Source organism: Pseudonocardia halophobica, from assembly GCF_050948485.1.
Taxonomy (GTDB): domain Bacteria; phylum Actinomycetota; class Actinomycetes; order Mycobacteriales; family Pseudonocardiaceae; genus Pseudonocardia; species Pseudonocardia halophobica.
In genome coordinates this window covers 1,761,190-1,817,261 of the sequence record NZ_CP192046.1, presented here as the reverse complement: position 1 = coordinate 1,817,261, position 56,072 = coordinate 1,761,190, and the positions used below count along the sequence as shown (strand labels likewise).

Sequence of the window (56,072 nt, the reverse complement as noted above, 5' to 3'; positions counted from 1 at the left end):
TGGCCTGGGTGCGGGACCGGCCCGGGGTGGCCGCGGCCGTCGTCGGTGCCCGCGACGCCGCCCAGCTGTCCGCCTCCCTGGCCACCGAGTCGGTGTCCCTGCCGCCGGAGATCCGGGCCGCGCTCGACGACGTCAGCGCCGGGCCCTGACCGGTGTGCGAAGGTCCTGCCCAACCCTGGCACCGGCCCGCGACACCCTCGTATGGTGGACGCGTAACCCCCGGTTCACCGGGGGTCGCGAGCACGGCAGGAGGTGACCGGTGGCAGGTACCGGTGCGGTGGAGGCGGTCGACGCCGACGGGAAACCCCACGTGGAGGGGGACTGGGAGTACCGCCCCCTCCGGATCGACGGCGACGTCCCCCGGCTGACCGCCGCGGTGCGCCTCGCGATCCAGGCCGAGTACGCCGGGTGGGAGCTGTCACGGGTGCGGCTCTACCCGGGCGGGGTGCGCAAGGTGTGGCTGCGCCGCCGGCGCACCGGGCAGATGCTCCCGGAGCTCTCCTACTAGTCGCGCCCGGTCTCCCAGTCCACCGGCGGTGGCGCGCCTGCGCCCCTGGGCCCGGGCACGCCGCGGAAGCCGTAGGGCGCGGGCTCGCGCCCGGGCTGCACGAACCAGCACTCGCCCGGCTCGCCGCGCTCGAGGATCGCCTCGACCGCGGCGGCCACGTCCTCGGCCGTGAGCAGCGGGAAGTCGCCGAACTGCGCCTTGGCGCGCGCGATCAGCGGGGTGTCGGCGAAGCCGGGGCACACCGCGTTGACCACGATCCCCTCCGGCGCCAGCACCGGGGCCGCCGACCGGACGTACCCGACGACGGCGTGCTTCGAGGCCGTGTAGAGCGCGTCCCCCGGCATCGGGACCAGGCCGGCGAGCGAGGCCGTGGCCACGATCCGGCCGCCCCCGGCCCGGCGCAGCGCCGGCACCGCGGCGGCCAGCCCGAAGACCACGTGGTCGAGGTTGACGCCCATGATCGCCCGGTAGCCGGCGAGGTCGAGATCCGCGATCCCGGACTGGCCCGAGGTGATGCCGGCGTTGAGCAGCACCACGTCGAGGTGCCCCTGGACCTCCTCCGCCGCCGCGACCAGCGCGGCGACGGCCTCGGGGTCGGTGACGTCGGCGATCCGGGCCGTGCCCCCGATCTCGCCGGCGACCAGCTCGGCGGCGTCGCCGTCCCGGTCCGCGACGACCACGTGCGCACCCGCCGCGGCCAGCCGCCGGGACGCGGCCGCGCCGATGCCGGAGGCGCCGCCGGTGACCAGCGCGACCTTGCCCGTGAGATCCATCAGCAGTTCCTCAGACTCTGTCTCATGTGCCTGCTCACGCTGTTCGCAGGAAGCGGTCGAGGACCTTGGTCCCGAACTCCAGCGCGTCGATCGGCACGCGCTCGTCGATGCCGTGGAAGAGGGAGGCGAAGTCCAGGTCCGGGGGCAGCCGCAGCGGGGCGAACCCGAAGCAGCGGATGCCCAGCCGGACGAACGACTTCGCGTCCGTGCCGCCGGAGAGCATGTACGGGACGGTCCTGGCCTCGGGGTCCTCGGTGCGCAGGGCGGCGGCCATGGCCTCGACCAGCGGACCCTCGAACTCGGTCTCCAGGGCCGGGAGGTCCTGGATCCACTCGCGCTCGACGTCCGGGCCGAGCAGCTCGTCGACCTCGCGGAGGAAGGCGTCCCGACGGCCGGGCAGGACCCGGCAGTCGACCACGGCCTCGGCCGTCGACGGGATCACGTTGGCCTTGTAGCCGGCGTCGAGCATGGTCGGGTTCGCGGTGTCGCGGACCGTGGCGCCCACCATGCTGGCGACCGGGCCGAGCTTGGCGAAGGCCCCCTCGATGTCCTCGTCCGGGAACTCCATGCCGGTGAGCTCGCGGATCCGGTCGGCGAAGGCGCGCACCGTGTCCGTCATCACCAGCGGGAACCGGTGGTTGCCCAGCCGGGCGACGGCCTCGGCGAGGACGGTCACGGCGTTGTTCTCGTGCAGGAAGGAGCCGTGCCCGGGCCTGCCCGTGGCGCGCAGGCGCATCCAGGCCATGCTCTTCTCGGCCGACTCGATCAGGTAGACGCGGCGGTCCTGGCCGAGGGTGAGCGAGAACCCGCCCACCTCGCCGACCGCCTCGGTCACGCCCTCGAACAGGTCCGGCCGGTGCTCCACCAGCCACTGGCACCCGTACGTGCCGCCGGCCTCCTCGTCCGCCACGAAGGCGAACACGATGTCCCGCGGCGGGACGTAGCCCTCCCGCTTGAACTGCCGGGCGACCGCGATGGTCATCGCGACCATGTCCTTCATGTCGACGGCGCCGCGGCCCCAGACGTAGCCGTCCTGCACCGCGCCGGAGAAGGGGTGCACCGACCACTCGCTCGGCTCGGCCGGCACGACGTCCAGGTGGCCGTGTACCAGCAGCGCGCCGCGCTCCGGGTCCGCCCCCTTCAGCCGACAGAACACGTTCGAGCGGCCGGGCGCCCCGGAGTCGAGTACCTCCACCTCGTAGCCGACCTCGGTGAGCTTCCCGGCGACGTACTCCGCCGCCTCCCTCTCCCCCGTGACGGTGTCCGGGTGGCCGGTGTTGGACGTGTCGATGCGGATGAGGTCCGAGCAGAGCTCGACCACCTCGTCCACCGCGCTGAGCGGGCCGGTCATGACCATGTTCCTACCACCCCGGGCCCACACCCATGCCCCTGCGCGGCCCCCGGAAGGCCTCCGCTATGCTTCAACGGTCGCACCGGGCAGGGCCCGGGCGGTGCAGGTCCGAGTGGCGGAATGGCAGACGCGCTAGCTTGAGGTGCTAGTCCCCGAGTAGGGGGTGGGGGTTCAAGTCCCCCCTCGGACACAGAGAACATCTCCCCGATCACGACCCCGGTCCGCGTGGACCGGGGTCTCGTCGTTCTCGGGCGTTCCGTCGACCAGGCCGTGGCTGTGGCGGTGGCTGCTGCTGTCGCCGTGGCGGTGGTGAGGTGGCGAGCGGGACGGGCGCGCCGGAGGAGCCCGGCGAGGAGGACCAGGCCGCCGGGGAGGGTGCTCACCACCGTCAGGACGCCGTAGGCGACGGCGGCGGACAGGCCCTGGGCGGCACCGAGACCGACCGCGCCGAACGCGACGGCGGCGACGGCCTCGCGCGGCCCGAACCCGCCGACGTTGACCGGCAGGCCCATCACGAACAGGGCCAGCACCAGGAGCGGGAGCAGCTGCGTCGTCGGGGCGGTCGCGCCGACTGTGCGGGCGGCGACCAGGAACAGGCCCAGGTAGCCGGCGAGCGCGGCGAGGGAGAGCAGGGCCACACCGGGCCAGGCGTCGCGGGCGAGGAGGCTGCGGCGGGCGTCGGCGAGCAGGGTCCCCAGGCCGCTCCGGACCCGGCGGACGCGCAGCGCGACGACGGCGGCCGCGCCGAGCACGCCGAGCGCCGGACCCCAGACCTGGGCCGGCACGGACAGCGCGGAGAGGACGGCGGGCTCGGCGACCAGCACGACCGTCCCGACCACCACCAGCGCGATCTGGCCCGCGACCTTCTCCAGCATCACGGCCCGGGCGCCGCGGCCGACGTCGCCGACCGCGCGTCCGTGCTCGACGGCCCGGCCGACGTCCCCGAGGATCCCGGCCGGCAGCACCGAGTTGAGGAACAGGGCCCGGTAGCAGTGCGCCACGGCCGGGCCCAGGCGCAGCGGCATTCCGAGGCGCCGGGCGACCAGGACCCAGCGGGCGGCGCCGCAGAGCGTCGTCGCGGCGCCGATCAGGAGGGCCGCGACGACAGCCTCGAGGTCGAGCGCGCGCAGCCCGTCGAGCACCGGACCCGCGCCCAGCCGCCAGATCACGACGGCGAGCAGCGCCACCGCCGCGGCCGTCCGGATCCGCGACGACCCCAGCACCGGCCGCACCGCCCGCCACGCAACACCCACGCAGCGCGCCACGGCTCCATCACGCGTCTCAGCAGCAGGACCTGAGGACGTTGTGGATCCGTACTGCGGTGCCGGGGTCGGCAGGACGGGGGCGCTCACGACCGCACCCCCTCGAGGACCGCGGCGAGGGCGGTCGAGGGGACGTCCCAGCCCGGAACCGTCCCCCGGCGCTCGTGGGCGGCCTCGCGGAGGCGGTCGCGCAGGGCCGGGTCGTCGAGCCATTCGGCCAGGCCGGCCGCGAGGGACTGCGCGTCGGGCGCGACGAGCAGGCCGGGCAGCTCGCCGGACGCCGTGGTGCCGAGGGCCTCCCGCACCCCGCCGACGTCCGTGGCGAGCACCGGGATCCCCCGCGCCAGCGCCTCCAGCACCACCATCCCGAAGGCCTCGGCGCGCGAGGGCAGGACGAGCAGGTCGGCGGCGGCGTAGGCCTCGTCGAGGTCCGCGCCGGTGAGCGGGCCGTCGAGCGGGACCCGGTCGGAGAGGTCGTGCCGCTCCAGCTCGCCCCGGACCAGCTCGACGTGCGACGGCGCCCGGCCGAGCGGGCCCACCAGCCGGCAGCGCCACGGCCGGGAGGCGATCTCGGCCAGCGCGCCGACCAGCAGGTCCTGGCCCTTGGTCGGCGTCACCGAGCCCACGCAGAGCAGGCTCGTGCCGTCCGAGCCCGCGGCGAGGGGCGCGGGGTCCGCGCCGGGGGTGACCACCGGGACGTCGCGCAGGCCGTGCAGGGCGGCGAGCCGCGCGGCCGACCACGCACTCGTCGCGACGACCGAGGCGGCGGCGCCCAGCACCGCCCGCTCCCGCTCGGCGAGCGCGGGATCGGCGCCGGCCTCGTCGGCGAGCGGCAGGTGCACCAGCACCACCGGCCGCAACCGCCCCGCCTCCGGCACCACCACCTCGGGGACCCCGCAGGCCACCAGCCCGTCGAGGAGCACCACGGCACCGTCGGGGAGGGCTCCCAGCGAGGCCGCGAGCGCCGCCCGGTCGGCCGGCGACGGGTGCGGCCACGCGCCGCCCGCCGCGATCTCGCGCACCCCCGCGAGCCCGGCCAGGACGCGGCGGTCGTACACGTTGCCGCCGCTGGGCCGCTGCGGGTCGTCGACGTCGGCGGGCAGCACGGCCGCCACCACCGGTGCGGCCACCGTCACGGAAGGGGCCGCTCGTACGTCGCCCATGCCACGTGGGACTCGTGCAGCGTCACCGCGATGCCCTCCAGGCCGCGGGCGCCCTCCCCCAGCTCACCGGCGGCCACGCGCTCGGCCAGCCGGTCGGCGACGACCTTGGCCAGGAACTCCGTGGAGGTGTTGCGGCCGGCGAAGGCGGGGTCGTCGTCGAGGTTGCGGTAGGTGAGCTCGCCGAGCACCGCCTGCAGGGCCGTGGTGGCCAGCCCGATGTCGACGACGAGGTCGTCGGCGTCGAGCTCGGCGCGCCGGAAGGTCGCGTCGACCACGAACGTGGCGCCGTGCAGCCGCTGCGCCGGTCCGAAGACCTCGCCGCGGAAGCTGTGGGCGACCATCATGTGGTCGCGGACGGTGATCCCGAACAACTGCTCCTCCTCGCGGTGTCAGTAGGTGACACGGTGGAGGAGCCCGGACGGTTCACCGCCGTCGGCGAGAATCCGCGGCAGGTCCGCGGGCAGCCCGGGGAACGACCCCTCGCTCGTGACCAAGGCGTCGTACCGCGGATCGGCCAGCAGGCGCAGCGCGAGGGCGATCCGGTCGCCGAAGGTCCTACGGGAGCGCCGGGCGGCCGAGACCATGCCGACCTGGCTGCTGCGAATGGTCAGCCTGCCGGGATGGAAGGCCTCGCCCAGCGGCACCCGCACGGGGCGGTCGCCGTACCAGGACATCTCGACGACCTCGCCCTCCGGCCCGAGCAGCTCCAGGGACCGGGCGAGCCCCGCCTCGGTGGCGCTGGTGTGCACCACGAGGTCGCAGCCGTCGGCCGCCTCCTCCGGCGGGACCCACGCGACGCCGAGCGCGTCGGCGACCGCGGCGCGGGCCGGCAACGGGTCGACGAGCTGGACGCGGACGCCCGGGATCCCCACGAGCAGCGCGGCGACGCAGCACCCCACCATCCCGCCCCCGACGACGGCGATCCGGTCGCCCACCAGCGGCGCGGCGTCCCACAAGGCGTTGACCGCGGTCTCCACCGTGCCGCCGAGCACCGCGCGCTCCGGCGGCGTCCCGTCCGGCACCGGGGTCACGGCCGACGCGGGCACGACGTAGCGGGTCTGGTGCGGGTACAGGCAGAACACCGCGCGCCCGACCAGGCCGGACGGGCCCTCCTCGACCACCCCGACGTTGAGGTACCCGTACTTCACCGGCGCCGGGAAGTCGCCCTCCTGGAAGGGCGCCCGCATCACCGCGCGCTGGCTCTCCGGCACCCCGCCGCGGAACACCAGCGCCTCGGTGCCGCGGCTGACGCCGGAGTGCAGGGTGCGGACCAGCACCTCGTCCGGCCCGGGCCGCGGCACCTCGACCTCGTGCAGGGAGACCTTCCCCGGCGCGTCGAGGAAGAGCGCGCGCTCAGTCATCCTGCGCCGTTCGATCGTTCCGCGGCCGATAACACAGCAGCATGAGGTCGCCGATCTGCCGAGAGCTCACCAGCCGCATGCGCGAGGCGGGGCCCTGCGGGAAGTCGGCGGGGTTGACGAACCGCGGGGCGTCGCGCTGCCCGACGAAGAAGGGCGCGTAGACCACGTGCAGCTCGTCGACGGCGTCGGCGGCGAGGAAGAGGGTGTGGACCGCCCCGCCGCCCTCGACCATCAGCCGCTCGACGCCGCGTTCCCGCAGGTCGGCGAGCATGCGCGGGAGCTCGAGCGGGTCCCCCGCGCCGACGACGGTCGCGACGCCGCCGAGCTTCGACCGCACCTCCTCGACCGTGGCGTCGCAGGTGTAGACGTACCGCTCGGTGTCGCCCGTGGTGAAGAAGCGCGCCCCGGGATCGACCTTGCCGCACCGGGTCAGCGTGACCTTGGCCGGCGACTCGGGCCGGCCCTGCGCGACCCGGGCTCGGCGCCGCTCGGCGGAGCGGACGAGCAGCCGGGGATCGTCGGTGCGGATGGTGTTGGCCCCGACCAGCACCGCGTCGGCCCAGGCCCGCACCTCGTCGACGCGGTCGAGGTCCTCCTCGTCGGACAGGATCAGCCGCGCCTCGGCGACGTCGTCGATGTAGCCGTCGAGGGACACCGCCGCCGAGGCGATCACGTACGGGCGGTCCATCACGTTCCGCATCGTGCCGTCTCGGGAAGCCCGCGTGCCACGCGGCGTGCGGGGACTGCCCCGGACGGCGCAGTGCGGGTCCCCCGGCCGCCGGTAGCGTCGGGAGGATGCCCGGCCCGGAGCCGCGCACGCCGGGGATGCTGGACGTGCGCACCGACCCGGCGCTGTGGTCGTTCCTCCCGCGGGAGCGCCGCCGCGCCCGCGCGACCGTGGCGTGGGACGGCGACGCCACGCTCGGGCACGTGGTGCAGAGCCTCGGGATCCCGCTCACCGAGGTCGGGGCACTGCGGCTCGACGATCGTCCGGCCGCCCCGCAGGACCGCCCGGTGCCGGGGGCCGAGGTCGCGATCCTGCCCGTGGACCGGCCGCAGGAGGTGCCGGGCGCGACCGGCTTCCTGCTCGACGTCGGGTTGGGGACCCTGGCCCGCCGGCTGCGGGTGCTCGGGATCGACGCCGCCTACCGCAACGACGCCGCCGACGCGGAGCTGGTCCGCGACGGCGCCGCGCAGCACCGGATCGTGCTCACCCAGGACCGCGGCCTGCTGATGCGCCGCGCGCTCTGGGCCGGCGCGCACGTGCGCGGCGACCGCCCGGACGACCAGCTCGCCGACGTCCTCGACCGCTTCGCCCCGCCGCTCGCCCCCTCGACCCGCTGCACCGCCTGCAACGGCGACCTGGCCCCGGCGACCCCCGAGGAGGTGGCCGGCGAGCTCCGGCCCGGGACCCGGCGCACCTACGCCGAGTTCGCCCGGTGCCGCTCCTGCGGGCGGGTCTACTGGCAGGGCGCCCACGCGGAGGGCCTGGAGCGGATCGTGGGGGCGGCGCGCGCCGTGGTCCGGCGGCGCCGCCCTTGAGAGGTCACCCCCGAACGGTCACTCCGCGGGCGCCGCGGCGCCTCTCCGCGTGCGGCGGAGCAGCCAGGTCACCACGGCCGCGGAGACCATGCAGGCCCCGACCACCCACAGCCCGATCTTGTTGTTGCCGGTGGCGTCGGACAGCGCGCCCGTGACGTACGGGGCCACGAACCCGGACAGGTTCCCCAGCGAGTTGATCAGGCCGATGCCGGCCGCCGCGGCCGCACCGGTCAGGTACGCGGTGGGCAGCGACCAGAAGCCGGGCAGGGCCGCCAGCACGCCGCACGCGCAGATCGTCACGGCGACCATCGCCAGCCACGGGTTCGACAGGTAGAGCGCCACGGGGATCGCCACGCCGCCGACCAGCGCCGGCACCGCCACCCGGATCGTCGGGTTGGTCGAGCGCCGGGTCCACACGATCATGGCGACCAGCCCGACGGCGTACGGGATGGCGTTGATCAGCCCCTGCTGCACGGTGGTGAAGTGGGTGCCGTACTGCGCGGAGAAGCCCTTGATGATCGTCGGCAGGAAGAAGCCGAGCGCGTAGAGGCCGTAGACCACGCCGAAGTACACCCAGGACAGGGCCAGGACCCGCGGGCTCTTCAGCGCCCCGAGCACGGACTTCGGCCCGGCCTCGGAGACCTCCCGGCCCTCCGCCGCGAGGGCGCGCTCGAGCGCGTCCTTCTCGGCCTGCGGCATCCACCCGGCCGCCGCGGGCCGGTCGGTGAGGGAGAACCAGACGACGACGGCGAGCAGCACCGCCGGGATCCCCTCCAGCAGGAACATCACCCGCCAGCCGGCCAGCCCGAACAGCCCGTCGCCGTGCTCGATGATCAGGGACGAGACGACGGCGCCGAGCGCGGTGGAGACCGGGATCGCGGTCATGAACCACGCGGTCATCCGCGCCCGCTGCGCGGCCGGGAACCAGTACGTGAGGTAGAGGATGATCCCGGGGAAGAAGCCCGCTTCGGCCACGCCCAGCAGGAAGCGCAGCACGATCAGCACCGTGGCGTTCGGCGCGAACGCCATGATCGTGGCGATGATCCCCCAGGTCACGAGGATGCGCGCGATCCACCGGCGGGCGCCGAAGCGGTGCAGCATCAGGTTGCTGGGCACCTCGAGCAGCAGGTAGCCGATGAAGAACACGCCGGCCGCGACGCCGAACATCGTCGCGGACAGGCCGAGGTCCTCGTTCATGCCGTTGGGCCCGGCGAACCCGATGTTCACGCGGTCCAGGTAGTTCACGAAGTACAGCAGGATCAGGAGGGGGACGAGCCGGCGCCCGGCCCGGCGTACGCCGGAGCGGACCAGCTGGTCCTCGGTCCCGACGGCGGTGTCGGAGCTCATGCGAGGTTCCTTCCCAAGGGGGATCGGGTCAGACGACCTTGCCGGGGTTGAGGATGCCCCGGGGATCGAGTGCGCGCTTGACGGAGCGGTGCAGGTCCAGCACGGCGGGGCTCAGCTCCGCCTCCAGGCCCGTCTTCTTGAGCAGGCCCACGCCGTGCTCCCCGGTCACGGTGCCGCCGAGCGCGAGGGCGTCGGCGACGATGTCGTCGAAGGCGGCCTGGGCGCGCCGACGGGCGGCCTCGTCGCCGGGTCGGTGATCAGCAGCGGGTGCAGGTTGCCGTCGCCGGCGTGCGCGATGTTGGCGATGGTGATCGCGTGCCGCTGCGCGGTCCGCTCGATCCGCGTCAGCAACTCCGATGTGTGGAGATAGCCTCCCGCCCGTGACGTGGCTGCAGCTGCTGGCCGACGACCGGGGCGCGGCCGAGCTCGAGGCCCACCGGACCGAGCTGCTCCTGGCCGGCGCCGACCCGGCGCGGACGGAGGCCGAGGCGGGGTGGGCGCTGCGCATCCACGGCCGGCGCCCGAGCGGCTGCGGGACCGGCTCGCGGCGGGCCTCCCCGACGACGTCGCCGCCGGCGTCGCGGACTGCGCCGGCGGGGTGGCCGGGGTGCGCACCGCCCACGAGACCGCCCGGCAGACCGCCGCGGTGCTGCACGCCCTCGGCCGCACCGGGCGGCCGGTCCTGGCCGCCGAGCTCGGCGTCTACCGGACGCTGTTCAGCCGGGCCGGCCGCGGCGAGGGGTGCGCCTTCGTCGAGGCCACCCTCGGCCCGCTGCTGGACCACGACCGGGACCGCGGCCGCGACCTCGTCCCGACCCTGCAGGCCTACCTCGACCACGGCGAGCACCACGCCCGCACCTGCGAGGCCCTGCACGTGCACGCCAACACGCTCTACCGGCGGCTCGACCGCATCGCGGCGCTGCTCGGCGAGGGCTGGCGCCCCGGACCGCCTGCTGGAGATCCGGCTCGCGCTGCACCTGCACGCCCTGCTCGCCCGCCTGTGAGTGGCGATGGTCGCTCCGGCGACCATCGCCGCCACTCCCGGGGTCAGAGGGCGGCCAGCGCATCCGCAGCCTTGGCCCGGAACCGCTCGACGGCCGCGAGCTTGATGTCCTCGTAGCCCCGGACCTCGTCGGCCAGGTCGGCGATCTCGACGACCCGGTCGACCGTGTCCGGCGTGAGCGACTCCAGCGCCGTCCGCACCAGCGCCTGGTACTCCCCGACCAGCGCCCGCTCGGTGCGCCGGACGCCGGCCAGGCCGAAGACGTCGAGCGGGGTGCCGCGCAGGCCCTTCGCCGCGCGCAGGCCGCGGAAGGCGATCTCCGCCGTGCGCCCGGACAGCCGGATCTTGTTCTTCATGCCCAGCGCCCGGAGCACCGGCGGGTGCAGCAGGACCGACACGGCGGCGTCGGGCCCGAACTCGGCCTCGCGCCGCGCCTTCTCGACCGGGTCGAGGTGCAGCCGCGCGACCTCGTACTCGTCCTTGTACGCCAGGAACTTGTGCAGCCCGCGGGCGTAGGCGGCCGCGACCCGCTCGCCGGCCGCGCCGGCCTTCTCCGCGGCGATCGCCGCGACCCGGCGGACCTCCTCGGCGTACCGGGCGGCGAGGGCCTCGTCCTGGAAGCCGGTGAGATCCTCGACGCGGACCGCGACGGCCTCGTCGAGGCCCTCCGAGATCAGCCCGGCGATCTCCCGGGAGCGGGCGGAGACCTCCACCGCCGCCCGGACCGGGGGCAGCGCGGCGGCCAGGACGGCCTCGCGGTCGAGCACCGCGGCCCGGCCCCACCGGAACGCGGCCAGGGTCTTCTCCACCGCGGCCCCGTTGAGCCGGATCGCCTGCTCGATCGCCTCGGCGCTCACCGGCAGGCAGCCGTGCTGGTAGGCCGCGCCGAGCAGCAGCATGTTCGTGGGCATGTGGTCGGCGAAGAGCGCCTCGGCCAGGCCCTGCGCGTCGACGTGCACGTTCTCGTCGCCGGTCGCGGCGGCGATCCGTTCCAACGCGTCGTCCGGCGAGCCGGGCAGCACCACGCGACCGGTCACCATCGCCGCCGTCGGCACGATCGCGCTGTTCACCGCGGCCACCGTGTGCCCCGGCCGCGCGACGGCGAGGTTGGCCGCGTCGGCCGTACCGAGCAGGTCGAAGCCGATCAGCACGTCCGCGGTGCCGCGGGAGGCGCGCAGCGAGCCGCGCACCGGCTGCTTGGCGATCCGGACGTCGGACACGACCGGGCCGCCCTTCTGCGCCAGCCCGACCTGCTCCAGCCCGGCCGCGAACCGGCCGTCGAGGTGCGCGGCCATCTGCAGGATCTGCGAGACCGTGACCACGCCGGTCCCGCCGATGCCGGGCATCCGGACCAGCGTCTCGCTGCCGTCGAACCGCGGCTCGGGCTCGACGAGCTCGACGGGCAGCGGCGGGACCTCGCGGCGCGGGCGTGTGCCCGGCTCCACCAGCAGGAACGACGGGCAGTCGCCCTTGAGGCAGGAGAGGTCCGAGTTGCACGAGGGCTGGTGGATCCGGGTCTTGCGGCCGAACTCCGTCGCCACCGGCTGCACCGACAGGCACGTCGACTGGTCCCCACAGTCGCCGCAGCCCTCGCACACCCGCTCGTTGACGACGACCTTCTCCGCCGGGGTGGGCAGCGTCCCGCGCTTGCGCAGCCGGCGCTCCTCCGCCGCGCACCGGTCGTCGTGGATCAGCACGGTGACGCCGTCGAGGGCCGCGAGCTCCGCCTCGGCGGCGGCGAACTCGTCGCGGTGGCGCACCGAGGCGAGGGGGTCGAGCATGACGCCGCGGTACGTGCCCGGGTCGTCCGTGGTGATCACGATCCGCCGGACGCCCTCGGTGGCCAGCAGCGTGGTGATCTCCGGGACCGACAGCCGCCCGACGGCCTGCTGCCCGCCGGTCATCGCGACGGCGTCGTTGTAGAGCAGCTTGAACGTCATGGTCGCGCCGCCGGCCACCGCCGCGCGCACGGCCAGCGAGCCGGAGTGGTGGAAGGTGCCGTCGCCGAGGTTCTGCACGAAGTGCCGGTCGTCGGTGAACGGGGCGAGGCCGAGCCACTGGGCGCCCTCGCCGCCCATCTGGGTCAGGCCGATCCGGTGGCCGCGGCCCTCGCCGTTGATCGCGATCATGGCGTGGCAGCCGATGCCGACGCCGACCAGCGTGTCGTCGCCGGTCCGGGTCGAGGTGTTGTGCGGGCAGCCGGAGCAGAAGTAGGGGGTCCGTGACGCTCCCGCGATCGGCAGCCCGATCCGCGACGGCTTCTTCGGCTCGATCGCGGACAGATGCACCGCGGCGGTGCGGGGCAGCCGGTCCGGCCCGATCCGTGTGGCGATCGCGCGCGCCACGTCCTCGGCGCCGAGCTGGCCGCGCGCCGTGAGGAGGGGGCGGTCGCGCTCGTCGCGACGCCCGATCACCAGGGGCGCGTCCGGCACGCGGTAGAGCGCCTCCTTGAGGTGCCCCTCCAGGAACGGCACCTTGTCCTCGACGACGAGGACCTCCTCCAGGCCGGCCGTGTGCGCGGCGAGCTCGGCGGCGTCGACCGGGAAGGGCATGGCGAGGCGGATCAGCCGGACGCCGAGGTCGTCGAGCGCGGCCTCGTCGAGCCCGAGGTCCTCGAGCGCCCGCAGCACCACCGCGTAGCCGGTGCCGCTCGCGAGGATCCCCAGCCGGGCCTGCCGCGCGGTGAAGGTGACCCGGTTGAGCCCGGCCTCTCGGGTATAGGCACGGGCGAGGTCGAGGCGGCGGGTGAGCATGTCGTGCTCGGCGTCGAGGGCGGCCGGGCCGAGGAGCGCGCCGGCCGGCGGACGCGGCCGCGCGGGCGGCATCGGGATCCCGAGCCGCAGGCCCTCGACGTCGACCGTCGCCGAGGCGTCGGCGATGTCCGCGACGATCTTGAGCCCGGTCCACAGCCCGGTCGCCCGGGACAGCGCCACGGCGTGCAGCCCCACTTCGACGATCTCGGACACGGAGCCCGGCGCGAGCAGCGGCATCGCGAGGCTCTGCGCCATCGGCTCGCACGAGCTGGGCACCGTCGAGGACTTCGACGCCGGGTCGTCGCCGATCACGGCGACCGCGCCGCCCAGCGTGGCGGTGCCCGCGAGGGTGCCGTGCCGGATGGCGTCGGCGGCCCGGTCGAGGCCGGGGTTCTTGCCGTACCAGAGCCCGACGACGCCGTCGTGCCGGCGGCCCGGCACCTCCCCGAGCAGCTGCGTGCCGGCGACCGCGGTGGCGGCCAGCTCCTCGTTCACGCCGGGCTGGAACACCACGCCCGCGGGGTCGAGGAAGCGCCGGGACCGCAGCAGCTCCGAGTCCAGGCCGCCGAGCGGCGAGCCCTGGTAGCCGGACACGAACACCCGCGTGTCGAACCCGCGGGCGGTGTCGAGGCGGCGCTGCTCCAGGGTCAGCCGCACCAGCGCCTGGATGCCCGTGAGGAGGACGCGCCCGCGCTCGGCGGCGTAGCGGTCGTCGAGGGTCACGGTGGTGTCGATGCTCAAGCTCGGCTCCCGTCGCTCCCGGGGCGCCGGTTCCCGGCGCACGTGTCGCCGAGCACACCGGAGTGATCCGGGCGGACGCAAGCAAGTCCCGAGAAGTGGCCGCCAAGACGCAAAGCAGGGACAGATATGCTTCGGCTCGACCCGAAATCTTTGCGCGAGGAGCACCCGTGCCCGAGATCGACGCCATCGACCACCGGCTGCTCGCCCTCCTCCAGGAGGACGGCCGCCGCACCTACTCGGACATGGCGGGGATCGTCGGCCTGTCGGTGGCGGCGGTGAAGCGCCGCGTCGACCGGCTGCAGGAGATCGGCGTGATCACCGGCTTCACCGCGCAGATCGACCACGCGAAGCTCGGCTGGGCCGTCGAGGCCTTCACCGAGCTGCGGTACGCCGGCACCACCCGGGTCCCCGACATCGTCGCCACCGCCAGCACCGTGCCGGAGGTGCAGTCGATCTTCACCATCGCCGGCGACCCGGACGCGCTGGTCCGGGTCCGGGTCCGGGACGTCGCCCACCTGCAGGAGGTCATCGACACCCTGCGCACCGCCGGCACGGTCACCGGCACGAAGACGCTGCTCGTGCTGGGGGCGTGGAACCGCGGGGCCTCGTGAAGCCTTGACCCGTCTGCGGGCCGCCGACCACGATCACGCCCGAGCGCGACGAGGAGGTCCCGTGACCGAGCCGACCCCAGCACCGACCCCAGCACCGACCACCTTCACGATCACCGGCCGCGACGGCACCGAGGTCACCGCCTACCGGTGGGAGCCCGCCGGCACCCCGCGCGGGATCGTGCAGCTCACCCACGGCATGGGCGAGCACCTGCGCCGCTACGACCGGCTGGCCGCGGCGCTCGTCGGCCGCGGCTTCGTGGTGCAGGGCCAGGACCACCGCGGGCACGGCGCCACCGCCGGCACCCCGGAGCGGCACGGCGTCCTGGGCACCACGGGCTGGACGGGCCTGGTCGACGACATCGGGATCCTGCTCGACGCCGGGAAGGCCGCCTTCCCCGGTGTCCCGGTCGTCCTGCTCGGGCACAGCATGGGCTCGTTCGCCGCGCAGCAGTGGGTGATCGACCACAGCGGCGAGATCGACGGGCTGGTGCTCTCGGGCACCGCCGTGATCGACCTCCTGGAGCCGAACCTCGACCTCGACGGCCCGATCGACCTCGCCGGCTTCAACGCCCCCTTCGAGCAGCGCACCGGCTACGAGTGGCTCTCCCGGGACGAGGCGGAGGTCGACAAGTACGTCGCGGACCCGGCCTGCGGCTTCGGGCTCGACGTGCCCGGGTCGAAGGCCATGTTCGCGGGCGGCCGGGTCCTGGCCGACCCCGACCGCGTCGCGCGCATCCGGCCCGACCTGCCGGTCCTGGTCACGGTCGGCGACGCCGACCCGGTCAACGGCGGACTCGCGTTGCTGCACCCGCTCACGGACCGGCTCGCGGCGGCCGGGCTCAAGGACGTGACCGTGCGGATCTGGCCGGGCGCCCGGCACGAGGTGTTCAACGAGACCAACCGGGACGAGGTCGTCGCCGACCTGTCGGGGTGGCTCGACCGGGTGGTTCCGCCCGCCTGATCGGCCCGGATCCGGCCCGGCGTGTGACATTCCCGGCCGTTGCGGCGATTCCCCTGTCGTTCACCTGACGACGGAGGAGCCCGGATGGCCGACCCGCACGCCCGCGAGCCCGTTCGCGAGCCCCTGGTGTGCCTGCACGGGCTCGGCGGCAGCGTGCACGCCTGGGCCCGCGTGCTGCCCGGCCTGCGGGCCCGGCACGACGTCCGGACGGTCGCCCTGCGCGGCCACGTCGGCGGCGAGATCTTCCCGGTGCGGGTGCGCCCGACCGTCCCCGCGCTGGTCGACGGCGTGGAGGCGGCCCTCGACGCGGCCGGGATCGCGCGGGCGCACCTGGTGGGCAACTCGCTCGGCGGCTGGCTGGCCCTCGAGCTGGCCGCCCGTGGCCGGGCGCTCTCGGTGGTCGCGCTGTCCCCGGCCGGTGGCTGGCTGCCGGACAGCGACGAGGTCCACCGGGTCTGGCGGCTGCTGGTACCGGCACACGACCTGGCCCGGCGCACCGAGCGACACCTGGACCGGGCGGTGCGGCTCGCGCCCGCACGCAAGGCGCTGCTGCGGCTCGGCGTGGAGCACGGCGACCGGCTGGAGCCGGCGGAGGCCGCCGCCTTCCTGCGCGACAACGCCCGATGCCGCTTCCTGCGCCCGCTGCTGCGCTCGGCGATCGACTACGACTTCACCGTGCCCGCGCCGGACGTGCCGGTGCGGATCGCCTGGTCCGCGCAGGACCGGCTGTTGCCCGCCCCGCGCTACGCCGAGCGCTTCCGCACCCTGTTCCCGGCGGCGCAGCGCGTCCGGCTGCCCGGCGTGGGGCACGTGCCGATGTACGACGACCCGGCGCTGGTGGTCCGCACGATCCTCGAGGTCACCGCGCCCGACACCGTCCCGGGACGTGCCGGCGACCCGGTGCCGGCCCACCCCTGACCCACCCGGGCTGAACTTCTCGGGCTGATCTAACCGAGCAGGGCCTCCGGGATCTCGACGACCCGGCTGCGCAGGTACTCCCCCAGGCCCTTGGCCTGCGGGTCCGGCCGGGTGGAGGAGGCCACGCCCTCGCCGAGGATCCCGTGCACCACGACGTTGAGGGCCCGCAGGTTCGGCAGGGGGTGCACGTCGATCGGCAGCTCCGCGGCCTCCGGCCCGAGCAGCTCCCGGGCCTTCTCCGGCGTGAGGAACGCCCGCAGCCAGGCGTAGGCCTCGTCGCTGCGGGTCCAGACGCCGACGTTCGCGTCGCCGCCCTTGTCGCCGGACCGCGCCCCGCAGACGGTGCCGAGTGGCGCCGGTCGCGTGGGGCCGCCGGGTCGGCTGTGGTCGATCTCTGCTGGGGTCGAGGACCCGGCGGCTGGTCCGGTGCCCGCCGTCGCCACCGGCGGGTCCGCGACGACGCGCCGCTTCCCGCCGGGCAGGACGACAGTGTGTGTGACGGCCTCCCGCGGCACGGCGGCCGGCCGGTACACGCCGTAGGCGGACTCGGCGCTCGGCGGCGTGGTGGTGTGGAAGCCCGCGTACCCGCCCAGGGCAAGCTCCATCGTGGCGTTGGAGAAGGCCCGGCCGACCGTGCGCGGGTCGGGGTCCTTGACCGTGATCCGCAGGTGCGCCGTGGCCCGTTCGTTGGACGGGGCGTCGGGGGTGTCGAACCGCAGCAGCCGGACGTCGACCTCGGCGAACCGCTCCCGCCCGCCGAGGACGTCGAACAGCAGCTCCTCCGCGAACGCCGCCTTGGCCTCGATGTCCAGACCGGTGAGCACGAGCGTCATCGTGTTGCGGTAGCCGCCGGCGTCGTTGAGCGCGACCTTCAACGTGGCCGGTGGCGCGCTCCCGCGGACGCCGGAGATCGCGACCCGGTGCTCGCCGTCGGCCTCCAGCCGGATCGTGTCGAAGTGCGTGGTGCAGTCCGGGCCGAGGTAGGCGGGCGCCGCGATCTCGTAGAGCAGCTGCGCGGTGACCGTGCCGACCGAGACCAGCCCGCCGGTGCCGGGATGCTTGGTGATCACCGACGAGCCGTCCACGGCGACCTCGGCGATCGGGAAGCCCGGGTAGCGGCGGTCGGTGATCTCGTCGAGGAACGCGTAGTTGCCGCCGGTGGCCTGGGGCCCGCACTCGATCACGTGCCCGGCGACCACCGCGCCGGCCAGGGCGTCGAAGTCCTCCCGGCCCCAGCCGTGCCACCACGCCGCCGGCCCGACGACGAGCGACGCGTCCGTGACCCGGCCCGTGACCACGACGTCCGCCCCGGCCGCGAGCGCCTCGGCGATGCCCCAGCCGCCCAGGTAGGCGTTGGCGGACACCGGCTTGCCGTCCACCGGCGGGTCGACCGCGCCCAGCGATCCGCGCAGGTCGTCGCCCTCGACGTACGCGACCTTGGCCTCGGTGCCGAGCGCCTCGATCGCCGCGGCCAGGCCGGCCGGGTTGAGCCCGCCGGCGTTCGACACGACCTTGATCCCCTTCTCGAGGCAGGTCCCGAGGACGTCCTCCATCTGGGTCAGGAACGTCCGCGCGTAGCCCGCGGCGGGGTCCTTGGCCTGTGCCTTGGCCAGGATCAGCATCGTCAGCTCGGCGAGGTAGTCCCCGCACAGGACGTCGATCGGCCCGCCCTCGACCATCTCGCGCGCCGCCCGCAGCCGGTCCCCGTAGAAGCCCGAGCAGTTCCCGATGCGGACCGGCCGGTCGCTCTCGGCCGGCGTGATCCGGCCGGTCATGCAGAACCTCCCACGAACAGCCCCGGCTCGCGGCCCGTCCCGGGCTCCCCGGCGAAGGCCTGGCCGATCTCCACCCACTCCTCCGCGGCCGGGCCGGTCACGACGAGTGCGAGGTCGTCCCGGTGCCGCCGCTGCGTGATGAGCAGGGCGAAGTCCAGGGCGGTGCCGGTGATCCGGTCCGCCGCGTCCTCCGGACCCCAGGTCCACAGCGAGCCGTCCGGCGCGTCGAGCTCCACCCGGATCGGCGCGGCCGGCAGCTCGCGACCGTGCAGCGCGTAGCTGAACGCCCGCGCCCCGACCCCGATGTGGGCCACGTGCCGCAGCCGGGCGCTGGGCTCGCGGACCACGCCGAGCGCGTCGGCCACGTCCTGCCCGTGCGCCCAGGTCTCCATGATCCGGGCGGTGAGCGACGACGCCGCGCTCATCGGCGGGCCGAACCACGGCACGCGCAGCCCGGGGTCGAGGCCCCGGAACGCCTCGATCAGCCGCTCCCGGGACAGGTCGAACCAGCGCAGCAGCTCGCCGCCGGACAGGTCGCGGAACCGGGCCGCCACCGCGTCGGGGTTCACGCCGCCCTCGGTCTCGATCCGCTCCAGCTCGGCGCGGAACGCCTCGGGGTCCGTGGCGGACTGCAGCGCGACGTCGTCGAAGTAGGCCAGGTGGGACACCTGGTCGGCGATCGTCCACCCCTCGGCGGGGGTCTCGCGGGCCCAGCCGTGGTGGTCCAGCGGCGCCAGGATCGCGCGCAGCTCCGCGGACTCGGCCGCGAGGTCGTCCGCCAGCGCGGTCATCGAGACGGGCATCGCTATCTCCCCTTCCAGACCGGGGTCCGCTTGTCGCGGAACGCGGCCGGCCCCTCCTGGGCGTCCGCCGACCGGTAGACCGGCGCCCAGATCTCCTCCGCCCGGTCGTACGCCTCCGCGCGGGTGCACTCCGCCGAGAGGTACGCCGTGCGCTTCGCGGCCCGCACGGACAGCGGCGCGTTGGCCGCGATCCGCCGGGCGAGTTCCTGCGTGCGCGCCCGCAACTCTCCTCCCGGCACGACCTGGTTGACCAGGCCGACCTCGCGCGCCCGGGTCGCGTCGAGGGGGTCGCCGGTCAGCAGGATCTCCAGCGCGACGCGCGGGGGGACCAGCCAGGACAGCGGCGCGGCCCACGGCGAGCCCCGGCCCACCTTCACCTCGGTGACGGCGAACCGGGCGTGCTCGGCGGCCACGACCAGGTCGCACTGCTGGGCCAGCAGGAACCCGCCGGCGTAGGCCACCCCGTTGACCGCCGCGATCGTCGGCTTCGGCACCTCGACGTTGCGCCCGAACTGCGGCAGGAAGTCCGGCGGCGGGATCTCCAGCGAGGTCTCCGCCATCTCCTTCAGGTCGCCGCCGGCGCAGAAGGCCTTGTCGCCGGCGCCGGTGAGCACGAGGACGGCGGCGGAGTCGTCGGCGACGAACCGGTGCGTGCCCTCCCACAGCCCGTCGCGGACCGCCTTGCTCAGCGCGTTGCGTGCCTCGGGCCGGTCGATGGTGAGCCAGGCGATCCCGTCGACGACCTCGTAGGTCACCACGTCGGTCAGGGTCTCGCTCACGGGAACCTCTTCCTCAGCTCGGGGCGGTTCAGCTTGCCGCTGCCGGTGCGCGGCAGGGCGTCGACGATCTCGATCCGCCGGGGCTTGTGCATGCCGCGCAGGTCGGGGTTGGTGGCGCACCACTCGGCGATCTGCTCGGCGGTCACGTCCGGCCGCGTCGGGACGACGACCGCGGTCACCTGCTCCACCCAGCGCTCGTGGGCCGTGCCGATCACCGCCACCTCGGCGAGGTCGGGGTGGTTCGCGAGGTGCTCCTCGACCATCTGCGGGAACACGTTCTCGCCGCCGGAGACGATCATGTCGTCGATCCGGTCCACGTAGTACAGGTAGCCGTCGGCGTCGGCGGACATGAGGTCGCCGGTGCGGAACCAGCCGTCCGACCACTTCTCCGAGGCCTCGATCCCCCAGTACCCCGGCGTCACCGCGTCGCCCTGCACCCACAGCTCGCCCACGCCCTCGTCGCCGGGCCGCAGGTCGGGCCCGCCGTCGACCGGCACGAGCCGGGTCCGCACGACCTGCTCCAACGGCGTGCCCATCGAGTCGGGGCGCCTCGGGTCGCCCGCGGCGTAGGACACCACGAGCCCGCTCTGCTCGGTCTGCCCGTAGATCTCGACGCCCCGGATCCCGGTGCCGGCCTCCAGCCGCTCGATCGCCGCCGTGGGCGTGCGGGAGCCGCCGAACATGCAGATCCGGAAGGAGTCGAGGACGACGGGGTTCGCGGCCGTCCGGTTGCCGACGTCGATCATCATCGTGGAGATCAGGCCGCCGTACGTGGGCCGCAGCCGCTGCGCGAGGTCGAGCCACACGGTGACGTCCCAGCGCGGCATGAACGTGATCTGCCCGCCGCGCAGCAGGATCGGCAGGCTCGCCAGTTGCAGCCCGCCCACGTGGAACAGCGGCATGCAGTTGAGCACGTGGTCGGCCGCGGTGAGCTCGTAGAGGTCGATCACGCCGTCGACCTGGGCGGTGGTGTTGCGGTGGGTCTGCCGCACGCCCTTGGGCACGCCCGTCGAGCCGGACGTGTACATGAGCAGCGCGTCGTCCCGGTCCAGCCGCGGCACCACGTCGTGGACGGGCTCGTGCGCGGCCAGGATGCGGGCGAAACCGCCGTCGGGGCCGGTGGTGAGGATCTCCGGGCCGCCCCCGCCGAGCAGGGTCTTCAGCCGCTCGACCTCGCCGGGCGGGGCGACGAGCCGGGTCACCCCCGAGTCCTCGATCGCGTGCCGCAGCGGGGCGTCGGGGAACAGGTAGTTCAGCGGGACGCCGACCGCACCGGCCTGCCAGGTGCCGAGCAGCCCGATCAGGTACTCCAGGCAGTTGGGCAGGAAGAAGCCGATCCGCTCGCCGGGCTCGACCCCGGTCGCCCGCAGGTAGGCGGCGAACCGGCCGCCCCGCTCGGCGAACTGGGCGTACCCGATCTCGGTGTCGTCGAGCCGGAGGGCGACCTGGCCCGCGTGGTCGGCCGCGGCGCGCCGCAGCAGCCCGGCGATGTTCACGACGCCTCCTCCTCGACCACGGCCAGCACCTGGCCCGTCTCCACCTGGTCGCCGGCCCCCACGTGGACCTCGCCGACCACGCCGTCGACGGGTGCGGCCACGGTGTGCTCCATCTTCATCGCCTCGAGGACGACGAGGGCCTGACCGGCCGAGACGGTGTCGCCGGGGGCCGCGAGCACCCGGACCACGCCGCCCGGCATCGGGGCGAGCAGCGACCCGGCGTGGGCGACCGCGTCGGGGTCGGCGAAGCGGGGCACCTCGGCGAGGGCGGCGGACCCGTCCGGCCCGTCGACGAAGGACCAGCCGGGCACGCGGTGCACGGCGTACCGGCGCCGCACCCCGTCGACCTCCAGCTCGACGGCCTCGGGCGTCGCGGCGAGGAGGCGCACCGCGAGCCGCTCGCCGTTCACCGAGGCCGTCAACCCGCCCCGCCGGAACGCGTACGCGACCTCCAGCGTCGCCTCGCCCACGGTGTAGGCCACCCGCTGCGGCATCCCGCCGACGTTCCGCCACCCGCTCGGGAGCCCGCCCAGCACCCGCGCCTCGCCCCGGTTCGCCGCCTGGCTCGCCAGAGCCGCCGCCAGGGCCTGTGGGTGGCGATGGTCGCCAGGGCGACGATCGCCACTCACGAGCACGGAGTGCCTGGTCAGGTAGCCGGTGTCGGTGCGGCCGGCGAGGAACCCGGGCTCGCGGAGGATGTCGACGAGCAGGTCCCGGTTGGTCGTGACGCCGTGGATCTCCGCCCGCTGCAACGCCCGGGCCAGGGTGCGGGCGGCCTCGGCGCGGGTGCGGCCGTGGGCGATCACCTTGGCGAGCATGGGGTCGTAGTGCGGGCTGACGACGGAGCCGTCCTCGACCCCGGTGTCCAGCCGGACACCGGGCAGCTCCGGGATGCGGAAGCGGTGCAGGGTGCCGGTGGCGGGCAGGAACCCGGCGGGAACGTCCTCGGCGTAGAGCCGCACCTCGATCGCGTGCCCGTCGAGCACGGCGCCGGTCACCTCCGGCGGCAACGGCTCGCCCTCGGCCACCCGCAGTTGCAGCGCCACCAGGTCCAGGCCGGTGACCAGCTCGGTGACGGGGTGCTCCACCTGCAGCCGGGTGTTGACCTCGAGGAAGAAGAACCTCCCGTCCTGGTCGAGGACGAACTCGACGGTCCCGGCGCCGGTGTACCCGATCGCCTTCCCGGCGGCGACCGCAGCGGCGCCGAGCTCGGCGCGCAGAGCGTCGTCGACCGCCGGCGAGGGGCTCTCCTCCACGATCTTCTGGTAGCGCCGCTGGATCGAGCACTCGCGCTCGAACACGTGCACGACCTCGCCGTGGGTGTCGCCGACGATCTGCACCTCGACGTGCCGGGGGTCGACGACGAACCGCTCCAGGAACACCGTCCCGTCGCCGAACGCCGACGCCGCCTCCCGCCGCGCGCCCTCCACGGCGTCGGCCAGCTCCGCCGGGTCGTGGACGACGCGCATGCCCCGGCCGCCGCCGCCGAACGCGGCCTTGACCAGCACGGGGAAGCCGATGTCGGCGGCGACCGCGCCCAGGTCCGTGTCGGGACCGACGGTCGCCCCGGGCAGGACCGGCACGCCCGCCTTGTCCATGAGCGCCTTGGCCTCGAGCTTCGAGCCCATCGAGGCGATGGCCTCCGGCGAGGGCCCGACGAAGGTCAGCCCGGCCGCGGCGCAGTCCCGGGCGAACCCGGCGTTCTCCGACAGGAACCCGTAGCCGGGGTGGACCGCGTCCGCACCCGTCGCGCGGGCCGCCTCGATCACCAGGTCGCCGCGCAGGTAGGTGTCCGCCGGGACCGCACCGGGGAGGCGCACCGCCTCGTCGGCGAGCCGGACGAACGGGGCGTCCGCATCGGGGTCGGAGTACACGGCCACGGTGGCGATGCCGAGGGCGTGGGCGGTGCGCATGACCCGCGCGGCGATCTCCCCGCGGTTCGCGATCAGCAATTTCTGGATCGTGCTCGTTGACATGGGGGCGCTCACATCCGGAAGACGCCGAAGCCGCGGCGGCCGGCGACGGTCTGGGAGTGCACGGCGGACAGGGACAGGCCGAGCACGGTGCGGGTGTCGCGCGGGTCGACGATGCCGTCGTCGTAGAGCTTGGCGGTGACGAAGAAGCTGTGCGACTCGGCCTCGATCTGCTGCTCGATCGCGCGGGTGCGCGCCGCGTCGGCCTCCTCGTCGAACGGCTTGCCCTGCGACGCCGCCGACGCCCGCCCCACGATCGACATGACCCCGGCGAGCTGGGCCGCGCCCATCACCGCGAGCTTCGCCCCGGGCCAGGCGAACATCAGCCGTGGATCGTAGGCGCGGCCGGACATCCCGTAGTTCCCCGCGCCGAAGGACGACGCCGTGTTGATCGTCAGGTGCGGGACCCGGCTGTTGGTCACCGCGTTGATCATCTTGGCGCCGTCCTTGATGATCCCGCCCTGCTCGTAGTCCTTGCCCACCATGTAGCCGGTGGTGTTCTGCAGGAAGATCAGCGGCGTGTCCGTCTGGTTGGCCAGCAGGATGAACTCGGTCGCCTTCTTGGCCTCCTCGCTGAACAGCACGCCCCGGTGGTTGGCCAGCACCCCGACCGGATAGCCGTGGATGCTCGCCCAGCCGGTGACCAGCGAGGTGCCGTAGAGCGGCTTGTACTCGTCGAAGTCCGAGCCGTCGACGGTGCGGGCCAGGACCTCCCGCGGGTCGAACGGCACCTTCGGGTCCGGCGGGACGATCCCGAGGATCTCCTCCGGGTCGTACTTCGGGGGCTCCGGGTTCGCCGCCGGCGCCGGCCCGAGCTTGTGCCAGTTGATCCGGGACATGATCTGCCGGCCCAGCCGGACGGCGTCGCGCTCGTCGGCCGCGAAGTAGTCCGAGAGCCCGGAGATCCGCGAGTGCATCTCCGCGCCGCCGAGGGACTCGTCGTCGGACTCCTCGCCGGTGGCCATCTTGACCAGCGGCGGCCCGCCGAGGAACACCTTCGCCTGCCGGTCGACCAGCACGGCGTAGTCGCACATGCCGGGCACGTACGCGCCGCCCGCGGTCGAGTTTCCGAACACCAGCGCGATCGTCGGGATCGCCAGCGAGGACAGCTCCGTGAGCTCGTGGAAGATCCGCCCGGCCGGCACGAACAGGTCCGCCTGGGTGGGCAGGTCGGCGCCGCCGGACTCGACGAGGTTGATCACCGGGAGCCGGTTGATCCGCGCGATCTCCAACGCGCGCAACGTCTTCTTCAGCGAGTACGGGTTCATCGCGCCGCCGCGCACGGTCGGGTCGTGCCCGATCACCACGCACTCCACCCCGGACACCACGCCGATCCCGGTGAGCACCGAGGCGCCCACGGTGAACTCGGTGCCCCACGCCGCGAGCGGGGAGAGCTCCAGGAACGGGCTGTCCGGGTCGAGCAGCAGCTCCAGCCGCTCGCGGACCGGGAGCTTCCCGCGGTCCCGGTGCCGCTGCGTGTAGCGCTCCCCGCCGCCGGCGATCGCCAGCTCCAGCTGCTCGTTCAGCTGGTCGATCACCTCCAGCTGGGCCGTGCGGTTGCTCGCGTAGGTCTCCGACGAGACGTCGAGCAGGGTCTTCAGGACGGGCATCAGCGTCCCCCGTAGTGGTCCGCGAAGCTCTCGCGGACGACGTTCTTCTGGATCTTCCCGGTCGAGGTCCGCGGCAGCTCGTCGACGACGATCACGGACTTGGGCACCTTGTAGCCGTCGAGCCGGTCCTTGAGGGCGACCCGCAGCGCCTCCGGGTCGACCGTCTCCCCCGGCTTCGGCACCACGACGGCGGTGATCGCCTCGCTCCACCGCTCGTGCGGCAGCCCGACCACCACGACCTCGGCGACCTTCGGATCGGCGTCGTAGACCGCCCGCTCCACCTCGATCGACGCGACGTTCTCGCCGCCGGTCTTGATCACGTCCTTGGAGCGGTCGGCGAACCAGAGCACGCCGTCCTCGCCGAAGCGCCCGACGTCGCCGGAGTGGAACCAGCCGTGCCGGAACGCCTCCGCGGTCGCCTCCGGGTTGCGCAGGTACTCCTGCATGGTGGACGGCCCGCGGTAGACGATCTCGCCCTGCTCGCCGCGCGGGAGCAGCGCACCGTCCGGACCCATGATCGCGACCTGGACCCCGGTCAGCGGCGTGCCGACGGCGCCGACGTGGGTGAGCTGGTGCTCCGGGCGGAACAGCGTGGTGATCGGCGACATCTCGGTCTGGCCGAACAGCAGCGCGAAATCGCAGCCGAAGCCGTCGAGGCAGGCCTTGATCTGCGCCTCCGGCATCGGCGCCATGGCGTAGACGGCCCGCCTGAGCGAGGACAGGTCCCGGGAGCCGAACGACGGGTGCTCCAGCGCCGCGCGGTACATCGTCGGCAGCCCGAAGACCTGCGTGATCCTCTCGCGCTCGATGGTGTCGAGGAACCGCTCGGGCTCGAAGCCGCGGTGCACGTGGATCGTGGCGCCGACGGTGACCGCGGGCGTGCAGAAGGCGTTGAGCTGGGCGGTGTGGAACATCGGCATCATCGCGATGAAGCGGTCCGCGGCCGTCCAGCCGGAGTCGAGCGCGGCGGACATCGACTCGAGGTGGATCGCCAGGTGCGTGCCCACCACGCCCTTGGGGAACGACGTCGTCCCCGACGTGTAGAGGTAGCTCAGCGGCGCGCGGTCGGGGATCTCCACCTCGACCGGGGAGCCGTCGGCGGACTCCAGGTCGGCGAGGGTGGTCGGGCCGTCCCCGACCGCGATCGTCTCGGGCAGGTCGAGCTCGGCGAGGCCGGCCAGCAGCCCGCTCTCCACCACGATCCCCCGCGCCCGCGAGTGGTCGAGGACGTACGCGACCTCGGGTGGCCGCCAGCCCAGGTTGATCGGCACGCACACCACGCCGGCCTTGGCGCAGGCGTAGTACACGGCGAGGAACTCGGCGCTGTTCGCCGAGGCCAGGGCCAGCGCGTCGCCGACCCGGTAGCCGCGGTCCAGCAGGCCGCGGGCCAGCCGGTTCACCCAGGCGTCGAGCTCGGCGTAGGTCCAGCGGCGGTCCCCGTCCACCACGGCGAGGTGGTCGGGACGGGCGAAGGCGGAGCGGGTCAGCGCGTCGCCGACGTTGACCCGTTGAACGAGGTTGGTGCTCACGAGCGCTCCCTAGTAGGACCGCGGGAGGCCCAGGCTGTGCTGGGCCACGAAGTTGAGGATCATCTCCCGGTTCACCGGGGCGATCCGCAGCAGCCGGGCCAGCCCCCAGTACGGCAGCAGCCCGAACTCCTGCGCCACGCCGTTGCCGCCGTGGGTCTGCATCGCGGCGTCGCACGCGGCCAGCGCGGCCTCCGCCGCGGCGTACTTGGCCATGTTCGACGCCTCGCCCGCCGGCAGCCCGTTCTGGTGCAGCCAGGCGGCCTTGCGGGTCATCAGCGCGGCCAGCTCGGTCTCGATCTTCGCCTCGGCCAGCGGGTGCGCGACGCCCTGGTGTGCGCCGATCGGCCGGTCCCACACCTGCCGGTCCTTCGCGTACCGCGCCGCGCGGTCCAGGGCGTAGCGCGCGATGCCGACGCAGAGTGCTGCGCCGGTGATCCGCTCGGGGTTGAGCCCGTGGAACACCTGCCGGAAGCCCTGGCCCACCGCGCCGACCAGCGCCGACGCCGGCAGCCGGACCTCGTCGAAGTGCAGCGTGAACTGCTTCTCCGGGAGCATGACGTCGACCGGCAGCACGGTCTTCTGCAGGCCGGGCGCGTCCGTGGGCACCAGGAACAGGGACAGCTGCCCCTCGTCGCCGGTGCGGGCGACCAGCAGCAGCGCCTCGGCCGTGTCGACGCCGGAGATGTAGTACTTCTCGCCGGTCACGACCCACTCGTCCCCCACCCGGCGCGCCCGCGTCGAGAGCTTGTGGGTGTTGGACCCGGCGTCGGGCTCGGTGATCGCGAAGACCACCTTCTGCCGGCCGCTCGCGAGCCCGGGCAGCCACTCCTTGCGCTGCTCCTCGGTGCCGTACTCGGCGATCACCTCGGCCGAGATCGCGTGCGTGACCAGCAGCAGGAGGATCGGCGCGCCCTGCGCCGCGATCTCCTCGCACACCAGCGCGAGCTCGACGAGGCCACCGCCGCCCCCGCCGTACTCCTCCGGCACGTTGACCCCGGCGAAGCCGGAGTCGCCGAGGGCGTGCCACAGCTCGGTGCACTCGGTGCCCGCGCGGGCGTGCTCCACGTAGTACGCGCCCCCGTAGGGCGCCGCGACGGCCCCGACCGCCGCCCGCAGGTCGCGGTGCTCGTCGCTCTCGGCGAAGTCCACTCCGACTCCCGTCGCGTCTCCCGGAACCCGAATTGTGATTCCTGGTTCACTCGTGGCGGACCCTACCGTGCGGCTGCCATGATGACCAGATGCCGACCCTCCCCACCACCGCCGCCACCCCCGGCACGGCCGCCGGAGGGCGCAGCCGGCGGGACCCGGAGCGCCGCGAGCGGATCCTGGCCGCCGCCGCGGAGCTGGCCTCCCGGCGCGGCTTCCACACCGTCGGGATGGCCGACATCGGCGCCGAGGCCGGCATCGTCGGGTCCGGCGTCTACCGGCACTTCGACAGCAAGACCGCGATCCTCGTCGCCCTCCTCGACCGGGTGATGGCCCGCCTGCAGGAGGGCGCCGGGGCGGTGCTGGCGGGCCCCGGCGACGAGCGCGCTCACCTGTCTGCGCTGGTCAGGGACCACATCCGAGTGGCGATCGAGGACCGGAGCGTGCTCGCCGTCTACCACCGCGAGGTGCACACGCTGCCCGAGGAGGACCGGCGGCGGCTGCGCCGGCTGCAGCGGCACTACCTCGAGGACTGGGTGCACGTGCTGGCCCCGCTGCGCCGCGACCTGGCCGACGGCGAGCTCCGGCTGGCCGTGCACGCCGCCATCGGCGCCATCCAGTCGACGCTGTTCTTCCGCAGCGGGTTGGCCGACGGGCGGCAGGCCGACCTGCTCGACGGGATGGCCCACGCGTGCCTCGGCGTCGAGCCCGCGGAGACGGCGTCGGCGGAGGCCGCGCCCGGCACGGCCGAGTGAACCGGGAATGACTGCAGCCTTGCCATCGTGACGGCGATCACGGCATGCTGGCCCGCATGCTGCCCCTCCAGCCGCACGGCACGGCGCTGCCCGATCCCGCCTCGATCGACGTCGAGACCCTGCGCGGGCGGCGGGCCGTCCACCGCTGGGAACGAACCTCCGTCGGCGACCTCTTCGAGCGGCTGACCTGGAGCTACCCGGACAAGGTGGCGCTCACGGCCGTCGACGGGGCGTGCGGCGAGGAGCGGTTCGCCGAGGTCACCTACCGGGAGGCGGACGACACGGCGAACCGGGTCGCCCAGGCGTTGGCCGCGGCGGGGCTCTCCCCCGGCGACCGGGTGCTGCTGATCTGCGAGAACTCGGTCGAGGCGCTGCTGGCGAAGATCGGGATCGCCAAGGCCGGCATGGTCGCCGTGCCGCTCAACCCGAGCCTGGCGGCGGACGTCCTCGAGCACCTGATCGGGCTGACCGAGCCGCGGTTCACGTTCGTCGACGCCGAGCTGTGGCCGCGCGTCGAGCAGGTGTTCGCGGTGACGGGGCTGACCGTGGGCGCCACGATCACGGTCGGCGGCGGGCCGGTGGCGGGCAGCCCGGCGTTCGGCGAGCTCGTCGCCGGGGCCCCGGCCGAGGAGCCCGAGGTCGAGATCCACGGCGACGACATCTGGCAGCTGCTGTTCACCTCCGGCACCACCGCGATGCCGAAGGGCGTGATGCTCTCGCACAGCTACGCGCACCTGGCGGCGCTCAACTTCGCGCTCTCGCTCACCCGCGGCCTGCGGCACGACTCCGACCTGCGGCTCTGCACGTTCCTGCCGATGATCTACCACATCGGGGACGAGCTGTTCCCGTTCGGCGCCTTCGTCTCCGGCGGGTCCGTCGCGCTCGGCCGCCGACCCGCCCCGGGGCCGGTCGCCGAGGCCACCGCGGCCACCGGCGCGACCGCCCTGTGGGCCGGCTCCCCGCAGTTCGTCACCGCGCTGGCCGACGAGCTCGACGCCCGTCCCGACCTGGACGTCTCGGCCCTGTCGATCCTCGTCTACGGCTGGGGTGCGCTCTCCCCCGCCGTGCTGGAGCGGCTGGCGACGCGCGCCGCACCGGGCTTCGTCACGCTCGGGATCTTCGGCCAGACCGAGGCGATCGCGTGCCACCGGTTCTGGCCCACCCGTTGGCCGGAGGTCCACGCGCGCAGCGCCCCCGCCGTCAACTACGTGGGCGTGCCCAGCGGGATGCTGGCCTCGGACGTGGTCGACGAGCTGGGCGACCCGGTCCGCGACGGTCAGCCCGGCGAGGCCGTCTACCGCTCGCCGATCATGACCGCCGGGTACTACCGCAACCCGGAGGCCACCCGGGAGGCCTTCCGCGGCGGCTGGTTCCACTCCGGCGACTCCGCGACCGTCGACGAGGACGGCCTGCGGGTCATGGTCGACCGGTACAAGGACATCGTGAAGTCCGGCGGCGAGAACGTGTCGAGCATCCGCGTCGAGGCCGTCCTGCACGAGCACCCGGACGTGCTGCGGGCGGCGGTGATCGGGCTCCCGCACGAGCACTGGGGCGAGGCGGTGACCGCCGTCGTCGTGCCGCGGGACGGCCGCAAGCCCGAGGCGGACGAGATCATCGCGTACTGCCGCGAGCGGCTCGCGGGATACGAGACGCCGAAGGCCGTGGTGTTCGCCGACGCGCTGCCGGACACCGTGGGTGGCAAGGTCCTCAAGTACAAGCTGCGCGCGGCCCACGCGGACCTGTACTCGTAGAGGCGTGGACTTCACCGAGGAGGACGACCACCGGCTGATCCGCGAGGCGGTGCGCGCGGTCTGCGCCCGGTTCGACGACGACTACTGGAGCGAGCGGGACAGCACCCACACGTTCCCGTGGGAGTTCTACGCCGCGATGGCCGAGGGCGGCTGGATCGGCATCGCGATGCCGGAGGAGTACGGCGGCGGCGGGCGCGGGATCACCGAGGCGTCGATCGTGCTGGAGGAGGTCGCGGCGTCCGGGGCCTGCATGAACGGCGCCAGCGCGATCCACATGTCGATCTTCGGGATGCACCCGGTGGTGCTGCACGGCAGCGACGACCTGCGCCACCGCGTACTCCCGGACGTCGCGTCGGGGAAGCTCCACGTGGCGTTCGGCGTGACCGAGCCCGACGCGGGGCTGGACACCACGAGCGTCACCACCCGGGCCGTGCTCGACGGCGACGCGTACGTGGTGCACGGGCGCAAGGTCTGGACGTCGAAGGCCCTCGAGTCGGACAAGGTGCTGCTGCTCGTGCGCACCACCCCGCGGGCCGAGGCGGCGAAGCCGACCCAGGGCATGACGCTGCTGGTCGCCGACCTGAAGGACCCGGCCGTCACGATCTCGCCGATCGACAAGCTGGGGCGCAACGCCGTCGCCTCCTGCGAGGTGGTCTACGACGGGCTGCGGGTGCCGGTGGAGAACCGGGTCGGCGAGGAGGGCGCGGGCTTCCGCTACCTGCTCGACGGCCTCAACGCCGAACGCGTGCTCATCGCCGCCGAGGCTCTCGGCATCGGGCGGGCCGCGCTGCGCCGCGCCGTCGCCTACGCCGGCGAGCGGGTGGTGTTCGACCGGCCGATCGGGTCGAACCAGGGCATCGCCTTCCCGCTCGCCGACGCGCACGCCCGGCTGCGCGCCGCCGAGCTGGTCATCCGCGACGCGTCGTGGCGGATCGACCGCGGCCTGCACGCCGGTGAGCAGGCCAACACCGCCAAGTACCTCGCCGCCGAGGCCGCGTTCCAGGCCGCCGACGCCGCCGTGCAGACCCACGGCGGCTTCGGCTACGCCCGCGAGTACCACGTGGAGCGGTACTTCCGGGAGGCCCGGCTGCAGCGGATCGCGCCGGTACCGCAGGAGATGGTGCTGAACTACCTCGCGCAGCACGTGCTGGGGCTGCCGCGGAGCTACTGACGCGGGCTGCCGACCCGGATCACCGACCTCCGACCGGCTCGGCCCGGAGCACCTCGGGCCCGAGCTCGCCCTCCAGCTCCACGCCCGGTGCCGAGAAGGGCACGACCCGGTCGCCGGGCGTCTTGTTCAGCAGCAGGCGGGTGACGTCCGGGCGCGAGTAGTGCCCGGCGGGGTCGGCCGCCGCCTTGGCCAGGGAGATCAGGCCGAGGTCGACGTCGGCGTAGACCAGGCCCTCGGCGTCGGGCGCGAGCGGCTCGGAGATCAGCCGGCCGTCCGGGGCGTATATCCCGGCGTACCCGCCGCCGGGCTTGAGCAGCGCGCGCTTGGTGTCGTCGGTGCACATCAGCTCGACCATCTCCGGCGACACGGTCGCGCACGGCGCGATCACGAACGTCTGTCCCTCCACCGCGTAGACGCGGCTGGCGGCGGTGTTGACCTCCGGGCCCAGCGCGTACGCACCGCCCTCGTAGAGCGAGAAGCTCGGCCAGGCACCCACGTGGACCTGCTCGTTCTGCGCGTACATCGCGTACTTCGACAGCGGCTGCAGGTGCTCCCAGCAGCACAGTCCGCCGAGGCGGCCGAGCGGGGTGTCGTACACGGAGAGGTCGCTGCCGTCGCCCTCGCCGAAGACCGTGCGCTCGACGTGGGTGGGCTTGAGCTTGCGCCGCCGCGCGATCGTCTCGCCGTCGGGTCCGATCATCCACTGGGCGATGTAGAGGCTGCCGGCGTGCTTCTCCGAGATCCCCAGCACCACGGTGATCCCGTGCTCGCGGGCGGCGGTGGCCAGCCGGTCGGCCTGCGGCGAGCCGTAGACCAGGGAGTTGTCGTGGTAGCGGGGGAAGAACTGCAGGCCCCACGCCGGGGCGTCGAGCCAGATGAACCAGGGGTAGCCGGGCAGCCAGGTCTCCGGGAAGCCGATCAGCCCGGCCCCGTTCGCGGCGGCCTCGGCGATCAGCGCGACGGCCTTGTCGACGCCCGCGTCGAGGTCGAGGAACTCCGGGGCGGCCTGCACGGCGGCGGCGCGGAAGCGGGGGTGCTCGATGCTCATGCCGGCAGCGTGGCGGGTCCGCTGTGCGGGTGATGGTCCCTGTGTGTCGTCCTCGTTGACTCTGCGGCGCACACCCTTGTCGGCCCCGCGCGGGCTCCCTACCGTCGGTGCATGCCGCGCGTGCTCACCACCGACACGGTCGAGGCGCGCGACCGCCTCGACTTCTGGAACGCGGCCGTCTCCGACGCCTACGTCCGGCTCGCCTGCACCGCGCCCGACGGCGACGTCGTGGGCGACATCCGCGTCGACTCCCTCGCCACGCTGGAGCTGTCGCGGGTCACCGCCACCGCCCAGCACGTCGTCCGGACACCGTCCCTGATCGCCTCCACCGCCGAGGACTACTTCCTCGTCAGCCTGCAGACGCGGGGCGCCGGCCGGATCAGCCAGGACGGCCGGACCGCCGAGCTGGCGCCGGGCGACTTCGCGCTCTACGACTCCACCCGGCCCTACACGCTGCAGTTCGACGGGCCGTTCCAGCAGTACGTCCTGATGCTGCCGGGACCGACGCTGCGGTCCCGGCTGCGGGACACCCCGACGTTGACGGCCCGCCGGGTGCAGGGCGCCGCCGGCGCGGGGCACCTCATGATCGAGATGATCCGGACCCTCGCGCTCGACGTCGACGTGCTGGAACCGGGCGCGGCCGCCGCCGTCGCGCAGGGCGTCGAGCACATCGTGGTGGCGGGGCTCAGCTCGCTCGGCGAGGCGCCGCGGCCGGAGCCCTCGCTCGCGGCCCGGCGGGAGCAGGTCAAGGCGCACGTCCGCCGGCACCTCGGCGACCCCGGGCTCAGCGTCGCCGCCCTCGCCGCCGCGCTGCACACGTCCGTCAGCAGCCTGCACCGCGCCTTCGCCGACGAGCCCTGTTCCCTGGCCGAGTGGATCTGGGCGCAGCGGCTCGACGCCGTGCGCGCCGACCTGCTCGACCCCGCCCAGCGCCACCGCACCATCTCCGAGCTGGCCTTCGACCGCGGATTCGTCGACGCCTCGCACTTCAGCCGGGCCTTCCGGGCACGGTTCGGCCGCACCGCGCGTGAGGTCCGGAAGGGGTGATCGGAGCCGCCGGGGGTTGCCCGGCGGATCAGTAGCATGTCACGCTCCACCGCGATTCGGGTCTCACCGTGGAGGCGCCCATGCGCGGTCTGATGTTCGACAGCCAGCTGCTCCTGCACTCGTTCCTCTGGCGTACGGAGCGACTGTTCGCGGACAAGCAGATCGTCACCCGGCTCGGGCCGGGCGAGTACCACCGCTACACCTACCGGGACTTCGGCAAGCGGGCCCGCCGGCTCGGCGACGCCCTGCGCACGCTGGGCGTCGGGCCGGGCGACCGCGTCGGCACGCTGGCCTGGAACCACTACCGGCACCTGGAGACGTACTTCGGCGTGCCCGGTATCCAGGCCGTGCTGCACACGATCAACCTGCGGCTCTCCCCGGCGCAGCAGAAGTTCACGATCGACAAGGCCGAGGACCGCCTACTGCTGGTCGACGTCGACCAGCTCGACCTCGTCGCCGACCTGCTGGACCTGGGCCTGCCCACGGTCGAGGCGGTCGTGGTGCTCGCCGATTCCGTGCCCGAGCACCGTCTGCCGCTGCCGGTCCACTGCTACGAGGAGCTCCTGGCCGCCGCCGACGAGGACGCGCAGTTCGAGGAGTTCGACGAGCACTCGGCCTCGGCGATGTGCTTCACCTCGGCGACCACGGGCGACCCGAAGGGCGTCGTGTACTCGCACCGGGCGATGGTGCTGCAGGCCATGTGCCTGGCCATGCACGACAAGCTCAACATGAGCGAGTCGCAGGTGTGGCTCGAGGTCGCGCCGATGTTCCACTGCAACGGCTGGAACATCCCGCACACCGCGCTGCTGCAGGGCGCCACCCTGGCGCTGCCGGGTGCGCACCCGTCGCCGGCCGACTACGTCGACATCATCGAGGACCTCGGCGTGACCGGCATGAACGCGGCGGTGACGATCGGGACGATGGTCCGCGACGCCGTCCGCGCATCGGACCGGCCGCGGGACCTGTCGACGCTGTCCACCCTGTGGCTCGGCGGGCAGGCGCCGTCGAAGGCCGTCATGAAGTGGTTCCGCGACGAGTACGACTGCGAGGTCATGCAGGGCTACGGCATGACCGAGAACTCCCCGCAGATCTGCTTCTTCGCGCTCAAGTCCACCCTGGCAGACGGGGACGACGACGAGATCTACGAGCTGCGCCAGACCCAGGGCCTGCCGATCCCGCTGCTGCAGATCAAGGTGTGCGACCAGGAGACCCGCGAGGAGCTGCCCTGGGACGGGCAGTCCATCGGGGACTTCTTCGTCCGCTCCCCGTTCACCGCGTCCGAGTACTACAAGGACGAACGGACCAGGGACTCGATGATCGACGGCTGGCTCAAGACCGGCGACGTCGGCTGCATCGACCCCGAGGGCTACGTGCTGCTGAAGGACCGCTCCAAGGACCTGATCAAGTCCGGCGGCGAGTGGATCTCCACGATCGACCTGGAGAACTCCCTCATGCTGCACCCCAAGGTCGCCGAGGCCACCGTCGTCGGGATCGAGGACGAGAAGTGGCTCGAACGCCCGTTGGCCTGCGTGGTGCCGAGCGATCCCTCGCTGACCGCGGACGAGCTGCGGGACCACCTGCTCGCCGAGGGGTTCATCAAGTTCTGGATCCCGGACACGTTCCTGTTCGTGCCCGAGGTGCCCAAGACGAGCGTCGGCAAGTACGACAAGAAGGCGATCCGCGGGGTGGTCGCGGACGAGGGGCTGGAGCGGGCGAAGGCGGCGCTGGGCGCGGGCTGAGCGGGTCGGCCGATCGGCCGACCCGGGCGTCGGGCGGGACGTCCGTCGGTCACCGGATCCTCGGCGGAGCCGGGGGACGAGAGCGTGGGTGCAGGGCGAGGAGCCCCGGCCGGACGGTCCGGCGAGAACCCACGAGAGGAACGACGATGCCCACCACGCTCATCACGGTCCGGCCCGGCCGGACCCTGCCGACCCCGGAACACCGGCACACCTGGGCCGCCGGGTCGCACCACTACACCTCGGACGGCGCGGTCAGCTACCGCAAGTGCCTGTCCTGCGGGGCCTGGGGCCTCTTCGCACCGACCGTGGAGGATGGTTGCTGAGGGAGCTCAACGCCCGGGCAGCAGCGAGAGCGCCTGCGAGCGCCGCGCGACGAGGTCGGCGTCGGTGCCGTCCCGCTCGGCCGTCCCGCTCGGCCAGCGGTGCATGAGCACGCCACGGACGAGCACCTCGTGCGGAGTCGGGTCGGCGGACAGCAGGCCCGTCACCTCGTCCAGGTAGCCGGTCAGCGTGAGCGCATGCGGGCTCTGCCGCTCGTGCTCCGGGGTCGTCGCGACGGCCGGCGGCATGAGCTCGACGCCCTCGACATCGGTGCGGTCGAGCTGCGCGCGCAGTGCCTCGGAGTAGGCGTGCACGCCGGCCTTCGACGCGGCATAGGTCGGCATCGGCGGGAACGGCAGGAACCCGATGCCCGAGCTCACCGTGACGATCGTGCCAGCCCCGCGCCCGACGAGGTGCGGGGTGACGGCGTCGATCACCCGGATCGTGCCGAGCAGGTTGGTCGCGATCGTCGTCTCCGCGGCGGCGGTGTGCCCGGGGCCGCGCAGGTCCACGAGGAGCATGACCCCGGACATGGTCACCACGGTGTCGACGCCTGGGTGCTCCGCGAGAACCGCGTCCCGCGCCCGGAGGACCGAGCCGGAGTCGGTGACGTCGAGCTCGACGGTGCCGAGGCCTTCGGCGGCGAGGGTCGCGCACAGGTCGGTGCGGCCGACGACGACCGTGCTGCCGGCCGCCGCGAAGCGCCAGGCGAGCCGAGGCCGATGCTTCTGCCAGCGCATGACCACCGACAACCAGACCCAGTCCCTCCTCGTCTTCACCGCGGCCCCGGCACCGAGGCGGCGGAGAACCTGCGCCTTCTTGGAGTGATCGGGCCGCAGTCCTTCACCGGCTCCTAAGCCATCACCGCTGTGTCTCGGCATGGCCGGGACGGAGGTGTCTCAGCACATCGGGGACAGGTCGCCCGTGGGCAGCACGTCACGGGCGATGGCACGGGCTCCGCACTCTGCGCATGATCGGGGACCGCAGGAACGTCCTGCCCGACCAGACGGAAAGCCGACTCATTGCCGGCGATGATCGCGAGTCCTTCGGACCTGTCCCGAAGGTGTTCCGGCTGGACCGTCGAAGGAGGCAGCAAGCGCGGGGGAACGGACCGCGCCCTGCGACGCGGCGATCCGCCAGGTCCGGGCGGATCTCACTCAGCAGCCTGACGAGGTGCCGTCGCTGGCGGCCAGCAGGGGCGGGGCGCCGGTGTGCCGAGGTGGCCAGCGGCCGGTCCTCACCTGCTCGACGCCGTTCGGAGCTGCCGCCGGTGGCACGCAGCCAGCCTGGCGGTGCGGCGGGCCTGGCGGTGCCGCGGGCCTGCCCGTGCCGCTGGCCGCTGGCCCCGGAGCGGCGGGCTGAGCGAGGAGAGCATGCGGCTGGTCTGCGAAGGCTCGGGACGCAGCCCCATCGGCCCTACCCCGGACATGCTGCAGGCGGCGATCGCGGTCCTGTTCTTGGCGACCCAGGTGAGCCGACTGGCAGAGCGGGTTCTGGCCGACGTGCACCTGGAGGTCGAGGACGTGCAGTGGAGCAGGGCGAGTCCGCGATCGACGACAGCAATGGCGACCCGTCACGACGACGGAAGGCCGCCGAGGCAGGGCTGAGCAGACCTCATGGCGGAGGCCTGCGGTGGACACCACGCTGCTGCCCCGCAGCTGCGGGGCCTACACGAGCTGCGCGATGCGCCGTTGTCCCTCGCTCGATCGGTCGAGGCCCGAAGGGCGGGGTCTTCTGCGGGGAATCTGCTCCGGGTCGATCCAGGCGGGCGGGATGAATTCGGGGATCCCGTCGCGCAGGCGCACCACCCAGTCCGTGGAGTGGATCTGGCGGTGGTGGGCCTTGCACAGCATGACCAGGTTGCCCAGGGCCGTGGGGCCGCCGTGTTCCCAGGGGAGCAGGTGGTGGATTTCGCACCAGGAGGGTGGGCGGTCGCAGCCGGGATGGGCGCAGCCGCCGTCGCGGGCGATCACCGCCCGGCGCAGCCCGTCGGGGATCGAGCGGGTGAGCCGGCCGACGTCGAGGGGCTGCCCGGCGCCGTCGAGCACCATCGGTACCACCCCGCAGTCGCAGGCCAGCTGGCGCAGTGCGGTCGGCGAGAGCTGCCCGGCGAACTCCAACATCGCCGCGCGGGCCCGGTTTTCCAGGTCCTCGAGCCGGATCTGCACGGTCAGGGTCGGGCGGCGGCCGCCGACCGCGGGCAGCTCGCCGTGCTCGAGCACCCACCCGCACACCTCGGCCAAGGCTTCGGCCTGGCGTTCGGCGGCGGTGCGCCCGTCGTCGGCGGTGAGCGGGGCGGCCTTGGCGTCCAGCACCGCGGCGATCGCCTCGAACAGCGCCGCGTCGTCGTAGCGCCCGACCAGCCGCCCCCCGGGTTTGCTGGCGAACCGGGTCAGCCGCAGCTCGTTGATTTGCGGCGGCGGGCCGTCGTCGGGTTCGGGGCCGTCCTCGTCGAGCGCGTCGAGCAGCGCGGTGCCCCACTGCTGCAGCTCCCGCGGGGTGTAGGTGGCGGCGGCCTCGGCCAGCTGGGTCTCCGCCCCGGCCCAGGTCTCCGGGGACAACCGGCCGGCGGGTGGCGAGGCGAGCAGCCGGGCGATCACGGCCACGTGGGCCAGCGAGGTGTCCCCGGCGGCGAACACATCCGCGGTCGCCGGCAACCGCGCCGGCAACGCCGCGCCGTCGAGCCCGACCCGCGGGCAGACCGCCTCGGCCACCGCCACCCGCTGCGCGGCCCCCCCGCGGTCGAGCCGCAACAGATCCTGCAGCGCCCGGGCCGGGGAGGCGTAACCGTGTTCGACGAACGTGCCCTGCCGGTCCAGATCGGCCACCGCCTGCACCCCGATCTGATCGAGTCGCCGCCCCACCGTCTCGCACGCCCGCAGCGTCTCCACGAGCTCGGCGGCGGTCGCGCCCTGCCCGGCCGCGGCCGCGAGCGCGTCGACGGCTTCGTCGAGCAACCGCCACGCGTCGGCGACCGGGCTGGGGAGCATGATCCGAGCCTATTCGACCAGTTCGAATGCAAGGTAAAACAGCTGCTCAGCTGGCCTCTGCAAGAAAAGATCACGCAACGAGCCGCGAGATCTGAGCTGCCCGTCATGTCTCCGCACATCCGAGACACCTCGCCACAGCACCTCGCACCCGGCCCCGCGCCGCTCTCGATCGGCGCTCCGCCATTGCGAACTCCGCGATCGGCTGGCACCCGGGTGAGCGGACCGGTCTGTGTCACCGACGAGGTAGTGCAGTGGCGCGAGGGGTTGCCCGGCCGGGGTGTGGGCGGGGGCCGGCCGTCGGCGGCCCGCCTGCGGTACCTCGAGGCCGCGTCGGGACGCGGCTTCACGGGTGAGGAGGCGGTCCGCACGCTCGCCGCGTTCCGGAACTCGTTCCCGGAGATGACCGAGACCGAGGCCTGCGAGTGGCTGCTCCGGGAGTGGAACGAATGATCCACACCGAGTGACCCACAGCGGGCGAGCTCAGGCCGGCAGCACCTTCCGCTCCCGCAGCACCCGCATCCAGTGCCGGAAGGACTCCTCGGTGTCGTAGCAGTCGCCGAACCCCGCCTGCCGCACCTTGACGGTGCTGACCAGGGCCGGCGGGCGCGCCTCGGTGGCGCCGTGGGCGAAGCAGTAGTCGGCGTAGAAGTGCGACTCCCCCAGCAGCGCGTCGAGCGAGGGCTCGACGAGCCCCTCCCGCTCCGCGATCCGCCGCCAGACGTCGGCGTGTGCGGGCAGGTACTCCGCGAGCCGGACCGGCTCGTCCGGCGCGGGGGCCATGCCGAGCTCGTCGGCGAGGGCCGGCCAGAGGTCGCGCCAGTTGAAGGCCTCGCCGTTGGTGAGGTTGAAGTGCTGGTCGCGGGCGGTCTCGGCGGTGGCCGCCCAGAGGGCGGCGTCGCCGACCAGCCGGACGTCCACGGCCTCGCTCGCGATGCCCGCCCCGCCCGGATACCCGAACGGCAGGCCGAGCTCGCGGCGCACCGCGGCGTAGACGCCGATGACCGGCGGCAGGTTCATCGCGACGCCGGTCGTCGGGCCGACCACGATCTGCGGGCGCAGGATCGTCCATGCGAACCCGTGCGCAGCGGCCGAGGCGCGCAGGTGGTCCTCCTGCAGCCAGTAGAAGTTCTCGTGCGGGTCCCGCGGGGACCGCTCCCGCGCCGGCACCGGGATCGGGTGCAGGTGCACGCCGTACGCCTTGGTGCCCTGCAGCAGCGTGACGTGTTCCAGGCCGGGCGCGAGCGGGTCGAGGAGCGCGCGGAACATCGCCAGGTTGGTCCGCATCTGGTCCTGTTCGCGCCACCCGCGGATCAGGCCCGGCTTCTCGTGCAGCGCCCCGTAGACCAGGTGCGACGGCCGGAGGTCGGCCACCGCCTCGGCCGTCGCGGCGGCATCGGTCAGGTCGACGGCCAGATGCCGAACCGAGCGCGCCGGCGGGCGCCGGGACAGCGCGACGACCTCCCAGCCCGCCTCGGCGAACGACTCGACCGCCGCCTCCCCGACCAGCCCGCTCGCCCCCGCGACCAGCACCCGTCGCGCCCCGCTCATCCGCTCCCCCTCCGCAGCCCACCCACCACGAACTCGGCGTACTCGTCGGCGATCTGCCCGACGCCGTCCTCCCCGGCCAGCTCGGGGTCGTACCAGACGGTGATCCAGTTGAGCGCGCCGAGCACGGGCTTGGTCGCCAGCCGCGGGTCGGTGCCGCGGAACGAGCCCTCGCGCTGCCCCTGGGCGACGACGTCGGCGAAGAGCTGCTCGTACTCGTCGCGCATCCGGACGATGTCGTGGAGCGACTCGTAGCGCGGGCCCTGCCCGAGCCGGCGCATCTCCACCGCCTGCACCGCCACCCGCTGGAAGGCGTTGCGCGTCATCATCTTCGCGGCGTGGCGGCGCACCATCCGCTCCAGCCGCTCGACGGCGTCGCCCTCGGCCTCGGCCAGCGGCCGCACCTCGGTGAGCAGGTCCCGGATCCCGGTGAGCACGACGTCGAGGAAGATGTCGGCCTTGCTCCGGTAGTAGTGGTAGACCCGCCCCTTGGTCGCCCGCAGCTCGTCGGCGATGTCGTCGATGGTGGTGGCGTCGTAGCCGTTGCGGGTGAAGGCCACCGCGGCGGCCTCGAGGATGTCCTGGCGTCCGGGGCCCGCGCCGGACCGGGAGAGCTCGCGCGTCACCGCCGGGATCCTCGCACCCGCCGCACGAGGCCGTGCCAGATCCCGACGAGCCCGGTCGGCGAGGCCAGCAGCACCACGGCGAGGACGCCGCCCAGCACGATCTTGTCCGCGTCGCCGCCGAGCGAGGCGAGCTGTTGCTGGCTCGTCAGCAGCAGCGCCCCGACCAGCGGTCCGAGCAGCAGCCGGCGGCCCGGAAGGATCACCGCGGTGAGCATGAAGAGCAGGAAGGTCGGCGACAGCAGGTCCGGGCTGACGTAGCTGCGCTGGTAGGCGTAGAGCCAGCCGGCGAGCGCCGTGATCGGCGCGGACAGCACGAAGACCAGCATCCGGGTGCGCCGGACGTCGACCCCCATCGCCGTGGACAGCTCGCCGTTCATCTGCGCCATCAGCGCCGTGGTGCCCAGCCGGGACCGACGGAAGCGCGCCACGAGCAGCACGACGAGCACGAGGCAGACCAGCGCGATCGGCCACAGCTCGGCGTTGGTGCGGGCGAGGTAGGTCCCGCCGAACGCCGGCAGCTCGAGCAACGGGACCCCGACGACGCCGTCGGACCCGCCGAGGGCCTGCGTGTTCTGCACGACCGTCAGCCCGATGATCGCCGCCGCATACGTGACCAGCGAGAACACGAACTCCCGCGTCCGCAGGGTGGCCAGGCCGAGCAGCAGCGCGAGCAGCACCGTCACCACGATCGACGCCAGCAGCGCCGGGATCGGCGTCCAGCCGGACCGCACGGCGAGGATCGCCGTCGTGTACGCGCCCGCCGCCCAGAACAGCGTGTGCCCCAGGCTGACCTCGCCGAGGTAGGACAGCACGACGTCGACGCCGTAGGACATGATCGCGAAGATGGCGACCAGCACCACCGTCGTGTAGATCCGGTCCGACCCGCCGAGCAGGGACGGGAGCAGGTACGCGAGCGCGACCAGGACCACCCACAGCAGCGCGCGGGCCCAGGTCGGCACGCGCCGCGCGGCCGGTGCGCCGGTCGTCCCCCGGGTCGCGACGTCGGCGGTCATCGGCGGGCCGCCAGTCCCTGCGGGCGGACCACGAGCACCACCAGCAGCACGACGAACGCCGCGGCCGTGGAGTAGGCGGGCGGGAAGAACGTCCCGAAGAAGGCCGTGAACAGGCCCAGACCGATGGCCACGACGAGTCCCCCGACGAGGTTGCCGACGCCCGCGAGCACCACCACGAGGAAGGTGATGATGACCTCCTCGAAGCCCATGGACGTGAGGATCGGGCTGCGCGGCCCCACCACCGCACCCGCGAGCGCCGCGCAGACCGCGGAGAACACGAACACCGCGAGGTAGACCCGCGCCGCGTCGATCCCGTAGAGCTGGGCGAGCTTCGGGTCCTCGGCGACGCCGCGGACCATCCGGCCGAGGTCGGTGCGGCCGAGGACCACGAAGGTCAGCGCGTAGAACGCCAGCGCGAGCACGACGATCAGCACGTCCTGGCCGGTGAACCGGGCGGCCCCGAGCGCGAGGTCCTGCTGCTGCAGCGGGCTGTCGATCGTCTGCGGGTCGCCGCCGAACAGCAGCGCCGCCCCGCCCTGCAGCAGGTAGCCGAACGCGAGCGTGACCAGCATGAGGTTGACGATGTTCTGGTCGAGCGTCATCCGGGTCATCAGCAGCTGCAGGACCACGCCGAGCAGGGCGACGACCACCAGCGCGACCGGGACGGCGACCCCGTAGGGCAGCCCGAACCGGCTGATCGCGAACCAGGTGACGAAGGCGCCGAGCATGTAGAGCTGGCCGTGCGCGAAGTTGACCAGGCGCGCGGCGCCGAGCAGCACCGTCCAGCCGACGGCGAGGAGTGCGTAACCCGCGCCGAGCGCGAGCCCGTTGACCAGGGCGGCGAGGATCACGGGCCCAGCCCTCCCAGGTAGGCCTGGGCGACGCGGTCGTCCTCGCGCATCTGCGCGGCGGTGCCCGAGGCGACGATCCGGCCCTGGTCGAGCAGGTGGAGCCGGTCGGCGACCTCGAGCGCGGCCCGCACGTTCTGCTCGACGAGCAGCACGGACAGCCCGGCGTCGACCAGGTCGCGGATGTGGGTGAGCACCTCGACGACGAGCCGTGGGGCCAGGCCGACCGAGGGTTCGTCGAGGATCAGCAGGCGCGGGGCCGCCCGCAGCGCACGCCCGATCGCCACCATCTGCCGCTCGCCGCCGGAGAGGGTCGAGCAGCGCGCGGCGATCCGCTCGCGCAGCCGCGGGAACACGTCGAGCACGTCGTCGACCGAGTACGGGCGGCCAGCCGTCCCCCGGGGCGGGCGCACCACCCGCAGGTTCTCCTGGACCGTCATCCCGTCGAACACGCCCTTGCCCTCCGGGACCAGCACCAGGCCGAGCCCGGCGCGGCGGTGGGCGGCGAGCCGGCCGACGTCCTGCCCCGCGAGCCGCACGGACCCGGTGACGGCGGGACGTCCGCGCGACCACCCGGCGACCGCGTCGACCAGCGTCGACTTGCCCGCGCCGTTGGCCCCGGCGACGGCCACGAGCTCACCGGCGCCCACCCGGACCGACACCCCGTCGACGGCCAGGCTGTGCCCGTAGCGCACCCGCAGGTCGGCGACGTCGAGCAGCGCGCTCACGCCGTCCTCCCCAGATAGGCCTCGAGCACTCGCGGGTCGCGCTGCACCTCGGCGGGCGGGCCGTAGGCGATCGTCTCGCCGCGGTCGATCACCAGCAGCCGGTCGACGATCTCCATCACCAGGTCCATGTGGTGCTCGATGAGCACGATCGCGAGACCGCGTTCGCGCAGCTCGCGGAGCAGGTCGGCGAGGGCGCGCATGTCGTCGCCGCCCACCCCGGCCGCGGGCTCGTCGACGAGCAGCACGCCCGCGCCGGGGCCGTGGGCCAGGGCGACGGACAGCACGCGCTGCAGGCCGTACGGCAGGTCGTCGGGACGGGTGTCGTGGTGCCGCTCGGCGATCCCGAAGTCCGCCAGGAGCGCGCGGGCCGCGGCCCGGCACTCCCGCCGCGCCCGGGCCTCCCGCCACGGCGTGACGATCGCGCCGCCGAGCCCCGTCCCGCGCTCCACCTGGAACGCGGTCATCGCGTTCTCCAGCACCGTCAGGCCGCCGAAGAACGAGTTCTGCTGGAAGGTCCGGCGCAGCCCGCGCCGGGCCAGCACCTGCGTGGGCACGCCGTCGGTGTCCGCGCCGCGCAGCAGCACCCGGCCGCTGCGCCGCACCACATTGGTGACCGCGGCGAAGCTGCTGCTCTTGCCCGCGCCGTTCGGGCCGATGACGCCGAGGATCTCGCCGCCGTCGACCGCGAACGACACGTCGTCGAGCGCCTGCAGGCTGCCGTACCGCACCGAGAGGCCCTCCACGCGGAGGGCGGTCACGAGTTCCAGACCTCGGCCGGGACCGGCACCTCGTCGAGGACCTTGATCTTCCCGCCCTCGACGGTGAAGGCGTACACCTTCGTCTGCATCTGGCCCTTGTCCGTGAAGGTCACGTCGCCCATCACGGTGTCGGTGAAGGTCTGCCCGTGGATGGCGTCGGCGACCGGCTGCCGGTCCAGCGTGCCCGCCTTGGCCACCGCGGCGGCCCACACGTCGACGCTCTGCGCGCCGAGCGCGGCGTACTTGTCCGGCGGGTTGCCGGTCTTCTGCCGGAACGCGTCGGCGAACTTCTGGTTCTCCGGGTACCCGTTGAAGGGCGCGACGTCCGGGAAGTAGATGTCCGCGGAGTACAGCCCGTCGACGGCGGTGCCCCCGGCCAGGTCGATCACCTTGGGCGAGACGGTGCCGAGCGCGGCGACGTGCGGCGCGCCGATCCCGGAGCGGGCGTACTGCTGGGCCAGCGCCGGCATCCCGGACGACTCGGCGGCGTTGGCCGAGAAGACCGCCTGCGGGGCCGCACCCTGGATGTTCGACAGCGGCACGCGGAAGTCCGTGGCGGAGTAGTCGAAGGTCTGCTCGGAGGCCACGGCCACCCCGGCGGGCTGGAGCTGGGCGGTGAGCAGCGCGCCCAGGTCCTTGCCGTAGGCGTCGTTCTCCAGCAGGTAGCCCACGGACTTCGCGCCGAGGTTCTTCGCCAGGTACTGGCCCGCGACGTAGGCGCCGACGGCGTTGCCGGCGTTGAGCCGGACGGCGTCGGGGTCGGCGTTGCCGAGGATCGTGGCGTTCTGCGGGATCGTGGTGATGTTGAGGATCCCGGCCCGCACCAGCACGGGCTGGATGGCCAGCGTGACGGGCGAGTTCCAGCCGCCCATCACGACCGACACGCCCTCGCTCGCCAGCTGCGTCGCCGCGCTCACGCCGTTGGCCGGGTTGCTCTGGTCGTCCTTGGCGACGATCTGCAGCTGCCGGCCGAGGACCCCGCCCTCGGCGTTGATCACGTCCGCCTGGACCTGGATGGCGTCGAGCACGTCCTGCCCGTTGGGGCCGGCCGGGCCGCTGAGCGGCACGATCACGCCGACCTTCACCGGGCCCGACGTACTGGCGGCACCGGAGCCGCCCGACCCGCCCTGCGGGGCCGAGCCGGTGTTCGCACAGCCCGCCGTCAGGGCGATCGCGCCGACCAGCGCACAGACCGCCGTCCACACCTTCGTGACACGCACCGGGTCCTCCAGGTCGTCGTTGACCGTACTACTCGGTATGACGCCCGATGGTCGCCGAGCGACCCGCCGAGGTCAAGGCGCCCGCCCGACAACCTGTTCGCGGCAGACCTTCCGGACAGTGGTTGTCCGGTCAATTCGAGGGCGTTCCCGGGATCCGGTCGCGTGGTTGTCCGGTCCGCGCGCACGTCGCACGATGGGGGCATGACGACGGCTGCGCACGGTGACGGGTTCCCCGTCCCGCACCCCGTGCTGCGGTCGTTCGATCTCGAGCGCTTCTGGCCCTCGCGCCGGAGCCACGCGTTCGACGAGGGATGTCGCTGAGGGCCGACGAGCCCGCCCGGACCCCGGGCACCGGTCGTCGCGCCCTGCCCCGACCCCGCCCGAGCGCCCGCGCCCTCTGACGCGCACCGCACCCCGCCGGGTCGTCCCGGCCGGTCCGGGGCGGACCGGTGCCCCGGAAGGACCCACCACCGCCCATGTTCGCCCCCGCCCTGCGCCGCCGCGCGACCGTCCTGCTCGCCGCCCTGGCCGTCGTCGGCCTGGCCGCCGGCTGCTCGCGCGCGCAGGAGAGCACCCCCGCGGCTCCGACGAGCACCTCCCCCGCGACCGAGCTGCGCCTCGGCTACTTCCCCAACATCACGCACGCGCCCGCGCTGATCGGCGTGGCCCAGAACTACTTCGCCCAGGAGCTGGGCAGCGGCACGAAGCTGACCACCCAGACGTTCAACGCCGGCCCGGACGAGGTCAACGCCCTGCTCGGCGGCTCGCTCGACGCCGGCTTCATCGGCTCCAGCCCGGCCATCAACGCCTTCGCCAAGTCCAACGGCGAGGCGGTCCGGCTGATCGCGGGCTCCACCTCCGCCGGCGCCCAGCTCGTGACCAGCCCGGACATCACCACCCCGGACCAGCTCAAGGGCAAGATCATCGCGACCCCGCAGGCCGGCAACACGCAGGACGTCGCGCTCAAGAAGTGGCTCAAGGAGCACAACCTCGAGATCGGCGAGGGCCCGGACAAGGTCACCGTCCAGAACATCGACAACCCGCGCACGCTCGACCTGTTCAAGCAGGGCCAGGTCGCCGGCGGCTGGCTGCCCGAGCCGTGGAGCTCCCGGCTGGTCGACGCAGGCGCCACGGTCCTCGTCGACGAGAAGTCGCTGTGGCCGGACGGCAAGTTCCCGACCACGGTGCTGATCGTCCGCACGCAGTTCCTCCAGGAGCACCCGCAGACCGTGGAGGCCCTGCTGCGCGGTGAGCTGAAGGCCATCGACTTCGCCACCTCCAACGCGGACGAGGCCAAGAAGATCACGAACGACTCGATCAGGCAGATCACCAACTCGTCGCTCTCCCAGCCGGTGCTCGACCGTGCCTTCTCCGAGCTCAGCTTCGACAGCGACCCGCTCGCCTCGACCTTCCCCCAGCTGTCCGAGGACAGCGTGACCGCGGGCGCCACGCCGACGGAGACGAACCTGCAGGGCTTCGTCGACGTGACCGCCCTCAACACCGTCCGCCAGGCCGCCGGGCAGACCCCCGTCGACGCCGCGGGCCTCGACAAGCAGGGATGAGACGGGTGACGACGAGCATCGAGTCCGAGATCGAGCAGGCCCGCCGGGGCCGGACCGCGCACTCCGCGGTGGAGATGTCGGGGGTCGGCAAGACCTTCGGCACCGGGACGGGCGCCGTCACGGCGCTGCGCGGGATCGACCTGCGCGTGGCGCACGGCGAGTTCCTCTGCCTGCTGGGCGCGTCGGGCTGCGGCAAGTCGACGCTGCTCAACCTGCTGTCCGGGCTGGACGAGCCGACCACCGGCACGGTGTCGGTGGACACGGCGCGGCCGTCGTTCATGTTCCAGGAGGCCGCGCTCATGCCGTGGCTGACCGCGGCGCGCAACGTCGAGCTGCCGCTGCAGCTCGCGGGGCTGGGCCGCGGGGCCCGCCGCGAGCGGGCCCGGGAGCTGCTCGAGCTCGTCCGGCTCGACGGCGTGGGCGACAAGCGCCCGCACGAGCTGTCCGGCGGCATGCGGCAGCGCGTGTCGCTGGCCCGCGCGCTCGCCGCGGCCACCAGCACCGACGGCGACGCACAGGGTGGGGCCCCCGGTCTGCTGCTCATGGACGAGCCGTTCGCGGCGCTCGACGCGATCACCCGGGACGTCCTGCAGGGCGAGCTGCTGCGGGTGTGGGAGGCCACCGGCACCACCGTGGTCTTCGTGACCCACGACGTCCGCGAGGCCGTCCGGCTCGCCCAGCGCGTCGTCCTGCTCTCGTCGCGGCCCGGCACGGTCGTGCGTGAGTGGAGCGTCGACGAGCACGGGCCGGAGCTGCACGACGAGATCACCGGCCGGCTGCGACAGGTGATCACCAGCCATGCCGCCTGAGCTCGTGGAACGCCGGGGCGGGAGCGGCACGGACGACAGCGCGAAGGCGCTCGCCGGGCTCGACGCCCTGGACACCCCGACGGTCAACCGCGTCCCGTGGTGGCGGCGGGCGTCGTCGAGCGTGCTGCCGCCGGTCGTCGCGCTCGTGCTGGTCGTGGTGATCTGGCAGATCGTGTGGGCCTCGGCGGTGCTGCCGGAGTTCAAGCTGCCGGCGCCGGTGGCGGTGTGGGACTCGTTCCTCACGATCGTCGCCGACGGCAGCATCTGGTCGATCCTGTGGACCTCGATCAGCCGCGCCTTCCTCGGCTTCGCGATCGCGCTGGTCATCGCGACGCCGCTCGGCCTGCTGGTGGCGAAGGTGCCGGTGGTGCGGTCGGCGATCGGCCCGCTGCTGTCCGGCCTGCAGAGCCTGCCGTCGGTCGCCTGGGTGCCCGCGGCGGTGCTCTGGTTCGGCCTGACCGACGCCACGATCTACTTCGTGGTGCTGCTCGGCTCGGTGCCGTCCATCGCCACCGGCCTGGTGGCGGGCATCGACCAGATCCCGCCGATCCTGCCGCGGGTCGGCCGGGTCCTCGGCGCCCGCGGCCTGGCGAGCGCCCGGCACGTCCTGCTCCCCGCCGCGCTGCCCGGCTACCTGGCCGGCTGCAAGCAGGGCTGGGCCTTCTCGTGGCGCTCGCTGATGGCCGCCGAGATCATCGCCGCCGGGCCGGCGCTGGGCATCGGGCTGGGTGCGTACCTGAAGAACGGCAGCGACTTCAACGACATCGCCGGGGTGTTCTCGGCGGTGCTGCTGATCCTGGTGGTCGGCATCGGGATCGAGCTGCTGGTGTTCCGGCCGCTCGAGCGCCGGGTGCTGCGGGCCCGGGGCCTCGCCCTGACCTGAGCCCTCACCCGCCCCGGAAGAGAGCATTGCCAACCTTCATGCACTCGTCTTAACGTCGGAGGCGTTCCTCGAGGGGGAGGCCGTTCGATGACGAACAGTGCCCATGAGCTGGGCGGGGCGACGGACGACGAGATCCGCGCCGCGCTCGCCGTCGCCGATCCGATGACGTTGCGCGGGCTGCTGTACCAGCTCACCGGGGACGAGTCCCTCGCGCGGCTCCCGGTCACGCTCGCCCCGGCGGGCAACGCCGAGGCCATGCGGCTGGCCGACAAGGCCGACGCCGCACTGGTCCGCGAGAAGGCCCTGCGGTTCCTCGCGGCCCACCGCGACCGCGGTGCCCCGGACCTGCCGCTGGGCCCCGCGGACCGGCTGCCGCGCAGCATGGGCCTGGTCGCCGGCGTCGAGCTGCCCGCCGACGAGCTGGAGTGCTGGACCGAGGAGCTGGCCGTCGACCCGTTCGCACGGGGGCTGCGGTGGCCGCGGACGCCGGACCCGGAGGCGCTCGCGGGCTTCTCCGTGCTCGTCATCGGCGCCGGGCTCGGCGGGCTGGGCGCCGCGGTGCAGCTCGAGCGCGCCGGGATCCCGTACACGGTCGTCGAGAAGAACCCCGGCGTGGGCGGGACCTGGTACGAGAACCGGTACCCGGGCGCGCGCGTCGACACGCCGAGCCGCGCCTACACGCACCTGTTCGGCGTGGACTACGAGTACCCGAACCCCTTCTGCGAGCAGGCGGAGAACGAGAAGTACTTCAACTGGGTCGCCGACACCTTCGGCGTGCGGCAGCACATCGAGTTCGACACCGAGGTCCGTTCCGCGGTGTGGGACGAGGCCGCCGCCCGGTGGCGGGTCACGCTCGCCTCGCCGGAGGGCGAGCGCGAGGTGGCCGTCAACGCCGTGATCAGCGCGGTCGGCTTCCTCGCCCGGCCGAACATCCCGGACCTGCCCGGCGCGGAGCTGTTCGAGGGCACCGCCTTCCACAGCGCCCGCTGGCCCGCCGGCCTCGACCTCGAGGGCGCCCGGGTCGGGGTGATCGGCTCGGGCTGCACGAGCTACCAGATGGCACCCGAGCTGGCCGGGACCGTGGGCCACCTGTCGATCTTCCAGCGGACCCCGCAGTGGGTGTTCGACCGGCCCGGCTACCGGACGGCTTTCCCGCCGGAGGCGACCTGGCTGGACCGCAACGTGCCCTGGTACCGCAACTTCCAGCGGCTCCGGGTGAGCTGGCTGTCCGGCCCGCACGTGCAGAGTGCGGCGTTCACCATCGACCCGGAGTGGTCCGATCCGCACACGCTCAGCGCCCTCAACGCGCGGCTGCGCGAGCAGCGGCTGGAGTTCCTGCAGCGCAAGCTGGCGGGCCGGCCGGACCTGGTCGCCGCGATGACGCCCGACCATCCGCCGATGTCCGCGCGGCCCGTCGTCGTCGATCCCGGGCTCAGCGTGGTGGACACCCTGCTCCGCGACGACGTCGACCTGGTCACCGCACCGATCACCGAGGTGACCGCGACGGGGATCAGCACCGCCGACGGCGCCGACCACCCGCTCGACGTGCTGGTCTACGCCACCGGCTTCCGGGCCAACGACTTCCTCTGGCCGATGGAGATCCGGGGCCGGGGCGGCCGGCGGGTCGAGGACCTGTGGGGGCGCGACGGGGCGCGGGCGTGGCTGGGCACCATGCTGCCCGGCTTCCCCAACCTCTTCCTGCTCTACGGGCCGAACATGAACCCGTTCAGCCTCGGCGTGGTGACCTTCTCCGAGATGACGACCCGGTTCGCGCTGGACCGGGTGGCCGAGCTGGTGCTGTCCGGACGCTCGTCGGTCGAGGTGACCGAGGAGGCCTACGACTCCTACAACACCGCGCTCGACGCCCGGGAACGCACCCGGACCTGGAGCGACCCGCGGGTCGACAACTACTACCGCAACGCGCACGGCCGCTCGGCCGCGAACTGCCCGTTCGAGGGGACCGAGATGTGGCGGTGGCTGCGCCGCCCGGAGCCCGGGGACCTCGTCGTGCGGTGAGGCCCCCGGGGCCGGATCAGGACTTGGCCCTCAGGGCGAAGTTCTCCGGGATGATCAGGTCGTCCCGGGACAGCTCGTGGATGCTCGACTTGCCCAGGCCGAGCAGGGTGGAGTCGATGCCCTGGCGCAGCACCTCGAGGGTGTTGGTCACGCCGTGCTGGCCCGCGGCGGCCATGCCCCAGAGGTAGGCCCGGCCGATCAGCACCGCCTTGGCGCCCAGCGCGAGCGCCTTCACCACGTCGGAGCCGCGGCGGATGCCGCCGTCCTGCAGCACCTCGATCTGGTCGCCGACCGCGTCGACGACCGCCGGCAGCGCGCGGATCGACGCCGGGGTGCCGTCGAGGTTGTTGCCGCCGTGGTTGGACACCGAGATCGCGGTGCAGCCGGCGTCGACGGCCCGGCGGGCGTCGTCCGGGTGCATGATCCCCTTGACCGCGAACGGGCCGTCCCACTGCTCGCGCAGCCAGGCCACGTCCTCCCAGGTCACCGGCGGGGTCTGCATCCACTGGAAGTAGGCGCCGAAGAAGGTCGGCGGCGCCTCGTCGCCGATCGCGAGGTTCGGGGTGGTCAGGTCGGGCAGCTGGCCGGTCTTGGCGAAGTCCCACAGCCAGCGCGGCTTGCGCAGCACCTCGGGCGCGAAGTGCAGCGCGGCCTTGAGGTTCACCTTCTCCGGGATCATCGGGGCGTCCCAGTCCCGGGCGGAGTCGAACGACCAGTCCAGGGTCATGATCAGACCCTTGGCTCCGGCCTTCTTCGCGCGCTCCGCGCGGGCCAGCAGCTGGTCGCGGCTGCCCACCCAGTACATCTGGAAGAAGGTCTTGTCGTTCACGGCCGCGACGTCCTCGATGGACCGGCTCGCGAACGAGCTCAGGCCCATCGCCGTGCCGGCCCCGGCGGCGGCGCGCGCCACGGCGACCTCGCCCTCCGGGTAGACGGCCTGCACGCCCGTCGGCGAGATGATCACCGGGAAGGAGATGTCCTGCCCCATCACCGTGGTCGCCTGGTTCCGCTGCGGCGACAGGTCGGCGATGCGCGGGCGGAACCCGAGCTCGCTGAACGCCTCCACGTTGTCGGAGATCGTGACGCCCTTCTCGGTGCCCGCGACGAGAGCGAGGTACACCGAGCGGGGCAGGCGCTTCTTGGCCCTCCGCTGTGCCTCGGCGATCGTCTCGAACCAGTTCTTCGTGCTGGCCATCGCGCCTGCCCCTTCGCAGCTCGGATCCGCGTGTCTGCGGCCACCCTACTATTTCGGCACTCGGTGCCATAGTGCGACCCGGCATCCCCGTCCCGAGCCCCTCCGAAGAGTCAGGACGGCCTCCTCCGGGCAGCCGGGGTGCCCGTACGCAGCGCGGACGGGCGTGAACGCCGACGGCCCGCGACGCGGGGTGCGTCGCGGGCCGTCGGGAACGGGCCGTCGAGTAGGTCTCAGCCGGTCCGGCGCAGGTGCGGTGCCCGGCGCAGGGCCGAGCGGGTCACCGCGAGCTCGTGCGCGACCTCGGCCGCGATGAGCTCGGCGTGCAGGTCGACCTGCGCCGGGTTGCCGGCCAGGGCGCGATGCCGGGCGACGAGGTCCTCCAGCGCGTCGAGCAGCCGGTCGACGATCTCGGTGCGGCGGTCGTCCCGGGTCGGCCTCGGCAGCCGCACGGTCGGCGGGTCGAGGTCGGCGGCCTGCTCGGCCCGGAGCGCCGGGGTGGCGGCCTCCCGGTCGTGGATCGGGGCGGTCATGTCGTACTCCTACGGACGAACGTGAACGGCGGCGGGATCGGCGGCCCGGGAAGTGGGACCGAGTTCGAGGCCGGTCCGACAGAGTGCGCTCGCGGTCCGCAGATGGTCGACGGGGCGACGACGGCTCAGGAACGGACGAAGCAGGCACCGGGACGAGCACAGGGGGCGCATCGGGGATCTCCGGGACGGGCGACGGGCGGGGAACGGTCAGTGACCGCGACACCAGCCGCGCGCATGGCGACCGTGACGGCACGGCGACGGTGGCACGTGCGGCACCGCTCCCACCTCCCGAGTCACGATCACGGAGTCCAGGGTGCCCGTGCCGCCGCGGCTGCGGCAACCGGGTAACCGTCACGGCGGGTCAACATCACATCCGGGCGCGAACGGGAACCATCCGGCGCCGCCGCACGTCTCGGGGTGGTGCCACCCGGAGGCCGACCACGAAGAGTGACATCAGACGCCGGCCGGCGCGTCCTCGACCCCTGCCTCCGCCGCCGCCCGCGTCGCGACCCGCTCCGCGTGCGTGGGCGGGTCCGACGGGACACCCTCCGGGCGGAGCGCCTCGAACCCGGCGCGCAGGGTCGGCAGGATCTCGCCGAGCAGGTCCAGCTGCTCGAGCACCGTCTTCAGCGGCAGGCCCGCGTGGTCGACGAGGAACAGCTGGCGCTGGTAGTCGCCGAAGTGCTCGCGGAAGGTCAGCGTCCGGTCGACCACCTGCTGCGGGCTGCCGACGGTCAGCGGGGTCCGCTCGGTGAAGTCCTCCATGGACGGGCCGTGGCCGTACACGGGCGCGACGTCGAAGTACGGCCGGAACTCGTCCCACGCGTCCTGGCTGTTGCGGCGCATGAAGAACTGCCCGCCCAGGCCGACGGTGGCGGCCGCCGCCGGGCCGTGGCCGTAGTGCTCGAACCGCTGCCGGTAGAGGCCGATGAGGCGGGTGTAGTGCTCCGGCGGCCAGAAGATGTTGTTCGCGAAGAAGCCGTCGCCGAAGTAGGCCGCGATCTCGGCGACCTCGGAGGTGCGGATCGAGCCGTGCCAGACGAAGGGCGCGACGCCGTCGAGCGGGCGGGGCGTGGAGACGAAGCCGTGCAGCGGGGTGCGGAAGCGGCCCTCCCAGTCGACCGGCCCCTCCGAGTCCCAGAGCCGGCGCAGCAGCTGGTAGTTCTCCACCGTGAGCGCCACGGAGTCCTGGATCCGCCGGCCGAACCACGGGTAGACCGGCGGGGTGTTGCCGCGGCCGAGCATGAGGTCGACGCGCTCGGGGCCCGCGAGGTGCTGCAGCATCGCGAAGTCCTCGGCGATCTTCACCGGGTCGTTCGTCGTGATCAGTGTGGTCGACGTCGACAGCACCAGCCTCTCGGTGCGGGCCGCGACGTAGCCGAGCAGCGTCGTCGGCGAGGACGGCACGAACGGCGGGTTGTGGTGCTCGCCGGTGGCGAAGACGTCCAGGCCGATCGCCTCCGCGTGCTCGGCGATCCGGACCATCGCCCGGATCCGCTCGTGCTCGCCCGGCGTGATGCCCGTCGTCGGGTCGGTGGTGACGTCCCCGACGGTGAAGATCCCGAACTGCATGTGCGCCCCCTCGTCACCGACGATGATTGCATCGGCAACCGGACGGAACGGTGAACGGTCGTCCGGTGTTCCCGGACGGTCGGTCGCGGACCGGACACGCGCGGACACGCCGGTGCCCGCACCGCGGTAGGGCCGTTCGCCTCTGCGGGAGGAACAGCCGTCGACCGGTCGTCGAGCGGGGCGCACCCCTTCGCTAGCGTTGTGCCGGCAGTCACCCACAGGTGTCGGGGCACGACAGGTGGCGGTGCCCGCTCCCCGGCCCGCTCCCCGACATGCACGAGGAGGCGCTCGTGAGCACGCAGGTCTCGGACGGACTGACGGTCCTGGCCGTCGACGACGAGGAACCGGCGCTTCAGGAACTGGCCCACCTGCTGAACGAGGACCACCGCGTCGGCACCGTGCTCACGGCGCCCGACGCGACGGAGGCCCTCCGCATCCTCGGGAGCCGGCCGGGCGCCGGCCCGGGCGAGTCCGGGGTGGACGTCGTGTTCCTGGACATCCGGATGCCGGGTCTCGACGGGCTGGAGCTGGCCCGCGTCCTGTCCGCCATGGCCTCGCCGCCGCCGGTGGTGTTCGTGACCGCGCACGACGACCGCGCCGTCGACGCCTACGAGATCGGCGCGGTCGACTACCTGCTCAAGCCGCTGCGCTCCGAGCGGCTCGCCGGCTCGATCGACCGCACCATCGCTACCCGGGCGCAGAGCAGGCCGATGCCGGCCCGGCCCGCCCCGCAGGGCCCGCCCGCGCGACCCGAGCCGCCGGAGGACGAGGTGATCCCGGTCGAGCTGGCCGGCACCACCAAGCTCGTCCCCCGGTCCACGGTGCGGTTCGTCGAGGCCCAGGGCGACTACGCCCGCCTCCACACCACGGAGGGCGGCCACCTCGTCCGGATCCCGCTCTCGGTGCTCGAGGAGCGCTGGCGCGAGGCCGGGTTCGTGCGGATCCACCGCGCCTATCTCGTCTCACTGCCACTGATCACCGAGCTGCGGCTGTCCGGTTCGGGGTACGTCGTGCGGATCGGGCACGGGCCGGGGGCGCCGGAGCTGCCGGTGAGCCGCCGGCACACCGCCGCGCTCAAGCGGATCCTCCGCGGCCGCCCGCCGCGCGAGGAGGGACCCACGGGCCCGCTCGCGCGCATCCGCTGACCGGGCCCCACCCGGGCCCTGCACCTCCACACCGGACCGACCGCCCGGCGCACCACCGACCGCTGGACCGACCGGGTGCACCCTTCGTCGTGCACCGCGTGTCGCCGGGCGGGCCCGATCGGGTGTCGCCTAGCGTGATCGTCGATGGCGGCGACGCGACGGATCCGGCTCCTGCTCCCCCTGTTCGGTGTCCTTCTCGTGCTCGCCGGGTGCGCGACCAGCGCCGCGGCCCCGCTCGACGCGGCGGCCCCGCCGTCCCCCGCCCCGCCCACGACGGCATCACCGACCACGTCCGCGCCCCCGCCCGTCCCCGAGCTGCCCGGCGGCGGACACACCCTCTTCCCGGGCCGCACGATGGTCGCGCTCTACGGCCATCCGGGCGTGCCCGCGCTCGGCGTGCTGGGTGAACAGGGCGTCGACGCCTCGGTCCAGCGCGCCCGCGACCTCGCCGACCGGTACGCCCCGCTCACGGGCGAACCCGTCGTGCCGGCCTTCGAGATCATCACGACCGTCGCGAGCTCGGCCCCCGGGGCGGACGGCGACTACTCGAACGAGTCCGCGCCCGAGGACCTGGTCCCCTGGGTCGACGAGGCCGCCGCGGCGGGCATGTACGTGGTGCTCGACCTCCAGCCCGGCCGCAGCGACTTCCTCACCCAGGCCCGCCGCTACACGGACCTGCTGCGGCGGCCGAACGTCGGCCTCGCCCTCGACCCCGAGTGGCGGCTGCGCGCGGGGCAGAAGCACCGCGTCCAGGTGGGCTCGGTCGACGCGGCGGAGGTCAACGCCGTCGCGACCTGGCTCGCCGATCTCACCCGGGAGGCACGCCTGCCGCAGAAGCTGCTGATGCTGCACCAGTTCCAGGCCCAGATGATCCGGAACCGGGAGCAATTGGTCACGGACCGTGACGAATTGTCCGTCGTGCTCCACGCCGACGGTTTCGGCACGCGTGCGGAGAAGATGGAGACCTGGGACCGCCTGCACCAGGCCGTCCCGGCCGGTGTCACCTGGGGCTGGAAGAACTTCTACGACGAGGACCGGCCGATGTTCGACCCGGCCGACACGCTGGCCGTCGGGCCGGTCCGGCCGGTGTTCGTGTCCTACCAGTAGGGGTACCCCCGGCCGTGTCGTGACGGGCAGTATCCTCGCCGGGATCTCGCCGCCGAGATCCCGCGTGCCGGCGGTGGACCCGGTGCCCTCGCGACGAGGACACCCGCACACCCCCGCCACACGTACCAGCACGTACGGTCCCGAGTCGCCTGTGGAGAAGGGGGTGTCCGACGTGGCCGACGACGCACGCACCGGACGCGCCCGCGAGGACGTCCGGGAGCTCCGTGACGTCCGTGATCCCGGCGAGCTCCCCTCCCGACGACGCCCGGCGCACTCCGGCGAGCCCTG

The 56,072-nt window shown here is 73.7% G+C and carries 50 protein-coding genes, 1 tRNA gene and 2 pseudogenes (1 of these 53 running past the window's edge); 22 read left to right on the top strand and 31 right to left on the bottom strand.

All coding sequences use genetic code 11. The annotated features are described in order from the left end of the window. Together ACQP04_RS08755 and ACQP04_RS08750 are read left to right on the top strand one after the other, a co-directional pair. Positions 1 to 149, top strand: the final stretch of a protein-coding gene (locus ACQP04_RS08755) for an aldo/keto reductase (RefSeq protein WP_433506550.1). The gene continues 799 nt to the left of window position 1, outside the view; 149 of the gene's 948 nt are visible here — the last part of the coding sequence; its start codon lies beyond the left edge, outside the window; it ends in the stop codon at positions 147 to 149. Between the two features lie 110 nt (positions 150 to 259). Next, positions 260 to 508, top strand: a complete 249-nt coding sequence (locus ACQP04_RS08750) for a DUF5703 family protein (protein WP_231498316.1) — start codon at positions 260 to 262, stop codon at positions 506 to 508. Here ACQP04_RS08750 and ACQP04_RS08745 read toward each other — a convergent pair. Both ACQP04_RS08745 and ACQP04_RS08740 read right to left on the bottom strand, forming a co-directional pair. After that, on the bottom strand, positions 505 to 1,281 hold the full coding sequence (locus ACQP04_RS08745) for an SDR family NAD(P)-dependent oxidoreductase (RefSeq protein ID WP_433506549.1): 777 nt from the start codon (positions 1,279 to 1,281) through the stop codon (positions 505 to 507). The genes ACQP04_RS08750 and ACQP04_RS08745 overlap by 4 nt on opposite strands. 34 nt (positions 1,282 to 1,315) lie before the next feature. Next, positions 1,316 to 2,632 (bottom strand): M20/M25/M40 family metallo-hydrolase, encoded by a 1,317-nt coding sequence (locus ACQP04_RS08740; RefSeq protein WP_433506548.1) that lies wholly within the window; start codon positions 2,630 to 2,632, stop codon positions 1,316 to 1,318. Between the two features lie 106 nt (positions 2,633 to 2,738). Between ACQP04_RS08740 and ACQP04_RS08735 the strand changes: the two genes are divergently transcribed. Continuing rightward, positions 2,739 to 2,822 (top strand) — tRNA-Leu (locus tag ACQP04_RS08735). A 235-nt stretch (positions 2,823 to 3,057) separates the two neighbouring features. Here the strand turns inward: ACQP04_RS08735 and ACQP04_RS08730 are convergent. The 5 genes and pseudogenes from ACQP04_RS08730 to ACQP04_RS08710 form a co-directional block, all read right to left on the bottom strand. Further along, positions 3,058 to 3,774, bottom strand: a pseudogene (locus ACQP04_RS08730) (lysylphosphatidylglycerol synthase domain-containing protein); the annotation flags it as partial. Between the two features lie 206 nt (positions 3,775 to 3,980). Then, positions 3,981 to 5,030 carry a glycosyltransferase family 4 protein gene (locus tag ACQP04_RS08725; protein WP_433506547.1) on the bottom strand — a complete coding sequence of 350 codons (1,050 nt, stop codon included), beginning with the start codon at positions 5,028 to 5,030 and terminating at the stop codon, positions 3,981 to 3,983. After that, positions 5,027 to 5,428 (bottom strand): 6-pyruvoyl trahydropterin synthase family protein, encoded by a 402-nt coding sequence (locus ACQP04_RS08720; RefSeq protein WP_433506546.1) that lies wholly within the window; start codon positions 5,426 to 5,428, stop codon positions 5,027 to 5,029. Before ACQP04_RS08720 ends, ACQP04_RS08725 begins: the two co-directional genes overlap by 4 nt. Positions 5,429 to 5,446: 18 nt before the next feature. After that, complete coding sequence (locus tag ACQP04_RS08715) at positions 5,447 to 6,418, bottom strand: dehydrogenase (protein ID WP_433506545.1); 972 nt, start codon at positions 6,416 to 6,418, stop codon at positions 5,447 to 5,449. Next, the gene (locus ACQP04_RS08710; protein ID WP_433508333.1) at positions 6,411 to 7,106 is read right to left on the bottom strand and encodes a RibD family protein; all 696 of its coding nucleotides are present in this window, start codon (positions 7,104 to 7,106) and stop codon (positions 6,411 to 6,413) included. Before ACQP04_RS08710 ends, ACQP04_RS08715 begins: the two co-directional genes overlap by 8 nt. Before the next feature lie 107 nt (positions 7,107 to 7,213). Between ACQP04_RS08710 and ACQP04_RS08705 the strand changes: the two genes are divergently transcribed. Then, complete coding sequence (locus ACQP04_RS08705) at positions 7,214 to 7,960, top strand: Mut7-C RNAse domain-containing protein (RefSeq protein ID WP_433506544.1); 747 nt, start codon at positions 7,214 to 7,216, stop codon at positions 7,958 to 7,960. 18 nt (positions 7,961 to 7,978) lie between these two features. On the opposite strand, the gene ACQP04_RS08700 is transcribed toward ACQP04_RS08705, so the two are convergent. Together ACQP04_RS08700 and ACQP04_RS08695 are read right to left on the bottom strand one after the other, a co-directional pair. After that, on the bottom strand, positions 7,979 to 9,307 hold the full coding sequence (locus tag ACQP04_RS08700; protein ID WP_433506543.1) for an MFS transporter: 1,329 nt from the start codon (positions 9,305 to 9,307) through the stop codon (positions 7,979 to 7,981). Positions 9,308 to 9,335: 28 nt separating this feature from the next. Further along, positions 9,336 to 9,661 (bottom strand): annotated as a pseudogene (locus tag ACQP04_RS08695) (FAD-linked oxidase C-terminal domain-containing protein); the annotation flags it as partial. Between the two features lie 139 nt (positions 9,662 to 9,800). Between ACQP04_RS08695 and ACQP04_RS08690 the strand changes: the two are divergent. Then, positions 9,801 to 10,427 carry a PucR family transcriptional regulator gene (locus ACQP04_RS08690; protein ID WP_433506542.1) on the top strand — a complete coding sequence of 209 codons (627 nt, stop codon included), beginning with the start codon at positions 9,801 to 9,803 and terminating at the stop codon, positions 10,425 to 10,427. Here ACQP04_RS08690 and ACQP04_RS08685 read toward each other — a convergent pair. Beyond that, positions 10,355 to 13,804, bottom strand: coding sequence for an indolepyruvate ferredoxin oxidoreductase family protein (locus ACQP04_RS08685; RefSeq protein WP_433506541.1), 3,450 nt, complete (start codon positions 13,802 to 13,804; stop codon positions 10,355 to 10,357). The two genes, ACQP04_RS08690 and ACQP04_RS08685, sit on opposite strands and share 73 nt — an antisense overlap. 167 nt (positions 13,805 to 13,971) lie before the next feature. On the opposite strand from ACQP04_RS08685, the gene ACQP04_RS08680 reads away from it, so the two are divergent. The 3 genes from ACQP04_RS08680 (at position 13,972) to ACQP04_RS08670 (ending at position 16,294) form a co-directional block, all read left to right on the top strand. Beyond that, the gene (locus tag ACQP04_RS08680; protein WP_433506540.1) at positions 13,972 to 14,415 is read left to right on the top strand and encodes an Lrp/AsnC family transcriptional regulator; all 444 of its coding nucleotides are present in this window, start codon (positions 13,972 to 13,974) and stop codon (positions 14,413 to 14,415) included. A gap of 61 nt (positions 14,416 to 14,476) precedes the next feature. Continuing rightward, positions 14,477 to 15,376 (top strand): alpha/beta fold hydrolase, encoded by a 900-nt coding sequence (locus tag ACQP04_RS08675; protein WP_433506539.1) that lies wholly within the window; start codon positions 14,477 to 14,479, stop codon positions 15,374 to 15,376. An 84-nt stretch (positions 15,377 to 15,460) separates the two neighbouring features. Then, complete coding sequence (locus tag ACQP04_RS08670) at positions 15,461 to 16,294, top strand: alpha/beta fold hydrolase (RefSeq protein WP_433506538.1); 834 nt, start codon at positions 15,461 to 15,463, stop codon at positions 16,292 to 16,294. Positions 16,295 to 16,323: 29 nt separating this feature from the next. On the opposite strand, the gene ACQP04_RS08665 is transcribed toward ACQP04_RS08670, so the two are convergent. The 8 genes from ACQP04_RS08665 to ACQP04_RS08630 are packed head-to-tail and all read right to left on the bottom strand — an operon-like array spanning position 16,324 to position 27,408. Beyond that, entirely contained in the window at positions 16,324 to 18,069 is a 1,746-nt protein-coding gene (locus ACQP04_RS08665; protein WP_433506537.1) for an acyclic terpene utilization AtuA family protein, read from the bottom strand. Next, positions 18,066 to 18,872, bottom strand: a complete 807-nt coding sequence (locus tag ACQP04_RS08660; protein WP_433506536.1) for a TIGR03084 family metal-binding protein — start codon at positions 18,870 to 18,872, stop codon at positions 18,066 to 18,068. The genes ACQP04_RS08665 and ACQP04_RS08660 overlap by 4 nt, the downstream gene beginning before the upstream one ends. A gap of 2 nt (positions 18,873 to 18,874) precedes the next feature. Further along, positions 18,875 to 19,651, bottom strand: coding sequence for an enoyl-CoA hydratase/isomerase family protein (locus ACQP04_RS08655; protein WP_433506535.1), 777 nt, complete (start codon positions 19,649 to 19,651; stop codon positions 18,875 to 18,877). After that, positions 19,648 to 21,147 carry a class I adenylate-forming enzyme family protein gene (locus ACQP04_RS08650; RefSeq protein WP_433506534.1) on the bottom strand — a complete coding sequence of 500 codons (1,500 nt, stop codon included), beginning with the start codon at positions 21,145 to 21,147 and terminating at the stop codon, positions 19,648 to 19,650. Before ACQP04_RS08650 ends, ACQP04_RS08655 begins: the two co-directional genes overlap by 4 nt. Continuing rightward, positions 21,144 to 23,123: a biotin carboxylase N-terminal domain-containing protein gene (locus tag ACQP04_RS08645; protein ID WP_433506533.1), complete on the bottom strand. Its 1,980-nt coding sequence runs from the start codon at positions 23,121 to 23,123 to the stop codon at positions 21,144 to 21,146. The genes ACQP04_RS08650 and ACQP04_RS08645 overlap by 4 nt, the downstream gene beginning before the upstream one ends. An 8-nt stretch (positions 23,124 to 23,131) precedes the next feature. Continuing rightward, complete coding sequence (locus ACQP04_RS08640) at positions 23,132 to 24,730, bottom strand: acyl-CoA carboxylase subunit beta (protein ID WP_433506532.1); 1,599 nt, start codon at positions 24,728 to 24,730, stop codon at positions 23,132 to 23,134. Next, the gene (locus ACQP04_RS08635) at positions 24,730 to 26,259 is read right to left on the bottom strand and encodes an AMP-binding protein (protein ID WP_433506531.1); all 1,530 of its coding nucleotides are present in this window, start codon (positions 26,257 to 26,259) and stop codon (positions 24,730 to 24,732) included. The genes ACQP04_RS08640 and ACQP04_RS08635 overlap by 1 nt, the downstream gene beginning before the upstream one ends. A gap of 9 nt (positions 26,260 to 26,268) precedes the next feature. Further along, entirely contained in the window at positions 26,269 to 27,408 is a 1,140-nt protein-coding gene (locus tag ACQP04_RS08630; RefSeq protein WP_433506530.1) for an acyl-CoA dehydrogenase family protein, read from the bottom strand. An 89-nt stretch (positions 27,409 to 27,497) separates the two neighbouring features. Here ACQP04_RS08630 and ACQP04_RS08625 point away from each other — a divergent pair, with 89 nt between their 5' ends. Genes ACQP04_RS08625 through ACQP04_RS08615 form a run of 3 tightly spaced genes read left to right on the top strand, consistent with a single transcriptional unit; the run spans position 27,498 to position 31,082 of the window. Continuing rightward, positions 27,498 to 28,160 (top strand): TetR/AcrR family transcriptional regulator, encoded by a 663-nt coding sequence (locus ACQP04_RS08625; RefSeq protein ID WP_433506529.1) that lies wholly within the window; start codon positions 27,498 to 27,500, stop codon positions 28,158 to 28,160. A gap of 56 nt (positions 28,161 to 28,216) precedes the next feature. Beyond that, complete coding sequence (locus ACQP04_RS08620; RefSeq protein ID WP_433506528.1) at positions 28,217 to 29,911, top strand: class I adenylate-forming enzyme family protein; 1,695 nt, start codon at positions 28,217 to 28,219, stop codon at positions 29,909 to 29,911. 4 nt (positions 29,912 to 29,915) lie between these two features. Beyond that, positions 29,916 to 31,082: an acyl-CoA dehydrogenase family protein gene (locus tag ACQP04_RS08615; protein WP_433506527.1), complete on the top strand. Its 1,167-nt coding sequence runs from the start codon at positions 29,916 to 29,918 to the stop codon at positions 31,080 to 31,082. Between the two features lie 19 nt (positions 31,083 to 31,101). Here the strand turns inward: ACQP04_RS08615 and ACQP04_RS08610 are convergent, their stop codons facing one another. Beyond that, the gene (locus tag ACQP04_RS08610) at positions 31,102 to 32,130 is read right to left on the bottom strand and encodes a carbon-nitrogen hydrolase family protein (protein WP_433506526.1); all 1,029 of its coding nucleotides are present in this window, start codon (positions 32,128 to 32,130) and stop codon (positions 31,102 to 31,104) included. A gap of 111 nt (positions 32,131 to 32,241) precedes the next feature. Between ACQP04_RS08610 and ACQP04_RS08605 the strand changes: the two genes are divergently transcribed. The 3 genes from ACQP04_RS08605 to ACQP04_RS08595 all read left to right on the top strand — a co-directional run bounded on the left by ACQP04_RS08605 (position 32,242) and on the right by ACQP04_RS08595 (position 35,239). Then, positions 32,242 to 33,177, top strand: a complete 936-nt coding sequence (locus ACQP04_RS08605; RefSeq protein WP_433506525.1) for a helix-turn-helix domain-containing protein — start codon at positions 32,242 to 32,244, stop codon at positions 33,175 to 33,177. 80 nt (positions 33,178 to 33,257) lie between these two features. Beyond that, complete coding sequence (locus ACQP04_RS08600; protein WP_433506524.1) at positions 33,258 to 34,916, top strand: long-chain-fatty-acid--CoA ligase; 1,659 nt, start codon at positions 33,258 to 33,260, stop codon at positions 34,914 to 34,916. Between the two features lie 146 nt (positions 34,917 to 35,062). Continuing rightward, positions 35,063 to 35,239: a hypothetical protein gene (locus ACQP04_RS08595; RefSeq protein ID WP_433506523.1), complete on the top strand. Its 177-nt coding sequence runs from the start codon at positions 35,063 to 35,065 to the stop codon at positions 35,237 to 35,239. A 6-nt stretch (positions 35,240 to 35,245) separates the two neighbouring features. Here ACQP04_RS08595 and ACQP04_RS08590 read toward each other — a convergent pair whose 3' ends face one another. Beyond that, positions 35,246 to 36,016, bottom strand: a complete 771-nt coding sequence (locus tag ACQP04_RS08590) for an SDR family NAD(P)-dependent oxidoreductase (RefSeq protein ID WP_433506522.1) — start codon at positions 36,014 to 36,016, stop codon at positions 35,246 to 35,248. A 594-nt stretch (positions 36,017 to 36,610) separates the two neighbouring features. Here ACQP04_RS08590 and ACQP04_RS08585 point away from each other — a divergent pair. Beyond that, the gene (locus ACQP04_RS08585) at positions 36,611 to 36,844 is read left to right on the top strand and encodes a hypothetical protein (RefSeq protein ID WP_433506521.1); all 234 of its coding nucleotides are present in this window, start codon (positions 36,611 to 36,613) and stop codon (positions 36,842 to 36,844) included. Between the two features lie 60 nt (positions 36,845 to 36,904). Here ACQP04_RS08585 and ACQP04_RS08580 read toward each other — a convergent pair whose 3' ends face one another. Further along, positions 36,905 to 38,227, bottom strand: coding sequence for a DUF222 domain-containing protein (locus tag ACQP04_RS08580; protein WP_433506520.1), 1,323 nt, complete (start codon positions 38,225 to 38,227; stop codon positions 36,905 to 36,907). Positions 38,228 to 38,473: 246 nt separating this feature from the next. On the opposite strand from ACQP04_RS08580, the gene ACQP04_RS08575 reads away from it, so the two are divergent. Further along, positions 38,474 to 38,677: a hypothetical protein gene (locus ACQP04_RS08575; RefSeq protein WP_433506519.1), complete on the top strand. Its 204-nt coding sequence runs from the start codon at positions 38,474 to 38,476 to the stop codon at positions 38,675 to 38,677. A gap of 30 nt (positions 38,678 to 38,707) precedes the next feature. Here ACQP04_RS08575 and ACQP04_RS08570 read toward each other — a convergent pair whose 3' ends face one another. The 7 genes from ACQP04_RS08570 to ACQP04_RS08540 are packed head-to-tail and all read right to left on the bottom strand — an operon-like array spanning position 38,708 to position 44,965. After that, entirely contained in the window at positions 38,708 to 39,775 is a 1,068-nt protein-coding gene (locus tag ACQP04_RS08570) for an NAD-dependent epimerase/dehydratase family protein (RefSeq protein WP_433506518.1), read from the bottom strand. Beyond that, complete coding sequence (locus ACQP04_RS08565) at positions 39,772 to 40,398, bottom strand: TetR family transcriptional regulator (protein ID WP_433506517.1); 627 nt, start codon at positions 40,396 to 40,398, stop codon at positions 39,772 to 39,774. Before ACQP04_RS08565 ends, ACQP04_RS08570 begins: the two co-directional genes overlap by 4 nt. Continuing rightward, positions 40,395 to 41,411, bottom strand: a complete 1,017-nt coding sequence (locus tag ACQP04_RS08560) for a branched-chain amino acid ABC transporter permease (protein ID WP_433506516.1) — start codon at positions 41,409 to 41,411, stop codon at positions 40,395 to 40,397. The genes ACQP04_RS08565 and ACQP04_RS08560 overlap by 4 nt, the downstream gene beginning before the upstream one ends. Next, on the bottom strand, positions 41,408 to 42,262 hold the full coding sequence (locus ACQP04_RS08555) for a branched-chain amino acid ABC transporter permease (protein WP_433506515.1): 855 nt from the start codon (positions 42,260 to 42,262) through the stop codon (positions 41,408 to 41,410). The genes ACQP04_RS08560 and ACQP04_RS08555 overlap by 4 nt, the downstream gene beginning before the upstream one ends. Next, complete coding sequence (locus tag ACQP04_RS08550; RefSeq protein WP_037049140.1) at positions 42,259 to 42,987, bottom strand: ABC transporter ATP-binding protein; 729 nt, start codon at positions 42,985 to 42,987, stop codon at positions 42,259 to 42,261. Before ACQP04_RS08550 ends, ACQP04_RS08555 begins: the two co-directional genes overlap by 4 nt. Next, a complete protein-coding gene (locus tag ACQP04_RS08545; RefSeq protein ID WP_433506514.1) occupies positions 42,984 to 43,745 on the bottom strand; it encodes an ABC transporter ATP-binding protein in 762 nt (253 codons plus the stop codon). The genes ACQP04_RS08550 and ACQP04_RS08545 overlap by 4 nt, the downstream gene beginning before the upstream one ends. Next, complete coding sequence (locus tag ACQP04_RS08540) at positions 43,742 to 44,965, bottom strand: ABC transporter substrate-binding protein (RefSeq protein WP_433506513.1); 1,224 nt, start codon at positions 44,963 to 44,965, stop codon at positions 43,742 to 43,744. Before ACQP04_RS08540 ends, ACQP04_RS08545 begins: the two co-directional genes overlap by 4 nt. 476 nt (positions 44,966 to 45,441) lie before the next feature. On the opposite strand from ACQP04_RS08540, the gene ACQP04_RS08535 reads away from it, so the two are divergent. The 4 genes from ACQP04_RS08535 (at position 45,442) to ACQP04_RS08520 (ending at position 50,235) form a co-directional block, all read left to right on the top strand. Beyond that, complete coding sequence (locus ACQP04_RS08535) at positions 45,442 to 46,527, top strand: ABC transporter substrate-binding protein (RefSeq protein WP_433506512.1); 1,086 nt, start codon at positions 45,442 to 45,444, stop codon at positions 46,525 to 46,527. Next, complete coding sequence (locus ACQP04_RS08530) at positions 46,524 to 47,336, top strand: ABC transporter ATP-binding protein (protein ID WP_433506511.1); 813 nt, start codon at positions 46,524 to 46,526, stop codon at positions 47,334 to 47,336. Before ACQP04_RS08535 ends, ACQP04_RS08530 begins: the two co-directional genes overlap by 4 nt. Beyond that, positions 47,326 to 48,219, top strand: coding sequence for an ABC transporter permease (locus ACQP04_RS08525; protein ID WP_433506510.1), 894 nt, complete (start codon positions 47,326 to 47,328; stop codon positions 48,217 to 48,219). Before ACQP04_RS08530 ends, ACQP04_RS08525 begins: the two co-directional genes overlap by 11 nt. An 87-nt stretch (positions 48,220 to 48,306) precedes the next feature. Then, entirely contained in the window at positions 48,307 to 50,235 is a 1,929-nt protein-coding gene (locus ACQP04_RS08520; RefSeq protein WP_433506509.1) for a flavin-containing monooxygenase, read from the top strand. A gap of 16 nt (positions 50,236 to 50,251) precedes the next feature. On the opposite strand, the gene mftD is transcribed toward ACQP04_RS08520, so the two are convergent. The 3 genes from mftD to ACQP04_RS08505 all read right to left on the bottom strand — a co-directional run bounded on the left by mftD (position 50,252) and on the right by ACQP04_RS08505 (position 53,532). Continuing rightward, complete coding sequence (gene mftD / locus ACQP04_RS08515) at positions 50,252 to 51,430, bottom strand: pre-mycofactocin synthase MftD (RefSeq protein WP_433506508.1); 1,179 nt, start codon at positions 51,428 to 51,430, stop codon at positions 50,252 to 50,254. 230 nt (positions 51,431 to 51,660) lie between these two features. Beyond that, on the bottom strand, positions 51,661 to 51,960 hold the full coding sequence (locus ACQP04_RS08510; protein ID WP_433506507.1) for a hypothetical protein: 300 nt from the start codon (positions 51,958 to 51,960) through the stop codon (positions 51,661 to 51,663). 453 nt (positions 51,961 to 52,413) lie between these two features. Beyond that, complete coding sequence (locus ACQP04_RS08505) at positions 52,414 to 53,532, bottom strand: CE1758 family FMN-dependent luciferase-like monooxygenase (protein ID WP_433506506.1); 1,119 nt, start codon at positions 53,530 to 53,532, stop codon at positions 52,414 to 52,416. A 272-nt stretch (positions 53,533 to 53,804) separates the two neighbouring features. On the opposite strand from ACQP04_RS08505, the gene ACQP04_RS08500 reads away from it, so the two are divergent. Further along, on the top strand, positions 53,805 to 54,677 hold the full coding sequence (locus ACQP04_RS08500; protein WP_433506505.1) for a LytR/AlgR family response regulator transcription factor: 873 nt from the start codon (positions 53,805 to 53,807) through the stop codon (positions 54,675 to 54,677). A 144-nt stretch (positions 54,678 to 54,821) separates the two neighbouring features. Further along, positions 54,822 to 55,784 (top strand): hypothetical protein, encoded by a 963-nt coding sequence (locus tag ACQP04_RS08495; RefSeq protein WP_433506504.1) that lies wholly within the window; start codon positions 54,822 to 54,824, stop codon positions 55,782 to 55,784. Positions 55,785 to 56,072: the final 288 nt, after the last annotated feature.

Coding starts and splice junctions, on each gene's coding strand:
- ACQP04_RS08745 (WP_433506549.1), bottom strand. CDS start 1,281: ATGGATCTCACGGGCAAGGTCGCGCTGGTCACCGGCGGCGCCTCCGGC.
- ACQP04_RS08740 (WP_433506548.1), bottom strand. CDS start 2,632: ATGACCGGCCCGCTCAGCGCGGTGGACGAGGTGGTCGAGCTCTGCTCG.
- ACQP04_RS08715 (WP_433506545.1), bottom strand. CDS start 6,418: ATGACTGAGCGCGCGCTCTTCCTCGACGCGCCGGGGAAGGTCTCCCTG.
- ACQP04_RS08710 (WP_433508333.1), bottom strand. CDS start 7,106: ATGGACCGCCCGTACGTGATCGCCTCGGCGGCGGTGTCCCTCGACGGC.
- ACQP04_RS08705 (WP_433506544.1), top strand. CDS start 7,214: ATGCCCGGCCCGGAGCCGCGCACGCCGGGGATGCTGGACGTGCGCACC.
- ACQP04_RS08700 (WP_433506543.1), bottom strand. CDS start 9,307: ATGAGCTCCGACACCGCCGTCGGGACCGAGGACCAGCTGGTCCGCTCC.
- ACQP04_RS08670 (WP_433506538.1), top strand. CDS start 15,461: ATGGCCGACCCGCACGCCCGCGAGCCCGTTCGCGAGCCCCTGGTGTGC.
- ACQP04_RS08665 (WP_433506537.1), bottom strand. CDS start 18,069: ATGACCGGCCGGATCACGCCGGCCGAGAGCGACCGGCCGGTCCGCATC.
- ACQP04_RS08660 (WP_433506536.1), bottom strand. CDS start 18,872: ATGCCCGTCTCGATGACCGCGCTGGCGGACGACCTCGCGGCCGAGTCC.
- ACQP04_RS08645 (WP_433506533.1), bottom strand. CDS start 23,123: ATGTCAACGAGCACGATCCAGAAATTGCTGATCGCGAACCGCGGGGAG.
- ACQP04_RS08640 (WP_433506532.1), bottom strand. CDS start 24,730: ATGCCCGTCCTGAAGACCCTGCTCGACGTCTCGTCGGAGACCTACGCG.
- ACQP04_RS08625 (WP_433506529.1), top strand. CDS start 27,498: ATGCCGACCCTCCCCACCACCGCCGCCACCCCCGGCACGGCCGCCGGA.
- ACQP04_RS08620 (WP_433506528.1), top strand. CDS start 28,217: ATGCTGCCCCTCCAGCCGCACGGCACGGCGCTGCCCGATCCCGCCTCG.
- ACQP04_RS08610 (WP_433506526.1), bottom strand. CDS start 32,130: ATGAGCATCGAGCACCCCCGCTTCCGCGCCGCCGCCGTGCAGGCCGCC.
- ACQP04_RS08605 (WP_433506525.1), top strand. CDS start 32,242: ATGCCGCGCGTGCTCACCACCGACACGGTCGAGGCGCGCGACCGCCTC.
- ACQP04_RS08600 (WP_433506524.1), top strand. CDS start 33,258: ATGCGCGGTCTGATGTTCGACAGCCAGCTGCTCCTGCACTCGTTCCTC.
- ACQP04_RS08595 (WP_433506523.1), top strand. CDS start 35,063: ATGCCCACCACGCTCATCACGGTCCGGCCCGGCCGGACCCTGCCGACC.
- ACQP04_RS08585 (WP_433506521.1), top strand. CDS start 36,611: ATGCGGCTGGTCTGCGAAGGCTCGGGACGCAGCCCCATCGGCCCTACC.
- ACQP04_RS08580 (WP_433506520.1), bottom strand. CDS start 38,227: ATGCTCCCCAGCCCGGTCGCCGACGCGTGGCGGTTGCTCGACGAAGCC.
- ACQP04_RS08570 (WP_433506518.1), bottom strand. CDS start 39,775: ATGAGCGGGGCGCGACGGGTGCTGGTCGCGGGGGCGAGCGGGCTGGTC.
- ACQP04_RS08560 (WP_433506516.1), bottom strand. CDS start 41,411: ATGACCGCCGACGTCGCGACCCGGGGGACGACCGGCGCACCGGCCGCG.
- ACQP04_RS08535 (WP_433506512.1), top strand. CDS start 45,442: ATGTTCGCCCCCGCCCTGCGCCGCCGCGCGACCGTCCTGCTCGCCGCC.
- ACQP04_RS08530 (WP_433506511.1), top strand. CDS start 46,524: ATGAGACGGGTGACGACGAGCATCGAGTCCGAGATCGAGCAGGCCCGC.
- ACQP04_RS08525 (WP_433506510.1), top strand. CDS start 47,326: ATGCCGCCTGAGCTCGTGGAACGCCGGGGCGGGAGCGGCACGGACGAC.
- ACQP04_RS08520 (WP_433506509.1), top strand. CDS start 48,307: ATGACGAACAGTGCCCATGAGCTGGGCGGGGCGACGGACGACGAGATC.
- mftD (WP_433506508.1), bottom strand. CDS start 51,430: ATGGCCAGCACGAAGAACTGGTTCGAGACGATCGCCGAGGCACAGCGG.
- ACQP04_RS08510 (WP_433506507.1), bottom strand. CDS start 51,960: ATGACCGCCCCGATCCACGACCGGGAGGCCGCCACCCCGGCGCTCCGG.
- ACQP04_RS08505 (WP_433506506.1), bottom strand. CDS start 53,532: ATGCAGTTCGGGATCTTCACCGTCGGGGACGTCACCACCGACCCGACG.
- ACQP04_RS08500 (WP_433506505.1), top strand. CDS start 53,805: ATGCACGAGGAGGCGCTCGTGAGCACGCAGGTCTCGGACGGACTGACG.
- ACQP04_RS08495 (WP_433506504.1), top strand. CDS start 54,822: ATGGCGGCGACGCGACGGATCCGGCTCCTGCTCCCCCTGTTCGGTGTC.